Origin of the sequence: Tsukamurella sp. USMM236 (genome assembly GCF_037148755.1) — a bacterium.
GTDB lineage: Bacteria > Actinomycetota > Actinomycetes > Mycobacteriales > Mycobacteriaceae > Tsukamurella.
Genome location: NZ_JBBCSS010000009.1, coordinates 113,764 through 170,429, shown reverse-complemented (window position 1 = coordinate 170,429; position 56,666 = coordinate 113,764). Strand labels below are relative to the sequence as shown.

The following is a 56,666-nucleotide window of genomic DNA, read 5'->3' as shown; positions in this document are numbered from 1 at the left end:
CGGTGACCCCCAGATCGTTGACTTGGCCGTCTCGCCTCGGGATGTACGGGATCAACCTCGTCGATCGACTTCACCTATACCAGCAGCGACGTGTGATGCGCCACCAACTACGCACCTCAGCTATGCCGCCGAAACCGGACTACGTCGCGGCGCCAGGCGCGCGCGACACCCGTGCTTCTATCGCCTCAACGAGATCCGGGGGAGCACGGCCGCCGTCATCGGCATTCGCCAATCGAACGGCTCTGGTGACCAAAAAACCCGAGGTCACGGACTCATTTGAGTTCGCGACCTCGGGTCCAGCAGTTCATAGAACTGCTCGTGGTGGGCGAAGGGGGACTTGAACCCCCACGTCCCGAAGGACACTGGCACCTGAAGCCAGCGCGTCTGCCATTCCGCCACTCGCCCGAGCGACCGGAGAAGATTAACACGAGGCGACGCGGCCCGCGAAATCGGACCGCGACCTGGCCCTCCGACCTTGCCGGGCCGTGCACATTCGTGCTACCAAAGGGACAGTTGGGACCAATGGGGTTACGCTGACTTCGCCGTGCCCCGATCGCGGCTATCATCATTGGTCAGTACATGCATCACGACACGCTGAGGAAGGGGGAAGTCGTTCCATGGGAATCCTGCAGCGGTTCGAGCGGAAGCTCGAGGGCGCGGTGGGCGACGGCTTCGCCCGCGTCTTCGGCGGCAAGGTGGTCCCCCAGGAAGTGGAGGCCGCTCTCCAACGCGAGGCTGAGGATCAGCTGCAAACCCTCGGAGACGGGGCGTACCTGGTACCCAACAAGTACGTCATCGCCGTCTCCCCCACCGATCAGGAGACCTTCGAGGCGGACCGCGAGCTCGCGATCCGTGCCTTCTCGAAGCACCTCGACGAATACATCCATGACAACGGCTGGCAGACTTATGGTGACGTGGTCGTGCACTTCGAGCAGTCACCAGGCCTGCACACGGGCCAGTTCCGGGCCCGCGGCACTGTGGATCCGGATGCAGTCCCCCAGAACCTTGTACCCCAGCGACCACCTGCAGAATCAGGAGCCGATTCGATGAGCAACAATCCCGGATACGACCAGGGACGGCACGGCGGCCAGTACGACCAGGGCGGCTACCAGCAGCAGCAACAGCCGGGGTACGACCAGAACTACGGCCAGCAGCAGCCCGGGTACGACCAGAACTACGGCCAGCAGAACTACCAGCAGCCGGCCTACGACCAGAACTACGGCCAGCAGGGCTACGACCAGCAGCAGGGTTACGACCAGGCCGGTTATCAGCAGCAGCAGCCGGCCTACGACCAGAACTACGGCCAGCAGAACTACCAGCAGCCCGGCTACGACCAGGGCTACCAGCAGCAGCCCGCGTACGACCAGAACTACGCGCAGCCGCAGCAGCCGGGGTACGACCAGGGCTACCAGCAGCAGCCCGGCTACGACCAGAACTACGGCCAGCAGAACTACCAGCAGCCCGGCTACGACCAGGGCTACCAGCAGCAGCCCGCGTACGACCAGGGCTACGGCCAGCAGGGGTACGACCAGGGCGGCTACCAGCAGCCCGGCTACGACCAGGGCTACCAGCAGCCGCAGGGCGGCTACGCCCAGCCGCAGGCGGTCACCCTGTACCTGGAGGACGGCTCCAACCGGACCTTCGCGCTGCGCGAGGGCACCAATGTGATCGGCCGCGGCCAGGACGCCCAGTTCCGTCTCCCGGACACGGGCGTCTCGCGGCGGCACGTGGAGATCCGTTGGGACGGCTACGCCGCCGTCCTCAACGACCTCGGCTCCACCAACGGCACCGCGGTCAACGACGTGCCCGTCTCCAACTGGGAGCTCGCCGACGGCGACCGCATCCGCGTCGGCCACTCCGACATCGTGGTCCGCTTCCAGTAGATTTCACCTCGGGGCGGCGAAAGCAGACCCGTATGACAGCGCCCGCACGGCGGGCGCTGGACGAGTGTGCGTCGGATACGACCAGGAGGGAGACACCGTGCAGGGACTCGTGTTGCAGCTGACCCGGGCGGGTTTCCTCCTGTTGCTGTGGCTGTGCATCTGGCTGGTCATCAGCGCGCTGCGGTCCGACGCACGGCTGGCGTCGGGCCTGCGGCCCCGCCAGAAGGAGGCCAAGGCGCCCCGTCGGGCCCTGTTCTCCCGCACCAGCAAGGTCGCGAAGTACCTCGTGGTCACCCACGGCCCGCTCGCGAACACGCGGATCACCCTCGGTCAGCAGCCCGTGCTCATCGGCCGCGCCGACGACTCCACCCTGGTGCTCAACGACGACTACGCCTCGACCAGGCACGCGCGGCTCTCGCGCGACGGTGACGACTGGTACGTCGAGGACCTCGGCTCCACCAACGGCACCTACCTGGCCCGCAACAAGGTCACCACTCCCACCCGCGTCCCGCTGGGCACCCCGGTGCGCGTGGGCAAGACAGTGATCGAGTTGCGCCCGTGAGCCTCGTCCTTCGATACGCCGCCCGCTCCGACCGGGGCCTCGTCCGCAGCAACAACGAGGACTCCGTGTACGCGGGTGCCCGCATCCTGGCGCTGGCCGACGGCATGGGCGGCCACGCGGCGGGCGAGGTCGCCTCGCAGCTCATGATCAACGCGCTCGCCCCGCTCGACGACGACGAGCCCGGCGGCGACCTGCTGGACACCCTCGAGGAGGCGATGGTCGCCGGCAACGAGACCATCGCCGAGCAGGTGGCCGAGGACCCGGAGCTCGACGGCATGGGCACCACCCTCACCGCGATCCTCTTCGCCGGCTCCAAGCTCGGCCTGATCCACGTCGGCGACTCCCGCGGCTACCTGCGCCGCGACGGCGAGCTCATCCGTATCACCAAGGACGACACCTTCGTCCAGACCCTCGTCGACGAGGGCCGGATCACCGCGGAGCAGGCCCACACCCACCCGCAGCGCTCGCTGATCATGAAGGCGCTGACCGGGCACGAGGTGGAGCCCACGCTCACCCTGCGCGAGGCCAAGGCCGGCGACGTCTACCTGCTCTGCTCCGACGGCCTGTCCGACGTGGTCTCCGACGAGACCATCGGCGAGACCCTGGCCCTGGCCACCGACGACGTCAGCGCCGCCGCCGACCGGCTCATCGAGCTGGCGCTCAAATCCGGCGGCCCCGACAACGTGACCGTCGTGGTCGCCCGCGTCGAGGACTCGAGTTTCGGGCAGAGCCGCCCCATCGTCGGCGGCGCCGCGAACGACGACGACGAGGACTACGTCCCGCCGGCCAACACCGCCGCCGGACGCGCCGCCGCACTGCGGCCGCCGAAGAAGGCACCCCGCCGCGTCGTGGCGACGGACGTCGAGGAGGAGCCGGAGACCGGCTCGCGCCGCAAGTGGATCGCCCTCGGCGTGCTGCTCGTGCTGCTCGTCGGCGGCGCCATCGGCCTCATCGTCACCCGCTCGGTGGTCAACTCCAGCTACTTCGTCGCGGCCACCGACAAGGGCACCATCGCCATCTCGCACGGCGTGAAGGTCTCGATCTTCGGCCGCGCGCTGAACTCGCAGCAGGAGGTCGTCTGCATCGCGGAGACCGCCGGCGAGGGCCGCGCCGCGCAGGGCTGCACGCCGCTCACCGTCGACGACCTGACGCCGCGCGGCCGCGCCAACCTGGCCGGCCTGCCCTACGCGAGCTCGCTCGACGACGCCCGCGAGCAGGCCCGGAACCTCACCGACCGCGACAACCTGATGGAGCGATGCGCGATCACCACGGAGATCGAGGCGCCGGCGCCCGTGACCCCGCAGGACCCGAACGTCCCGGCACCGTCGACCACGATGGCGCCGCCGGCCGGCGAGACGCTCGCGCCTCCCCCGGCGCCCGTCACCAAGGTCGTCACGCAGACGTCGACGCCCGAGCGGCCCTGCCGCGGAGGCCCCTCGTGACGTCGGGCGTCAGCACTCCCGGTGCGGGCATCGCGCTCGACCCGAACCGAAAGTCCCGGACCTACGAGCTGGTCCTCCTCGGCGCCGCCACGGTGGTGACGGGGACCTCGCTCGCGCTGGTGGAGTGGGCGCAGGAGCAGCGGGTCACCCTGGACCTGGCGAAGTACGTGGTCGCCTTCATCGTGCTGTACGGCGCGGCGCACTACGCCGTCCGCCGGTTCGCGCCGTACGCCGACCCGATCATCCTGCCCGTGGTGGCCATGCTCAACGGCCTCGGCCTGGTGCTGATCCACCGCCTGGACCTGGGCAACGCGCACGCCGAGAACGGCCGCGTCTCGCAGACGCAGGAGGCGAACCAGCAGATCCTGTGGACCCTGCTGGGCCTCGCGGTGCTGGTCGCGGTGCTGGCGCTGCTGCGCGATCACCGGACGCTGTCGAAGTACGCGTACACGATCGGCCTCGCGGGAGTCGTCTTCCTGGCGCTGCCGGCGCTGCTGCCGTCGAGTCTGTCGGAGATCAACGGCTCGAAGAACTGGATCAAGACGCCGCTGTTCAACATCCAGCCGAGCGAGATCAGCAAGATCCTGCTCATCATCTTCACCGCGGCCTTCCTGGTGTCCAAGCGCGACCTGTTCACCTCCGCGGGCCGCCGCGTCCTCGGCATCGACCTGCCGCGCGCCCGCGACCTGGCGCCGCTGCTGCTGGTGTGGGTCGTCGCGCTCGGCGTGCTCGGCTACGCCAACGACCTCGGCACGCCGCTGCTCATCTTCTTCACCGTCCTCGCGATGGTGTACATCGCCACCGAGCGGATCGGCTGGATCGTCGTGGGCCTGAGCCTCGCGGTGATCGGCGCCGTGGCCGCCTACCAGCTCTTCCCGCACCTGCGCGTGCGCGTCGAGGTCTGGCGCGATCCGTTCGCCGCCTACGAGACCATCGGCTACCAGCCCGCCCAGGCCCTGTTCTCCCTGGCCACGGGCGGCCTCGCCGGCACGGGCCTCGGCTCCGGCCGGCCCACGATGGTGCCCTTCGCGTCGACCGACTTCATCATGGCCGCCGTGGGCGAGGAGCTCGGCCTGATCGGCCTCGCCGCCGTCCTCATGCTGTTCCTGGTGCTGATCTTCCGCGGCTTCCGCGCGAGCCTGACGGTGCGCGACAGCTTCGGCAAGCTCCTGGCCGCCGGCCTGGCGTCGACGATGGCGATCCAGCTCTTCGTCGTCGTCGGCGGCGTCACCAAGCTGATCCCGCTGACCGGCCTGACCACGCCGTTCATGAGCTACGGCGGTTCGTCGCTGCTCACGAACTACGCCCTCATCGCGCTGCTGCTGCGCATCTCCAACGCGGCCCGCGAGCCCAAGGTCGCCCGCAAGCCCGGCGCGCCGGTCCCCGACCGGCCGACCGAGATCGTGAAGCGCGTATGAACGCACCGATCCGCCGCATCTCCCTCGTCGTGGTCCTGCTCGTGGTCGCGTTGCTCGCCAACGCCACCTGGGTGCAGGTCTTCCGCGCCGACGACCTCCGCGCCGACAGCCGCAACGAGCGCGTGCTCCTCGACGAGTACGCGCGCCAGCGCGGCTCCATCCTGGCCGGCGGCCAGGTCATGGCCCAGTCGATCAAGACCGACGACCGGTACAAGTACCTGCGCACCTACCCGGAGGACATGGCGCGCGCGTACGCGCCGCTCACCGGCTACTACTCGATGATCTACAGCTCCAGCGGGCTCGAGCACGCCGAGGAGTCGGTGCTCAACGGCAGCGACGACCGGCTCTTCGGGCGCCGCGTCGTCGACCTGCTGTCCGGGCGCGACCCGAGCGGCGGCAACGTGATCACCACGATCAACCCGACGATGCAGCGCATCGCGTACGAGAAGCTGACCACGGCGTGCGGCTCGAACGGCCCGTGCCACGGCGCGGCCGTCGCGATCGAGCCGTCGACCGGCAAGATCCTCGCGATGGTCTCGACCCCCAGCTACGACCCGAATCCGCTGTCGTCGCACGACACGAGCGCGGTCAGCAAGACCTGGGAGCAGCTCAAGGACGACCCGGACAAGCCGATGGACAACCGGGCGACCGGCTGGACCTACCCGCCGGGATCGACCTTCAAGGTGATCACCACGGCCGCCGCGCTGGCGCAGGGCAAGGGCGTCGACCTGAACACCCGGCTCACCGCCGACAAGCAGATCACTCTGCCGGGCGGCGGCGGCACGACACTGCAGAACTACGCGGGGATGACGTGTCCCGAATCCTCGGGCGGTACCGTCAGCCTGTTGCAGGCGTTCCAGTACTCGTGCAACACGGCGTTCGTGGATCTGGCCACGACGAAGATCCAGGACGGAGGCGAGGCGATCAAGGCGATGGCGAACAACTTCGGCGTCAACTCGACGCCCGACCCCATCCCGCTGCGGGTCGCGCAGTCGGTGACCGGTCCGCTGTCCGACGGTGCCCAGACGGGCCAGTCGGCCATCGGCCAACTCGACGTGGCGATGACCCCGCTGCAGAACGCGGTGATCGCGGCGACGCTGGCCAACGGCGGCGTCCGCATGCAGCCCTACCTGGTGGACTCCTTCCAGGCGCCCGACCTGAGCACGTTCGGCGGCACGTCGCCGAAGCGGCTGGGCCAGGCGATCTCGCCGCAGGTCGCGGCGCAGATGCGAGAGCTGATGATCGCGTCGGAGCAGCACACGAAGGGCTCGGGCGGCCGGGTCCAGATCGCCTCGAAGACCGGTACGGCGGAACACTCTCAGGGCCAGCGCGGCGGCGAGGCACCGCACGCCTGGTACATCGGGTACGGCCCGGTGAACGATCCGAAGGTAGCGGTGGCGGTCATCATTGAGAACGGTGGAAATCAAGGCGAGGCGGCGACCGGTGGGTCGCTCGCCGCGCCGATCGGACGAGCGGTGATAGGCGCCGCGGTGAACGGGCAGGGGAACTGATGAGTCTGCAGACCGGATCGGTGATCGCCGACCGCTACGAACTCCTCCGGCTCATCGCCACCGGTGGCATGGGTCAGGTGTGGGAGGCGATGGACACACGGCTCGACCGCCGTGTCGCCGTCAAGGTCCTCAAGGCCGAGTTCTCCGAGGACCAGGAGTTCCTGGCCCGCTTCCGCAACGAGGCCCGCACCACCGCCGCCCTCAACCACCCCGGCATCGCCGGCGTCTACGACTACGGCGAGACCGCCGACCAGGCCGGCGGCGCACCCCTGGCCTACCTGGTCATGGAGCTGGTCAACGGCGAGCCCCTCAACGCCGTCCTCTCCCGCCTCGGGCACCTGAGCCAGGCGCAGGCCCTGGATCTGCTGGAGCAGACCGGACGCGCCCTCCAGGTCGCGCACACCGCCGGCCTCGTGCACCGCGACGTCAAACCCGGCAACATCCTCATCACCCCCACCGGGCAGGTGAAGATCACCGACTTCGGCATCGCCAAGGCCGTCGACGCCGCACCCGTCACCAAGACCGGCATGGTCATGGGCACCGCCCAGTACATCTCCCCCGAGCAGGCCTCCGGCGAGGACGCCACCGCCGCCTCCGACGTCTACTCCCTCGGCGTCGTCGGCTACGAATGCCTCGCGGGCAAGCGCCCCTTCTCGGGCGACGGTGCCATCACCGTCGCGATGAAGCACATCCGGGACCAGCCGGAGCCGCTGCCCAGCGACCTCCCGGCGCCGGTGCGCGAGCTGATCACGCTGACCCTGGGCAAGGACCCGCGGCAGCGCTACGCGAACGGCGGCGAGTTCGCCGACGCCGTCGCCGCGGTCAAGGCCGGGCAGCGCCCGCCCATGCCGCGCGGCTGGACCGGCGCCGCTCCGGCGGCGGCCGCCGCCGCGACCGGGGTCCCGGAGACCGCCGCCACGGCGATCGTGCCGCCGGCCTCGCGCCCCGGTCCGCAGCCCGTCTCCCGCAACTCCACCCCGACGCCGCGGGCCGCGGCGCCCGCCACCTACTCGGACGGCGGCGGCTGGACCAAGGCCCAGAAGACGATCCTCGGGGTCTCGGTGGCGCTGCTGCTGCTGGCCGCGGCGATCATCGGCGGCTACTTCATCACCCGGGACACCGGCAGTGAGACGCCGCTGCCGTCGACGAGCGTGACCGACACGGGCACCGTCGCACCCCCGCCGACGGGGACCTCGACGCCGGCCCGCCCGGTGCCGCCCCGGACGACGACGGAGGCGCCGCGGACGGTGACCGAGACGTCGACGGTGCAGCCGACGACCACGCCCCCGCCGCCCAAGCCGACGACGACCCCGCCGCCGCCGACCACGACGACCCCGCCGCCGACCACCACCTCGGACCCGCCGGTCACCGGAGGCGAGCCGACCACGAAGCCGCCGTGCACCGGTATCTTCGGGATCCCTCTCCCCTGCCCCAACAACTGACGGATAACGGACAAGCAGATGACTACCCCGCCGCGTCGCATCAACGACCGCTACGACCTGGGCGAGACGCTCGGGTTCGGTGGCATGTCCGAGGTGCACCTGGCCCGGGACACGCGTCTGTCGCGCGACGTCGCGATCAAGATCCTCCGCGCCGACCTGGCCCGTGACCCGAGCTTCTACGAGCGGTTCCGGCGGGAGGCGCAGAACGCGGCGTCGCTGAACCACCCGACGATCGTCCAGGTCTACGACACCGGCGAGGCGCAGACCAGCGGCGGGCCGCTGCCGTACATCGTGATGGAGTACGTCGACGGGGAGACCCTGCGCGACGTGCTGCGCCGCGACGGGACCATCGCCCCGCAGGCGGCGATGACGTGGATGGCCGACGTCTGCGCGGCGCTGGACTTCAGCCACCGCAACGGCATCGTGCACCGCGACATGAAGCCCGCCAACGTGATGCTCACCCGCGCGGGGGAGATCAAGGTGATGGACTTCGGCATCGCGCGGGCGATGAGCGATCCGTCGGCCGGGATGACGCAGACGGCCGCCGTGATCGGCACGGCGCAGTACCTCTCGCCGGAGCAGGCCCGCGGCGACTCGGTGGACGCCCGCTCCGACGTCTACGCCGCCGGCTGCGTGATCTTCGAGCTCTTGACGGGGCAGCCGCCGTTCACCGGTGATTCCCCGGTCTCCGTGGCCTACCAGCACGTCCGCGAGGATCCGCCGACCCCGTCCGCGATCCTGGACACGATCCCGCCCGAGCTGGACTCGATCACGCTCAAGGCGCTGTCGAAGAACCCCGCCAACCGGTACCAGACGGCCGGCGAGATGCGGCAGGACCTGATCCGCGTGCTCGCGGGCCGCAAGCCCGAGGCGCCGATGGTGCTCTCCGACGAGGAGCGCGACGCGCTGCTCACCGAGCCGGCGAAGCCCCGTCGCCGGGCCGCCGCGGCCCCCGTCGCCGCTGCGGCCGCCGCCGGGACAGCGGGCGCGAACAGCGCCGAGCCCTCGGACGACGGTCCGCCCACGGAGATCGTGGAGACGACCCCGGCGGACGCGCCCGTGCGGCGCCGGCGTGCGGCGCCGGCGACGACCGGCAGCCGCTCGAAGCTGCTCATGCTGCTCTCGGCGGCCGTGATCGCGCTCGTGCTCATCGGCGGCACCACCTGGTACCTGCTCAACAGCCGCGGCGGCGAGCAGAACGCCACTGTGACCTCCCAGATCGGCGCGCCGGCCGCGGATGCCCAGGTCGCGCTGCAGAAGCTCGGCTTCACCGTCGAGGTGCAGCGCATGCCCGACAACACCGTGCCCGCCGAGCACGTGATCTCGACGCTGCCCGGGCCGAACGCGAGCGTCGCCAAGGGCTCGACGGTGGTCCTACAGGTCTCCACCGGCCCCAAGATGGCCGCGGTGCCCGATGTCGCGAACAAGCCCGAGAAGGAGGCCCGCGACATCCTCGAGAAGGCGGGCTTCACCGTGGCCAAGGACGTCAAGAACGACCCGTCGCCGACGGTGGCCAAGGGCAACGTCATCTCCACCAACCCGGCGATCGGCGCGAACACGCCGCAGAACACGCCGATCCAGCTCACCGTCAGCTTCGGCAAGGAGCAGGTGCGCGTGCCGGACGTGACGAGCACGCAGGTCTCGCAGGCGGAGGCGAACCTCAAGGGCCTGGGATTCCAAGTGGAGATCCAGCGCGTCGACAACCCGGCCCCGGCCGGCACCGTCGTGCGGCAGAACCCCACCGGCGGGCAGAACGCGGACAAGGGCAGCACGGTGACGCTCCAGGTCGCCCGGGCGAAGCCGATCACCATGCCGAACGTGATCAATCAGGACCAGAACGCGGCCCGCGCCGCACTCATCCAGGCCGGCTTCTCGTCGGAGAACATCTCGGTCGTGGTCGACGCCCCGTCGGGCCTGTTCGACCGCGGTCGGGTCTGGCGCACCGATCCCGATGTCGGCGCCCAGGTGGACTCGTCGGCGACGATCGTCCTGCACGTCCGCCGGTCCTGAGGCGAGGCCGGGACCACCGGCACCTCGCCCGACGGTCCGCGGTGCTCACCCGAGCGCCGCGGCGACCTCCTGCTCGAGCTCGGCGACGCGCGCCTCGGCGACGGTGTAGCCGCACACGGCCAGCCAGTTCGCCAGCATGCGGTGGCCGCCCTGCGTGAGCACGGACTCGGGGTGGAACTGCACGCCGTGGATCGGCAGCTGTCGGTGCTGGAAGCCCATCACCACGCCGGAATCGGTGCGGCCGGTGATCTCGAGCTCGGCGGGGATCGTGGGCTCGAGCACCGTCAGCGAGTGGTAGCGGGTCGCGGTGAAGGGGTCCGGCAGGCCGGCGAGCACGCCGTGGCCGTTGTGGTGCACGAGCGAGGTCTTGCCGTGCAGCAGTTCGGGCGCCCGGTCGACCGTCGCGCCGAAGACGGCCCCGATCGCCTGGTGCCCGAGGCACACTCCCAGCAGCGGGGAGCCGGCCGCCCGCGCGGCCTCGACCATGGGCATCGTCTGCCCCGCGCGCTGCGGGGTGCCGGGGCCGGGGCTGAGCAGCACGCCGTCGTACTGGGCGGCCGCCGCGGCCGGATCGTCCAGTCGCGGATCGTCGTTGCGCCACACGTCCGCCTCCACGCCCAGCTGGCCGAGGTACTGGACCAGGTTGAACACGAAGCTGTCATAGTTGTCGACGACGAGGATCCGCACGCCGTCCAGCGTAGCGGGGTGGGGTGGCGCAGGTACATCCGATAACCTGGCAGGTGAAACGCACCCTGGTAGAAGGAAGCCATGCCGAAGTCGAAGGTCCGGAAGAAGACCGATTACACGATCAACACCGCCACGGATTCGCGCACGCCGGTCAAGGTGAGCGCTCCGTCGGGCCGGTGGTTCGTGGTCGCGTTCCTGGCGCTCATGCTCGCCGGGCTGGCCTGGCTGCTCGTGTACTACGTCGGTGCGGACCCCAACGGCCTGGGCGCGCCCGGCAAGCCGCTGGAGTGGATGGCGAACCTCGAGGCGTGGAACTTCGCCATCGGTTTCGGCCTCATGATCGCCGGTCTGTTGATGACGATGTGGTGGAAGTAGCCCTGACCAGCGAAATCACAACGATGTCATTCATCCCCAGCTGTGGATAAACCTGTGGATAACTGGAGCGCCCCGCGCGGTGTGGGCGTGGTCCTGCTCGTCGCGGGCCTCCTGCTCGGCGCCGCGGCCGTCGGCTTCCAGGCCATCAAGGACCCCGTCGGCATGGTGCTCGTGGGCATCGGCGTGCTCGCCCTGATCTACCTCGGGGCGCAGGTGCTGGTGCTCCGCCCGCGCCTGTCCGCCGACGGCGCCGGCGTCGTCTACCGCGGCGCCTTCGGCCGCAAGGTCTTCCCGTGGGACGGCCTGGAGATCAAGCGCACGACCACGCGGCACTGGGGCCGCGAGTCGGTGCTGCTGGAGCTCACGCGCGGCGACGACCTGCTCTTCCTCGGCCGCTGGGAGCTGGGCGAGGCGCCCACGCTCGTCGCGCAGCAGCTCGAGGCCCTGCGGCCCGCCTGAAAGATCGACGCCTCTCAGCGCGACACGCCGCAGTCATGCCCGCGACACCGCTGAGAGACGGAGATCTTTCACCTGATCAGTAGCGACGTGCGGTGACGAAGCCGCGGATGCCGGCGACGCGCACGGGCATGCCGGAGGTCACCGCCTCAACCACCTGGCCGTTGCCGATGTACAGCGCGGCGTGGCCGCCGCCGTTGGTGATCACCACGTCGCCGGGGCGCAGCTGCGCCTGCGAGACGGGAGTGCCGGCGCTCATCAGCGAGTAGCTGCTGCGCGGCACGCTGACGCCGGCCTGGTTCATGGCCCAGGTGACGAGACCGGAGCAGTCGAAGGAGCTGGGGCCGGCGGCGCCGTAGACGTAGGGCATGCCCACGCGGGTGAGCGCGGCCTGCACGACCGACGAGCGGTCGGGTCCGGCGATCTGCCCGGCCTGTGCGACGGGTGCCTGCGGGGCGGGCGCGGGGGCGGCCTGCGCCACGGCGGGTGCGGCGACGATTCCGATCACGGCGGCTGCGGCTCCGAGGGCCGCGCGCATCGTGCCGCGGCGGGTGCTGCGGACGGTCATGGTCTTCGTACTGTCGCTGGTCACTTTCGTCGAACTCCCGACTCCGTGGAGCGGCGTGTCGGTCACGCCTCGGTCTCCACAAGATCACGGCAACGTTACGAAGACCGGACGACGGGTGTCCATCTCAGAGCGGGCGTTGTGCCGTGAAGATGCTCACCGACCTGCGTCGATCGAGACCCGGCTCACACGAATCCTTGAGATATCCGGAATTCCGTGCAGAATCTGATCCACACTGATGGAGGAGTTAGGCGAAGTAAATTCACTGCGCCGGACCCGCCGAGCCCGCCCGGCGACGGCCCGAGACGCCCCGGAGACACGAAAGCCCGGCCGGATCACCCGGCCGGGCACACGCGTGGGGAGGGGGCGACTACTCCTCGACGGTGATGGAGTTGATGGTGACCTCCTTGACCGGGCGGTCCGCGCGGTCGGTCTGCGTGCCGCCGATGGCGTCGACCACCTTGCGGCTGGCCTCGTCCTCGACCTCGCCGAAGATCGTGTGCCGGTTGTTGAGGTGCGGCGTCTTGCCGACGGTGATGAAGAACTGCGAGCCGTTGGTCGCCGGGCGGCCGATGTTGGCCATGGCCAGGATGTACGGGTGGTCGAAGCGCAGCTCCGGGTGGAACTCGTCGACGAAGTCGTAGCCCGGGCCGCCGGTGCCGGTGCCGGTCGGGTCGCCGCCCTGGATCATGAAGCCGTCGATCACGCGGTGGAAGACGGAGCCGTCGTAGAACGGGCCCGAGTCGCCGCCGGAGGCGTTGGTGGTCGTGTATTCCTTCGTTCCCTGGGCGAGTCCGAGGAAGTTCGCCACGGTCACGGGAGCGTGATTGCCGAACAGCGCGATACGGATGTCACCTTCAGAGGTGTGCAGGGTCACGTGGGCGGTAGCGTTGGAGTTGGTCACACCGCCATTCTGCCATTTTCTGCAAGTGCGAACCCCAGGAGATCGGATAAGAATCGACGGTGGAAAGACGCACTCCCGTCCGTTGAAAGGATCACGCCACCGATGGCCACCACCCCCTTGCTCGACGACGCCCTCGCCGCCGACGCCGCCCCGGCACCGTCGGCCCCCTCGAACGTGCAGCGCCTCGTCTCCGGCCTCGGCCAGAGCATCGTCGGCCCCGCCAACATCCTGCGCGCGCTCTCGGGCCTCGGCCTGTCCCTCGCCGGCAAGCTGATCGCCGGCGTCTACGGGCTGGTCCGGTCGTGGATCGCCCCCGCCGAGGTCGATCCCGAGCAGGCGATCACCCTGTCCGACGGTGCGCCGTCCCGCCCGGCCCTGCGCAAGCCGTTGCTGATCGGCGCGGTCCTCGCGCTGGTGCTGGCCGTGGGCGGTGTCGCCTTCAAGCTGCTGCGCACCCCGTCGGCGCCGCCCGTCGCCGCCGAGCCGCCCCGCGTGCGCCCGGCGAGTGGCGCCACCGGAGACAGCGCCCCCGCCCCGGAGCTGGAGCAGGTGGAGGAGACCGAGGAGGACGTGGCCGTCGAGTCTCCGGCCGAGGAGGATCCGCGCAAGAAGGGCGAGTAGCCGCCTAGCCGCGCCAGCCCGCGGGCTGGTGCGCCTGGATGGCGAGCAGCGCCCAGGCCAGCGCGATCACGAAGAACAGGCCGTCGAGGCCGCCGCTACCCCCGCGGTAGTGGATGGTGGCGGAGACGATGATCGAGATCAGCGCGGCCACCCAGCACAGAGCGCAGCGGCGGTTCATACCCCCAGGGTATGCCGCCGCTGCGTCGTTCTACGAGGAGGCTAGGCCGAGACGGCCGTGCGCGTCGCGTCGCCCTTCCGCACCGTGAGCCGCTGCAGGAGCTCCGCGCCGACGAGCCCGATCGCGCCCCACAGGATGGCCTGCGCGAGGAACGAGTACGTGCGGAACCAGTACAGGTCGTCGGGGTCGAAGCCCTCCGGCGTCGCGACGGTCGCCGGCAGCACCAGGCAGGCCACGACGAGACCCACGATCACGACGGCCCCGCCGGCGAGCGCGGCGCCGTACGCCCCGAGCCGGGGCACGACGGCGAGACCGATGACCCAAGCGGCCGCCACGAGCGCGAGGCAGATCGCGACCATGAGCAGGTACGCGCCGGTGCGCTCGCGGATCGTCTCGGGATCGCCCACGACGGGCGGGTTCGGCGGGTACTTCAGGTACGGCAGCGCGTAGATCCCGGCGAACAGCGAGCCGGCCACGGCCAGCGCGACGGCGCGCGGCGTCCACTGCGCGAGCTTCGGCGCCGCGACGCAGTAGGCCACCGCGAACAGGGCGCCCATCGCGATGCCGAACAGGATCAGGCCGGCGCCCAGCCCGACGTTCTGCTGGACGGCGCGGGTGAACAGCTCCGGCTCCTCCATCGCCATTCCCGGGTGGGCGGCGTGCTCCGCGGCGTTGCGGGCCTCCTCGAAATCGATAGCGCGGCCGATGATCGGCTCCACCATGATCCGCCCGAAGACGAACGCGAGCAGTCCTCCGTTCGCCCCGGCGAGTGCGCCGCGGGCGATGACGTGCTTCTCCATGTCTCCCCGATCAGTGGCAGGGGAAGCCCAGGAAGTGCCGGGCGTCGTGGAAGAACTCGTGGACGTGCATGTCGTTGCCGAACACCGAGACGGCGCCCTGGTCGATGCCGATGAAGTAGTACGCCAGCACGGCCAGGATCAGGGTGGCGGAGAGCCACACCGCCCGGCGGGAGACGTGCAGGGAGAGGTCACCGGCGTGGGCGGTGGTGGATGCGTTCGCCATGGGCGGCGCTCCTTCGTCCGGGGTTTCGCGCCCGGGTAGACGGGGTTCGACGGTGCCCGGTCGCCCGGGCGTGCCGGCGCGGGTCTGGCTTCACAGTGGCGCGACCGCTCCCGAGGGGATTCCGCATCCGGCCCGCGAAGTGTAACCCCGCGGGCCGGAGACCGCGATCACACGGGCATCAACCTGCCGAGCAGGTCGGAGAGGGTGAGCACCGCCCGCGCACCGTCGCGCTCCACCACGGCGAGGTGCGCCCGCGACTCCCGCATCGTGGCGAGGGCCGCGTACGCCGGCTCGGCGGCGGCGAGGATCAGGACCGGCCGCATGAGATCCGCGGCGGTCGCGGTCCCGTCGGCCCGCAGGCAGTCGCGCACGTGCACCACGCCGAGGTGCGCACCGCCCGTCACCAGCTGCCGGAGGTGGCCCGTCCGGTCGGCGGCCTCCCGGACCTGTGCGGGCGTCGCCGAACCGGGCACGGACGACGGCGCGGCGTCCCACCGCGCGATGTCGCCGACGGTCAGCGCCTCGAGCTCGAGCGCGCTGGTCAGCCGGCCGGAGTGCTGCTCGTCGAGCGCGCCGACGGTGACCGAGTGCTCGACGAGGTGGCGCAGCGCCGCCGGGTCCTGGCCGGACTCGACCTCGTTCACGGGCGTCACGCCGACGCGCCGCAGGCATCGGTTGGCCGCCTCGTTGAGCACCAGGAGCAGCGGGCGGAACACCGTCATGAAGGCCCGCATCGGCAGGGCCAGCAGGATCGCCGACCGCTCCGGGTGCGCGATGGCCCACGACTTCGGCGCCATCTCGCCGACCACGAGGTGCAGGAAGGTCACGATCAGCAGGGCCAGCACGAAGCCGCCCACGTCGGCGATCCATCCCGGCATACCGGTGGCCGCGAGGAGCGGCGTCAGCCACCCGTCGACGGCCGGCTTGGTGATGGCGCCCAGCGCCAGCGTGCACACGGTGATGCCCAGCTGCGAGCCCGCGAGCAGCAGCGAGAGCTCCGAGGAGCTGCGCAGCGCGGCCCGCGCGGAAGCGCTGTGCGCCGCCTCGTCCTCGAGCCGGTGTCGGCGCGCGGCGATGAGCGAGAACTCGACGGCCACGAAGAAGGCGCTGGCCGCGATCAACAGGACCGTGATCGCCACGATCGTCCAGGGGCTACTCATCGTCGTCCTCCGTCCGGTCGATCGCGGGCAGGCTCAGGTGCACGGCCGCCGGCACCCGTCGTTCGACGGTGCGCACCTCGGCCCGGAGCGCGGGCCGGGCGGTTCCGGGCACCGCCGCAGGATCGGGCAGCAGGGGCAGGTCGGTGACGTCGCCCGGCCGGGGCAGCGCCCCGAGGCGCGCGGTGACGGCGCCACCGAGGGTCTCGGCGTCGCCGGGTTCGAGGTCGACGCCGAGCAGGCGCTCGACCTCGTCGAGGTGCATGTCGCCGCGCAGCAGCCAGCCGTCGCCGTCGGGCACGGCGGGCGCCGGGTCGGTGCCGTCATGCTCGTCGTCGATCTCGCCGACCAGTTCCTCCGCGATGTCCTCGACCGTCACGACGCCGTCGAAGCCGCCGTACTCGTCGATGACGAGGGCCATCTCCTGGCCCGCGTCCCGCAGTCGCGCGACGACGGCGGGCAGCGGCATGGAGCCGGGCACGATCACCGCCGGGCGGCAGCGGGAGCGCGCGGTGCCGGTGCTGTCGCCCAGCAGGTCGTGGAGCGTGATGACGCCGATCAGGTCGTCGGCGCTCGCGCCGACCACGGGGTACCGGGTGTGGCCGTCGGCCATGCGCTCCAGGACGACGGCCGCGGGCTCGTCGGCGGCGACCAGGTCGACGCGGGCGCGCGGGATCATCGCGTGCTCGGCGGTGTGGCCGGGGAAGTCGAGGATCCGGTCGAGCAGCGTCGACAGCTCGCGGGGCAGTTCTCCCGCGTCCCGCGAGGCGGCGACGATGTGCTCGAGGTCCCGGGGAGTCGCCGAGTGCTCGACGTCGTGCACGGGCTCGATCTTCACGGCGCGCAGCAGCAGGTTCGAGGCCTGGTCGAAGAACCGGATCAGCCAGCCGAACGCGCGGATGTACAGCGTCGTCGAGAGCGCCAGGCGGCGGGCGACGGGCTCCGGCCGGGCGATGGCGAGGTTCTTCGGGAAGAGCTCGCCGAAGACCATCTGCGCGATGGTCGAGAGGCCGACGGCCAGGACCGCGCCGATCGCGATGCCCACGCCCGCGGGCACGCCCGCGCCGCCGAGCAGGGTCCCGACGCCGCGGCCGATCAGAGGCTCGGCCACGTAGCCGACGAGCAGGCCTGTCACCGTGATGCCGAGCTGCGCGCCGGACAGCATGAAGGAGGTGCGGCGCGTGACCTGCAGGGCGCGGGCCGCGGCCTCGTCGCCCGCCTCCGCGCGCGCCTTGAGCCGGGAGCGGTCCACCGCCATGTAGGCGAACTCCTGGGCCACGAAGTAGCCGGTGAACGCGGTGATCACGAGCACGACGACGACGCCGGCCAGGATGGTGAGGAGGGTGATCACGCGGCGGCCCCTCGGTGGGGCGCGGGTTCAGCGGATCGGGGTCTTCGGCGTTTGCGCGAGGCGCGTCTCATCGATTCTCTCTGTATCGGGCCTGCCGATTCGCAGGTCGCTGAGTAAAGAGTAGGTCAAGATCGCCGATCCGGCATCGGAGCAGGTCAGGCACCGTCGGAAACGACGAAAGGCGGCTCCCGGGAGACCGGAAACCGCCTGTGATCGCGCGAAGTGTTTGTGGAGCCTAGGAGATTCGATATCTCTAGGAGCCTCCTGACTGTCCACGACGTGGCTGACGGGTCTCATCGTGGCTGTTGTGGCCCTGTGGCGGACGGATTATCTGCATGTTCTCCTCGACGGGCTTCTTGTTTGGCCGGCGGCCGGGTTCCCAGTTCGAGGAGTCGGCTTCGGAGCGCCTCGTTCTCGGTGTGTAGTTGCTCGAGCTGTTCGGTCAGTTCGCGGTTGCGGTCGATCGCGGTTGCGAGCTTGGTGCGGAGGGATTCGGCACTGGCTGCCCTGGAGCGTTCTATTCCGGCGGTGGCGGTGCCGCGCTTCGCGTCGATATCCTGCCGGAGCTGGGTTTGCTTGTAGAGGAAGCTGGTTGAGACGTCGGCGGCTCTGGCGACAGCGACGAAGGTGACGGGTTGTCCGGTGTTGTGCAGCCGGGTGATGGCTCGACGTGCGCGGGCGGTCGCGCTGGTTGTGCGGGCGGCGGCGGCCGCGGTGAGGCGTGCAGTGCGGTGATCGCGGTCGCCATTGCTCACCTGGATTCCTGCGTGTCTGAGTCGATTTCGTCGATGAGCCTGGTGACCTTGTCGAGCATGGTCTTGTTCAGGTCCGCTGCCTGGCGGTCGCCGTTGTCTTGTGCTTGGGCGGCGAGCTGTCTGAGCTGGTCGCGGTGGGTGATGTGTGCGCCGAGGAAGGTGCGGCCGCCGGGGTCGTGGAAGGAGCAGTCGATGCAGGGGTTCGGGCGGAACTCGCAGCGCTGCGTCGCGGGGAGCGTGCAGAACCCGTTGGGCAGTGCGGTGGTGAAGCGGGCGCGCAGGCGCTCGACGGTGGCGTCGACGCCCTTGTCGGGGTTGGTGTCCCAGAATTCGCGGGCTTTGCGGGCGAGGGTGTCGTCGGTAATGCGAGCGTAGGTCGCGGTCATGGTGTCGCTGTGGTGGCCGAGGAAGTCGCGCACTTCCGGTTGGGTCCATCCGTTGTTGAGCAGGTGCATTCCGATGGTGTGGCGGAAGCGGTGGACGTCGCCTCCGGAGATCTTCTCGCCGGTGGCGACGGACGTGGTGATGCCGTGCTCGCGGAACAGTGCGGCGAGGCGGTGTCGTAGCCCGCTGGTGGACCAGGGCTGGGTGCGGCCGGCGATGGCGCTGGACCGGGCGCCAGGGAAGAGGTGCTCGGCGTCGGGGCCGTAGGTGTCGCGGACGCGGGTCTGCTGGTCGCGGATGATCTCGGCGAGGCTTTCGGGGACTGGAAGCCGCCGCCAGGCGCTGGTTTTGGTCATCCAGTATTCGATCCAGTGGCCCTGCTCACTGTGTTGGAGGCAGTCGATCGGGAGGGCGACGAGTTCGGATATGCGGCACCCCGCCCATCGTGTGGTGGCGATCATCGCCCGGAGGGTGGGGTCGGTGGCCGGGTTGTCGACGATCAGGGTGTCGATGCGTTCGATGACATCGGGTGGAAAGGGCCTCGGTCGGCGGGTCTTGCGGTGGACGTTCTCGCCGCGGCGCAGGAAGATCGCTGATCCCAGGTCGTCGACGAGTCCGCAGTCGCGCAGTGTTTCGAGCAGGTAGGCCGCGGTGTTCGCGAGCTGGGGGCTTGCCTTGGTGTCGGGGCGGCGCGTCCATTCGAGGTAGTCCAGGAACGCCGTCCGAGTGACCGCAGACGGTTCGGGAACGGTTCCGTCGAGCGTGAGGAACTGGGCGAGCTGGCGGGTGGCGCGCAGCCACTGGGTGAGCGTTCCCCAGGACATGCGGGAGGTAGACAACTGTTGGCGGGCCAGGCTTTTGACGGCCTCTTTGAGCCAGGGCACCGGGATGGTGGCCCAGTCGACAGCGGTTCGTGTCGCCCCGGCTTGGGTGGCGTCGAGGACGAACTCGAATCCGTCGCGCCACCGCCAGTGATCCGCGGCCCATGGGTCGGGGTCGGTGGCCCCGTGAAGGAGTCGGAAGAACCTCCGGATGTAGGGAGCGCAGAGGGAGTCGAAGTTGGTGTAAGGCCAGTGCTGCCTGCACAGCAGCAGCCAGTCGTCGACGGGGCGTTCGGTCAGGGAGCTGGTGATACGCCCGTGCGCGACCTCGATGAGGACGATCAGGGCGCGGCGCAGGCCGGCGTTGGGGGTCCAGTCGCCGCGGCCGATCTTGGTTGCGGCGACGAACCGGACTTCGTCGGCGGCCGCCGCTGGGATGCGGCGGAAGTCGACGACCTGCGTGGTGGCGGGCCGTCCACGGGGCACGCCGACGGGCAGAGCGCTGGTGGTGGCCCAGGCGTCAAAGTCGGCGGGCTGTCCAGCGCGGAACCACTGGAAGTAGTGGGCATAGCACAGCCCCGAGGTGGCGGCTGCGCGTCCACCGGGGCCGCCGAGCCAGTACCGCTCGCCGTCGCAGTCGGAGACGGCGCACGGGTCGGTGGCGGCGCGGCGGCGGTCGCCGGCGATGTCGACGACCGGCCACGTCGATGCGCACCAAGGCCCGTCCGGCACCTGCAGAGCGGGGACGCCGCGGGGCCCGGACCGGGCGCGCTCGCCGTTACCGCGCGCCATCGCCGTCTCCCTTCAGTCGGTACTGCTGCGGTTCTCGCCAGACCAGATGCTCGGTGGTGCGGAGCTTTTCGGCGAGGTCGTCGCTGGCGAGGTGAATGTAGACGTCGGCGCTGGCCGAATGGGATTGGCCGAGGCGGGCAGCGATCTCGGCCGCGGTCCATCCGGCTTTGGCCAGGGCGGTGGCGTGGGTGTGGCGGAGCATGTGCGGGTTGAGGTCGTCGATCCCGGCGGCGGCGCCGATCCGTTCGATGAGCTGGTAGGCGTTGGAGTAGGTCATCGGACCACCGACGGGTGGGCGTGAGAGGTTGACGAACACGTAATCGCTGTCGACGTGGGCGATCTCACCGAGCAGGTACGCGGCATACAGGTCGAAGAACCGCCGCGGAGCCTCGACGATGAATTGGGTCTTCTGCTTTGATAGCGCCCCGTTGGCGTTGTCGTCACGCCGGCGGATCATCACCTGCCTGCGCATCGGGTTCAAGTCGCCGTGGCGCAGGCCGAGCGCTTGGCCTACCCGCAGGCCCAGGTCGTACTGCGCCGACAGCAGCAGTCGGTCACGGGTGGTCGACGCCGCGGCGAGCAGCTTGGCGAAGTCGGTCTCGAAGTCGATGACCTGCACGGTCTCTGCCGACTGCCGGTCGGGCCGGGCCAGGCGGGAGACTTCGCGCGGACGGCGGTGTTCGAGGTGCGCAAGGAAGCTGTGCGCGCGCCGCGGCAGCTTCGACGGGTTGCGGGTCAGTACCAGATCCTGCGGTCCCCGGCCCTCGACGCGGTGGAACTCGTAAAACTCCCGCACCGCGGCGCTGACCGCTTTCACCGTGCCGGGTGCACGGCCCCCGCACCGCGACGGCAGCGGCGGCAGTCCAGCGGTGAGAACGGCGACGAAGTCACAAAGCTGCCGGAAATCCAGCTCATCCCAAACGATTCCCCGCGCAGCCAGCCAACGATAGAACTGACTCAGGTGCCGCGCGTACGAGCGGACGGTGTTCTGAGAACGTCCGATCGCCCGCTGCCAATGCAGGAACTGCTCGATCTCGAGCACCGGCAAACCCTGTTGGTCGACGACGGTCCACGACCGGACCCCGTGGACCGTGACCGGGGCGGCCCTCATCGCTGGTCCTCGAGGCCGTCGGCGCGGCGCGGCCGGCGGGTCGTGATGTCAGTGCGCCGACGCTGCTGTTCGTCACGCACATCGATGACCACGTCATCGGCGATCGCGGCGTCGGCGATCGACGCAGCGGGCAGCCGCCCGGGCAGCCAGCGCACGTCCCGCTTGCGCCACGCGGCGTACCTCTGCTGCACCTGGTCCATCGGGATCTCGAACCGTTCCCACTGCACCCCGGGGGCGCTGACCCAGATCCGCCGCACGTGCGAATCGGTCGCCGCGTCGTAGTCCCAGGTCAGCTCGCAGTGCGTGGGATCGCCCACCAGCTGCAGAGTCTGCGAGTCCTGCTTGATGAAGGCCTTGCGCCGAGTGTTGGTGCCCTCCATCTCCTTGTGATGGATCGCCAGGTAAGTACGGCCGTGACTACTCACCTCGGACCACTGATACGGCCGCTTGACCAGGTGCCCGGGCGGGTGCATCCCCTGGGTGCTCAGCCACACGTTGGTGCCGGCGGAGACAAACGCCGCAACGTGACTACCCCGCAGCAGCGGCTGCAGCACCGTCCGCAAGTGCGCCGGCTGCCCCGCGGTCAGCGTGTTCCAGTGATCGACCGCGGCCAGCAGCAGCGCGCCGACGCCGATCGTCACCGGGCGCAGGATCCGCTGCGCCTCCTTCCGAGAAACCGCTCCCGCGTCGAGCGGGTTGATGTCGTCGTCCATGAGTGCCGTCACGATCTGTCTCCCATCGATGTAATTACTTGCATGGAATCTTGCCTAACGTGGTACAGTTCTCAGCAAGACAACACGCCGTGACCTGCAGAATTGGCCAAACCGTCTCGCCTCGCTCTCGCGAGCGAGACGGACGTCACATCAGTCACTTGCGTTTCGGATGGAGATAACCGCGTCGGGCAGAAAGTCGCAGTTCACACGGTGTTTCTGCGCAGATTTCGGCTGTTACCGCGATAGCGTGGAACGCAGGGATCGATCGAGGATATGGAGGCGATCTGGGTGACGGCACTCTTCTCGCAGGCCGAGGCGAACCCGGTGATGGTTGCGCTGACACGACTGGCGCACGGCTGGTCGAAGAAGCGGCTCGCTGAGGAGGCCGGGATCTCCGGATCGCACGTCACCCGGGTCGAGGCTGGCGCTCTGCCGCTGGCAGGTAAGGCGCTCGACGATTACGCCCGGGCGTTGCAATGCCCGGTCGAGGCGCTGTGCGTCGCGTTCGAGCGCTCACCTGCGCAGGGCACGCACTTCCGCGCCAACGCCACCACAGCGGAGTGGAAACGTGACCGCGTCTGGGCGCGCGCCAACCTGGTCGCGATGCGGCTAGGCCGGGTCGTCGCCCACACCGATCTCGATCCGGAACTGGCGCTGCCCGATCTCGACCCCGGGGACTACGCCGCCGATCTCGGCGAAATCACGGTCGCGCAAGTCCTGCGCCGGCTCTGGCGCATCGCCGGCCCCATCCGGTCGATGACCGAACTGCTGGAAGCGGCCGGGGTCTTCGTCGTCGTCGAGGACTTCCACGACCGCGAGATCGACGCGGTCACCCTACGCGCCACCGCGCATCACCCGCACCTGGTGTACGTCAACGCCGCACTACCGCCGGACCGGATGCGCATGACCCTCGCGCACGAACTCGGGCACCTGGTGATGGATGCGATGACCCTGGTCAGCCCCACCGAAACCGAGCGACGGGCAAATGTCTTCGCCGCCGAGTTCCTCGCCCCGGTCGACGACATCGGCCCGGCGCTGGACCGGGTCTCGACCCGGACCGTGCACGAGCTCGACGAGCTGCGCCTGGACTGGGGCGTGAGCGAGTCCTCGCTCGTTGTCCGAGCACGCGAGCGCGGCGTGCTCTCCGACCGGCAGTACCGGGCGATGTTCCGACTACTCAACGAAACCGGCCGGATGTACGGCACCCGGCCCGGTGTCCCGACCGAGACACCCGAGCTCGCCCGCGATGTTCTCGCCCAGCTCGCCACCGACGGATACAGCACCACCGAGCTCGACGCCCTGACACTGCTCACCGCCGAGAACCGCACCAGCCTGTTCGGCGCACCCGAGGGTGCCACCGCCGGCAGCCGTCACCTGACCGTCGTCTAACAGCGCGGGGGACGCCAGGGATGTCACGGTGGGGCTGGAACAGCAAGGACGCGGTCAAAGACCACCACTGGCGCGTCCCGCACGGGTCGAACAAGGCAGTGCAGGCCAAAGAGCAGGACGACGCCGCAGGCGGCCGCCACAACCGTGCCATCCGCACCGCACCGAACGCGCTGGGGCGGGTGGTCCTCCGGTGCCAGTACCGGCGCCTGTACGCGGAGCTGCGGTGGACCGATGCGACGAGGAAGCACGCCGAGTACCTCGGCGAGATGACCTGGCACAGCCGCGCCGACAACCTCGCCGCCGCCTGGCGCGAAGCACACGCCCGCGGTCTTACGACCAAGTCCTGCGACCGTCATCCAGTTATTTAATCTGTCGATCTTACGGTGTGCGTTATCAGATAGCGAGCTGGGTGTGGGGCCGACGGGCCGCGTGCCGACCGTTATGTTTCGTCGTCATGCGGGCGCAGTGGATTCGGGTCACCCGTGTTTGCCTGGCCACCAGCTCGCTGGTCCGGCCAGGGTGGCGATTGCGGGTACGACGATCGTTCGGACGACGAAGGTGTCGAGGAGTAGTCCGACACCGATGATGAGGCCGACCTGGGTCATGATGGCGATCGAGCCGACCATCAGTCCGAACATGCTTGCCGCGAAGATGAGGCCGGCGGAGGTGATGACGGAGCCGGTGTTGGTGACGGTTCGTAGGACTCCGATGCGAATGCTGCGGTGGGATTCCTCACGCAGCCTGGAGATCAACAGCATGTTGTAGTCGGCGCCGACGGCGACGAGCACGATGAACGCGAGAAGCGGTACAGGCCAGGCAATCTCGGTGCGAAGGATGCATTGGAAGATCACCACCCCCACGCCGAGGGCTGCAGCGTAGTTCAGGATAACGGTTCCCAGCAGGTAAAGCGGTGCAATGAGCGCTCGGAGTAGTGCGATCAGGATGATGCCGACGATGATGAGGGTGGCCAGGGCGAGTAGCCGGAAATCGTGGCTGAGCAGGCGTTGCAGGTCGGCGTTGATGGCGGGGAATCCCGCTAGCGACACCGATGCGTTCTGCAGGGCGGTGTTGGGTCTCGCTGTCTGGGCTGCGGTGGTGATGGCGTTGGTGAGTTCAATCGCCTGGCTGCTGTAGGGATCGGCGTCGGTTTGGATGGCATAGCGCACTGTCCGCCCGTCTGGAGAGACGAATTGTGCAGCAACGTCGGAAAACTTTTGGTTGACGAACGCGTCAGGCGGTAGGTAGAAACCCGTGGCGGCGTCCGAGCCGCGGGTTTCGCGGGCGGTGGTCTGTAGTTGCGCGGCAAGGGTGGCCATCCCGGCGAACTGTTGCAGGTTGCTGTCGACGAGTGCGGCGACTCCCCCGGCAATCGCGCGGGAGCCAGCAGCGAGTTGACTCACCCCGTTCTGAAGCTGGGCGAGTTGTGCGGGGAGGTCGCGCGCGGTGACAGCACCCAGCGTTGTGTCCAATGTGTCCACTGCGGCGGTGAGTTGCGCGGTGATGGTGGTGATGGGTGTGCCGAGGTTGCCCAGTTGCCCGGAGAGAGCGCCGATTTGGAGGAGGAAGTTGGAATCCCGCAGTGTGCCCAGGGTCCGGAGTTGCTGTTGGACGGCGGCGCACTGAGGGATCGGGGCGCACCAGGGAGCGTTGTCGAGCAAGGGCCGCACGGCGGTCACGAGACTCAAGGCGTCGGATGCCTGCCTTGCCGCGGTGGCCAATTGCGGTGCCTGCCCAATGAGTTGGTCGAGTGCGGGTGCGGTTGTGCGGAGTTGACCGAGCAGTGGTCGGTATTGCTGGATCTGTTGTCCCGCGGTCGTGGCCTGGTCGAGAATTCGCAACAGCGGTGTCAGGTTGGCGCGGATCTGGCTGTCGAGCGTGGCAAGGCCGGTCGCGAGTTGGTCGGCGCCATCTCGAAGTTGGAACAGGTCGCCAGTGCGTGATCGGCCGTCACTGACTGCCGCGGCGAGTCGGTCACCGATCTGTCCGTTCTGCCACGACAGCTGGGCTTGTTCGAGGCGGCTGCCGGTGGGTCGGGTCACGCCGACAACCCGGGTCACTCCCGGGACTTGCGCGACGCGTGATGCCAGGTCGTCGAGGTCAGCCAGCCCTTTCGCGGTACGCATGTCGTTCGGGGATTGGATCACGAGGAATTCCGGGACGGTAGTGTTGGTCGGGAAGTGCCGGTCGAGCAGTGCGTAACCCTCGTTACTGTCAGTGGTGGCGGGTTGTCCGCTGCGGTCGTCGTAGGTGATGGTGATGCCCAACGCCACTGCGCCGAGGGCGAGCAGAGCGACGAGTGTCATAGCCAGTAGCGAGGCGGGGCGCCGTACGACGAGTACCGCGATGCGGTTCCAGTAGCGCCGCGTCAGGTCCGCGCGGGGTGCACCCCACCCGAGGTGGGAGGCGGCGTGCAGGACCGGCGGTAGCAGGGTGACCGTGGCGAGGAACCCGATGACGATCGCGATCGCACATGCCGGCCCGAGAGTGGAGAAGACGCTCAGTTTTCCGAACACCATCGCCAGGAACGCCAGGGCGACGGTTGCGGCGGAGGCGAGGATGACGCGCCCGATCGTAGCGGTGGCGTCGATGAGCGCAGGTGCGTGCTCGGCGCCCGACCGTAATCGCTCGTGGTAGCGGCTGATGAAGAAGACCGTGTAGTCGACGCCGGCACCGAGCAGGATCACCGTCATGAACGCGACGGTGAACTGTGAAACGGGCATTCCGAACTCGCCCAACGCTGACACCACACCGCGACCCACCCCGAGGCTGATCCCGATCACCAGCAGGGGTACGAGCGCGGTGAACAGCGACCGGTAGACCACCAGCAGGATGAACGCGATCAGCAGAACCGTGGCCATGGTGATCACCACAAGGTCCTTTTCGGCCGTGACGATCTGATCGCTGAAGGTGGCGGTGGGCCCGGTGACGTGTACGGTTGTACCGGTGCCGGAGAACGAATGATAGGCGAGGTCGCGCACGGAATCCAAGGCGCGAGTCGCGGCGGGGCCGCCCAGCGTTCCGGTCAGCCCCACCGGCAGGTACCAGGCCGTCCCGTCGCGGCTCACCGCCTGCGACGCCGTCGTCGGATCCCCCACCAGGTCACGGACGGAAGCGACATCGGCGGTGGCGCCACGAAGTTTCTGAACAAGCTCGTCGTAGCGTACGCGCACCGTCGGGGTGAGGCCGCCACGGTTCTCCATGGCGATGAAAACCGTTGTCTTGGCGCCTTTCTCCCCGAACGCCGTACCCATCCGGTCGAAAGCCTGAAATGACGGCACTCCCGCAGGGATCGGATCGACCGATTGTTGGCGCACGACTGTCTCGAGCTGCGGGAACGCCAGCGCCAGCACCACACCCACCGCGAGCCACGCGCCGACGACGACAACCTTGTGCGCTAGCGCGTACCGAGCCACCCGCGCAAGCGTGGCGCTGTATTCCGCGCGTTCTGACCGCGCGCCAGCCGATCGCCGGTGCACCACCATCAACACCACTCCTGCCGAAACGGAACTACCTGGATCGGTACGCTACATGATGTAGCGAAAAGCGGTGGCGCGGTCGCTCGTCTTCGGACTCGGCGTGGACCGTGCGAGCGGTCAGGGCATGCGGCGATGCGCCGTCAGGAAGTCGTCGACGATGCGGCGGCGGTCATCGGCGTCGACGGCCCGGATGCCGGTGATTTTGGCGAAGATCAGCGGTCCGACGAGCTGGGTGATGGCCAGGGTCAGGTCGAAATCGTCGAGCTCGTCGACGGCACTGGCACTGGTGAGCAATCGGTCGAACGGTTCGCGGTAGTGATCGACCACCCGCGCACGCAGTGGGGCCAGGGCGTTGCTCTGCTCGCCGGCCCGTTCGGGCACCATCGCCAACCACGCGACCGTGGTGACCTGCAGCGGCGCCTGTTCGATGACGTCCGCCTGACGATCCATCAACCGGATCAAGTCCTCGCGCACCGACCCCGAGAGTTCGTGGCGATCGGCCTGGGGCAGCAAACGCTCGAAGGCAGCGGCGACCAGGTCGGTGGTACTGCCAAAGTGCCGGTAGAGGGTTGTGCGGGCAACCCTGGACAAGCTGGTGACCGCCTCGACGGTGACAGCCTCCACTCCCCCTCTGCGCAGCAACACCGCCGTGGCGTCGAGTAGACGGTTCCTGGAACGAACCCGCCGCGGATCGACGTCGTCGAGGCCATCGATGCTCACCGCTACCCGCATTCTTCTCGCTGTTGGTCCACGTATGTGGCATCCTGCCAACGATACCGTCAGTAGCGGTCCGCTACCGGCACGAGCATCGATTCGAGGACTGTGATGTCAGCACCCAGCAGACTGCCCGCGCACTCCCCATCGTGCATGGGCTGCGGGCCGGAAAATGCCAGCGGCCTGCAGCTCGAGGTCTACCGCGACGAGGACCGAGTCTTTGCAGATCACTCCTTCACCGAAAAGCATTCCGGTGGACCAGGTCTGGCGCATGGAGGGGCCATCTCGGCCGCGTGCGACGACATCATGGGATTTACGCTGTGGATCGCCGGCACCCCGGCCGTCACGCGCACGTTGACGGTCAAGTACCGCCGACCGGTACCCCTCCACGTACCAGTACGCCTCACGGCGTGGATCGACGAGGACGCCGATCACACCCTGCACATCGGGGCGAGCGGGACCGTGGAGGGCGAGACCTACTTTTCCGCCACTAGCGAGTTCGTGAAAGTCGATCTCACGCACTTCGCGCGCTACGCCGACACCTCCACGGTAGACAGCTTTTTCGTCAATTTCCTCCGCGCGGACTGACCTGCTCAGATGCCCGGCGCTGCCCGCTGATTCGACGGTGCGCGGCGGAACTGAGTCGGGGAGCACCCGACCCACCGTGTAAATGCATGGGAGAAACTGGCGACCTCGGAGTACCCCAGTTCTGCGGCTATCTCGCCGACACTGATGCCGGGATCCAGCAGTCGCGCGGTGGCTCGTTCTTGGGCGAACTGCTGCCGCAGGCGACGCAGGGTGGTGCCCTCGGCGTGCAGGCGTCGCTTGAGTGTGCTCACCGATGTCGCCAGCTCCGCCGCGATACGAGCGCCGTCAGCGCGCGCAGGGTCAGCATCGAACTGTGCGCGGACCAGCTGCGTGTAGGAATTGGGCCTGCGCTGTTCGTAGACGCGTCGAAGCTCGGCGATACCGATCCGGTAGGCCACGGGGTCGGAGAAGCGGCACACGTCGTAGAGCACGGCAGCCGGTATATGCACGAACGCCGCGCGCGCGTCGAAAAGGATCCGATGGCCGATCTCACCCACGACGATCAGGTCTGCCGGCGCCTGGCATGTCAGATGAAGCTCCACGGAGGGGACGGCACCGGCGAGCATGTCCACCAACCGCAGGACAGCCAGACCACCGTAGGTGACGGCGAGACAATCGGTGCCGGGGCTATCTGTGCGCCCGGCCAGAGCGATCGTCAGTCCAGAGTCTCCGTGCTGGAACTCGGTGCTCAGCGCGGTCGATATCAGGGGCAAGAACCGAAGCAGTTGAACAACTTCGAGGACGGAACCCGCACTGACCAGCGGCAAACTGAGGGGGCCGAAAGAGGTCAGCTGGGCGTGCTCGGCGAACGCCACGCCCAACCGGAATCCCTGCTGGGCGTCCATCGCCGGATACACCTCGTGAAACCACCGGACAGGCACTTGGCCCTGTCGCGCAATGACGACCGCGAGATCGACGCCCTCGCGGGCCATGATGCGTCCGAACGCTCGCGTCTCCGCCGCGCCCAGGGCACCGCTGTCGAGGAGCTGCGCGAACGCTAGCGGCGGTATCCCCAACTCGACAAGGCTCACATGAGCCAATTTAACAAGACATCGCGACGTCCGAGCCTGGATCAAGCACATCTGCCGCGTGCACACTCACCTCTACGACCCACGAACAAGGAGGTGGCCATGGCCACGATCACTTACGTGACCCACGACGGCGAGGACTACCCCGCGCCGGTGACGCCCGGCAGGTCACTGATGCAGATTGCAGTCGACGAGGCGATACCGGGGATCGATGGCGACTGTGGCGGTGAGGCGGCATGCGGAACGTGCCACGTCGTCGTCGACAGCGCGTGGATCGACACCGTCGGACACAGCACAGACGTCGAAGAAGGCATGTTGAGTATGCACCCCGAACGTGAGGCCAACTCGCGACTGGCCTGCCAGATGACCGCCAACAACGAGTGGGACGGTCTGACCGTTCGCCTTCCCGAGTTCCAGTTGTGAACGTCTAAAGCGAAAGAGCAACATCTATGAGCATCTCAACTGCCCTCGCCGACAAAGCGCAGTCCATGATCCCGATCGATCTACAAATCCGTGGCGCCCACGTCTATGACAAGGCCCGCCGGATCGTCACCCGAACCGACGGCAAAAAGATCTTCACCGAGACCCCCATCCCGCCTGTCGAGGAAGTCGAACTCACCGACATCGATCTGAGCAACCCATTCCTCTACCGACAGGGCAGGTGGCGGTCCTACTTCGAGCGTGTGCGCAATGAGGCGCCCGTTCACTTCCAGCCCCGCAGTCCCTTCGGGCCGTTCTGGTCGGTCACTCGACATGCCGACATCATCGCTGTCGACAAGAACCACGACGCGTTCTCCGCCGAACCGTTCATCATCATCGGTCGGCCGCCCCGCTTCATGGACATCGCGATGTTCATCGCCATGGACCCGCCGCGGCACGACAAGCAGCGCGCCGCCGTCCAGGGAGTCGTCGCACCGAAGAACCTGCGCGAGATGGAGGGCCTCATCCGGTCGCGCGTCCGGGAAGTCCTCGACGAGCTACCGCTCGACGAACCGTTCGACTGGGTCCAGACCGTGTCGGTCGAACTGACCGCGCGGATGCTCGCGACATTGCTCGACTACCCCTACGAGCAGCGCCACAAACTCGTCCAGTGGTCGGATCTGGCCACGTCGATGGAGCAGGCCAACGGCGGACCATCAGACAACGACAAAGTTTTCCGCGAGATGGTCGCGATGGCACAGGGCTTGAGTGCGCTATGGCGAGACAAGGCCGCGCGGACCGCGGCAGGCGAGGAGCCTGGTTTCGACCTCATCACCATGCTGCAGAGCAACGAGGACACCAAAGACCTTCTCGACGACAGCCCCATGGAGTTCCTCGGGAACCTCGTGCTGCTGATCGTCGGCGGCAACGACACCACCCGCAACTCGATGAGCGGCGGAGTGCTGGCTCTCAACGAGTATCCCGACCAGTTCGAGAAACTCAAAGCCAATCCGGACCTGATCCCCAACGCGGTGTCGGAGATCATCCGGTGGCAAACCCCCCTGGCGTACATGCGCCGGGTCGCCAAGAAGGACGTGATGCTCAACGGTCAGTTCATCCGCAAAGGCGACAAAGTCGTCATGTGGTACGCCTCCGGCAACCGCGACGAGCGAGTGTTCGACCGCCCGGACGAGCTCATCATCGATCGGTCCAACGCTCGCAACCACATCGCGTTCGGTTTCGGCGTGCACCGTTGCATGGGAAACCGCCTGGCCGAATTGCAGTTGCGCATTCTCTGGGAAGAACTCCTCGAGCGCTTCGACGACATCGCGGTGGTCGGTGATCCGGAGTACGTGCAGTCCAACTTCGTTCGTGGGATCAGCAAGATGATGGTCCGTCTGACTCCCAAGCAGGAGACGTGAGCACTGATCGGGTCGTGATCGTCGGCGCAAGCCACGCCGGCGCACAGCTGGCGGCCAATTTGCGCAAGGAGAAGTGGGCTGGAGACATCCTGCTGATCGGCGACGAGGGCCGCCTGCCGTATCAGCGGCCGCCGCTGTCCAAGGCATACCTGGCCGGCGATTGCCATCTCGACGATGTCGCGATCCGAAGCCACCAGTTCTACGACAAGCAACGGATCCAGCTCGTCGACGGAACCGTAACCTCGATCGACCGTGCCGAACGAACCGTCACTCTCGGCAACAACGACGCGGTGTCCTACTCGAAGTTGGCCCTGTGCACCGGCGCTCGAGCTCGCGCACTGCCCGTCCCTGGGGCCGATCTGCCGGGCGTGCACTATCTGCGCACCGCCACCGACGTCGAGGCCATCCGCGCCGCCGCGGTCCCGGGTTCGCGGGTCGTCATTGTCGGCGGCGGGTACATCGGCCTGGAGACAGCGGCCTCGCTTCGAACCCTGGGTGTCGAAGTGACCGTCCTGGAGGCGGCAGGACGCGTACTCGAACGTGTCACGGCGCCCGTCGTGTCGGAATTCTTCGATCGAATTCACCGCGAGAAGGGTGTCGACGTACGGATCGACGCAATCGTCGAGGGGTTCCGCGGCGACAAACGAGTCGCCAGCGTTGTCCTCGCCGGTGGAGAAACGCTGGCCGCTGACCTGGTCATCGTCGGCGTCGGCGTCATTCCGAACACGGAGCTCGCAGCAGCTGCGGGCATCGACGTCGAAAACGGCATCCTCGTCGACGACCGCGCTCGTAGCAGCGATCCTGACATCGTCGCAGCCGGCGACTGCGCCAACCACCGAATCGAGCGGTACGGGAGACGTGTTCGTCTCGAGTGCGTGTCCGCAACAACCGAGCACGCCAAAATCGCGGCGGCCACAATCTGCGACAACACAACCGGTCGTGCCGCACTGCCGTGGTTCTGGTCCGACCAATACGACCTCAAACTCCAGATCGCCGGGCTCAACACCGGATACGACGAGGTGCTGGTCAGCGGCGACCCCGCCCATGGCCGCGACTTCACCTGCTACTATTTCTCCGCCGGAGAACTGATTGCAGCTGACTGCGTCAACAGACCCGCTGACTTCGTGAACGCCAAGCGCGCCATTGCACAACGAGCGCCGATCGTCAGGTCCGCATTGATCGGAGCGACCCCATGACCACATCACCGACAAACGCGGTCAGCCCGGCGGCGCTGACGGGTTCACGCTTCCTCGACATCGAGCACGCCACCGTCGCGACCTTCACACGCGAAGCCGTCGGCAACGCGACCACCGACAAAGACAAAGCTCGCCGCCTGTTCACCGCGGTACGCGACGCCATCCGCTACGACCCGTACACCGTCTCCAACGACCCAGAGCATTACCGGGCCAGCCACGTAATCGAATCCGGACGTGGATACTGCGTCCCCAAGGCCGTCGTGCTCACCGCCGCATTTCGCGCCGCCGGGATCCCAGCGCGGTTCGGCTTCGCCGACGTCCGTAACCACCTCCAAACGGGCACCCTACGTGAGCTGATGGGAACCGACGTCTTCGTCTATCACGGGTACAGCCACGTCTACATCGACGGACGGTGGCTCAAGGCAACACCCGCGTTCAACTCGGAACTGTGCGCACGGTTCGGAGTTGCCCCGATCGACTTCACCGGCGACAGCGACGCGTTGCTCCACGCTCACTCCGCGGACGGCTCAACACACATGGAGTACGTCCGCGAAAGAGGTACGTACAACGACCTGCCTCTCGACAACATCCTGGCGGCTCTCAAACAGGCCTATGGCCCTCTGATATTCACGCAGCGTGCGACGCCACTAGATGCATTCCACGCCTAACCCGACCTGCCTCAGTCGTCGGCCGGCAATCGACTCTACGAACAAGATCCGCACCGCCTCAACACAGGAGACTCGTGTCAGTGTCCGGCCCCTCGATGATCGACCCCTACCCGCACCGAATGGGCGGCCACTGTGGGTCCGGTGCGATGCGAGACCTCATGGAGTGGACCGGGCTCGGTTTCGACGGCCCACCCGATGAGGGCCTCGTCTTTGCCCTCGGCGGAGCCCTCTCCCTCACCTACATTCGATCAAGCGCGCTGATGCCACCCGTGTACTTGGTCGGACGAGGACCTGATTTTGAGGTGGACCTCCCCCGCCGTCTGGGCGGCACCGTCGAGGTGCTTGCCACCGACGACCCGGCCGAGGGTTGGGAGAACCTTCGTGGCGAGATCGATCAGGGCCGCCCTGCACTGGTCTGGGCGGAGATCGCAGAACTCCCCTATCTGCGGGTCCAGTTGCGCATGAGCCGCCACGACATCGTGGTAGTCGGCTACGACGAGACGCAAGGCATCGCGTACATCGCCGACAACGATCGCGAAGATCTTCAACGCGTCCCACTGGACGCACTCGCACGCGCGCGCCGCTCGACCTCCTTCCCGGAGCCAACCCGACACACGCAGTTTCGTATCAATTGGCCACAGACGCCGCCTTCAATTATCGAGGTGGCCGCACAGGCATTCGCGCAATCCGCAGCGAGCCTGAGCACCCCAGGCGCATCGACGATCGCCGGGCCCGCAGAACATGGGTCACACGGCCTCGACGCGGCCAGCGCTCTCGCATCCGACGTCTGCAGCTGGGGAGCCCTGTCCACCGACGACCTCGAGATGCACTTATTCAGCCTCGGCGCCTTCATCGAGAAAGCGGGGACCGGCGGTGGCCTCTTCCGCCGACTGCTGGCACAGGGCTGCGATGAAATCGCACGCCTCACCGGCGATCACGCAACCGCCATCCTTGCAGCCAACGCCCACCATGCGGCGACATCCTGGACTGCAGTCGCACGCGCAGCAGTACAGAAGGATCACGCCTCATCCGAGCGGCTCCGATCCGTCACAACCCTCGCGGCAGCTCTACCCGAGGCGGAAGCGACTCTGGAGGCGTCACTGCGAAAGGCCGCAGCATCCTTGTCAGGCTAACCGGGCCAGTCGCGGGAAGTCCGCGAGTAGGGCGCTAAGCAGGGCCGCCGCGTTCACACAACGCACGCAGGAGCACCACCGTGAGCAGGACGCCGGTTCCCGCTCACCTGGGTCCTGATCCGTCGTGGCGATCTGTCGACACGCTGCGAGCCATCGCCGTCGACGCCATAGACGGTGCGTCGGGGCGATGCGACGGACGACTGGCGGATCCGGTCGTACAAGTCCCCCATCGTGGACCGCGGCCGACGAGGCCGATGGCCAGGTGATGCTCGAACACGGCCTCGAGGGGCGTGGTTGCCAAGCGCCTGTCCTCGCGCTCTTACCGGCCCGGTGAGCGCTCCCCCCGACTGGATCAAGCAACCGTTGCGGGTCAGCGCAACGGTTGTGGTCCCCGGGGTGGATCGGGACACCGGGAGATCTCGAATCACTGCTCGCTCGCAGCAGTACACCCCGCCAGCGGGTGGCTATGTCAAGTTGGTCTGGCTCCAACCAGGGCGGTGTGATTTGGCCCCGACTGTAGGCGGGTGGCCGCGTTTGGTCGTAGGTTCGTGGATGTGGATGGGGAGGATGATCTGCAGATGCCTTCTCGGCGGACGGTCGTTGTCCCGTCAGGGTGGGATCGGGCTTCGGTGTGCGCGTATGCCGAGCATGTGATCGCTCGGGATACCGGGGCTTAGCAGTCATCTGTGGGTGCGGGTGAAGTTGCTTGAGGAGCAGCAGCTCGAGGATCTGACGTCGCGGTGGTCGGTGTCGTATGTGGTTCACCGGCACCGCAAGGCGTTGTCGATTGTCACCGATCCGACACAGTCAGGCCCGAGGGCGCCCTAACTTGGTTGTGGTGGTGTCGGCTGCGAGGGGATCGGTAGAGGCGGTGTTCGCCGTCTGAGTATCACGGGCATCGTCGTGGATGGCGCGCATGGGAGGATCGGTTTTGAGGCTGATTCCTCCACTGAGTAGCGGTGCGATATCGAGTGCTCTGACTAGGTTTTATGCGCTCTGGCAGATCAGGGCCTGTGAAGCGGCGGGGAGGACTTGGAGGTGTTCGCGGAGCACCGTCGACAAAACGCGGTGAAGACACAGAGCGCGGCGTCCAGGAACGCCTCACGTCGGCTTCGTCGGCGAACGTCGGCCTCCACACATCGATACGTACGCTGCGTCGGAGCCATGACGCCACAATAGTCACCCCGCGCACCCGCCACCATCACGGACTCGCCGGACCAGCCTCATGGCCAGTCAAGCATTTCGTCATCTGCTGGACCTCCCAACGCTCAGAACCCCCGGGGCCGGCGATCCGGGGGGGGGCTCCTAGCTGACAGCAGTCAGAAACTCATCATATCTGTGGAGGCTAGGGGATTCGAACCCCTGACCCTCGCCTTGCAAAGGCGATGCTCTACCAACTGAGCTAAGCCCCCGTGTGTGGTTGTGCACCCGCTGCTGGGCACCGTCCCACCGCCAAACTACGACCTCGTGACGGACATGTCCACCACAGCATCCCTGCTGGTCAACCCCTTACCAAGCCTGTCAGCTGGAGATAAGGGCCGAACTCCTGACATCCGCCTTGCAAAGGCGGCGCTCTACCAACTGAGCTAAGGCCCCGGGACGGGGTGTGGTGGGCCTAGGAGGACTTGAACCTCCGACCTCTTCGTTATCAGCGAAGCGCTCTAACCGCCTGAGCTATAGGCCCGTGAACCGAGGTGGAACATTACCAGCGCACCTCGGGTTCTACAAAACTGCTGGTCAATCCCTATCGGAGAGGGTCACCTCGACGCCGCCCACGAGGTCGGCGCAGAGGTTGTAGATGAACGCGCCGACGGTGGCGAGCGCGGTCAGCAGGATCACATTCGCGAGGCCGGCGAGGCCCGCGTAGGTGAACACGTTGCCCGCCGTCAGCAGGCTGACACCCGCCTGCTCGTTGGTCAGCGTCTGGAAGCTGTCGTTGATCTTGCTCCAGACGCCCATGCCGCTGAGCACGATGTACAGCACGCCGACGGCGATCATCCACACGAAGAACAGCACCACGGAGACCACGCCGCTGAGCTTGAAGGTGGTCCACGGGTCGATGCTGCGCAGCTGCATGCCCGCCCGCACCGGCCCGCTCGCGGCCTGTGTCTTCACGCCCGCGGCCCGGGCGGGAGCGCCGCCCACGGTGTGCAGGTTCGACGATGCCGTCTCCTCCGCCGGGGCCGGAGCGGCCGGCGCCGTGGGCGCCTCGGTCGCCGCGGCGGCCGACTGCGCGGGGACCGGCACCGTCGGCGCGGAGGCCGGCGCGACCTGATGGATCTTGTCCAGGTCCGGCAGGTTCTTCGGCAGCTCGTCGCGCTCCACGCCCTCGGTGGGCGCATCGATCACGCGGCCGACATCGGTGTCGCGTCGCGGGATCCGGACGGGCTGCCGGCCCGCCTCCGGTCCGGACTCCGGCGGCTGGCCGGATCCGGTTCCAGGGGTACTCACATGCGCTCCTTCGTGCTCCGCGGCGGCTTATGCCTCGCCGTCCGCCTGCTCGGGTTCGTCGCTCTCGTCGGCGTTGCGGGCGATGGCCAAAAGACTAGTGCCTTCGGCCAGGTTCATCAGCCGGACGCCCTTGGTCTGCCGGCCCGCCTTGCGGACCTGCCGCGCCGCCGTGCGGATCACTCCGCCGCCGGACGTGATGGCGTACAGCTCGGTCTCGTCGTCGACGATGAGTGCACCCACCAGTTCGCCGCGCTTCGGGTCGAACTGAATCGTCAGCACGCCCTTGCCGCCACGCCCCTGAGGAGTGTAGTCAGCGATCGACGTCCGCTTGGCGTAACCGCCCGACGTGGCGACGAGCAGGTACGTGTCCTCGCGAACCACGTTGAGCGCCAACAGCTGATCGTCGTCGTTGAACCGCATCCCCTGCACACCGGAGGTTGCCCGGCCCATGGGGCGGAGCACCTCGTCGGTCGCCTTGAAGCGGATCGACTGGGCCTTCTTGCTCACCAGCAGCAGGTCCTCCGACTCGGAGGCCAGCACCGCGCCCACCAGCTCGTCCTCGTCGCGCAGGTTGATGGCGACGATGCCGCCGCTGCGGTTCGAGTCGAAGTCCTCGAGCTTGGACTTCTTCACGAGGCCGTTCTTGGTGGCCAGGATCAGGTAGGGCGCGTCGTCGTAGGCCTTGATCTGGATGACCTGGGCGATGCGCTCCTCCGGCTGGAAGGCCAGGAGGTTGGCAACGTGCTGGCCGCGGGCGGTGCGGCTCTGCTCGGGCAGCTCGTAGGCCTTCGCGCGGTACACGCGGCCCTTCGTGGTGAAGAACAGGATCCAGTCGTGGGTGGAGCACACGAAGAAGTGCGCCACGATGTCGTCCTGCTTGAGGTCGGCGCCCTTGACGCCCTTGCCGCCGCGCTTCTGGCTGCGGTACAGGTCCGTCTTGGTGCGCTTGGCGTACCCGGTCTCGGTGATCGTGACGACCACGTCCTCGCGGGCGATGAGGTCCTCGTCGGTCACGTCGCCGTCGGCGGCGATGATCTTGGTGCGGCGGTCGTCGCCGAACTTCTCGACGATCTCGCCGAGCTCGTCGCGGACGATGGCCCGCTGGCGCTCCGGCTTCTCGAGGATGTCCTTGAGGTCGGCGATCTCGAGCTCGATCTCGGCCAACTGGTCGATGATCTTCTGCCGCTCGAGGGCCGCCAGGCGGCGCAGCTGCATGTCGAGGATCGCGTTGGCCTGCAGCTCGTCGACGTCGAGCAGGTCGATCAGGCCGGCGCGCGCGATCTCGGTGGTCTCGGACCGCCGGATGAGGGCGATGACCTCGTCGAGGGCGTCGAGTGCCTTGACCAGGCCGCGCAGGATGTGGGCCCGCTCCTCGGCCTTGCGCAGCCGGAACCGGGTGCGCCGCACGATGACGTCCAACTGGTGCGTCACGTAGTAGCGGATCATCTGGTCCAGGCGCAGCGTGCGCGGCACGCCGTCGACGATGGACAGCATGTTCGCGCCGAAGCTGGTCTGCAGCTGGCTGTGCTTGTAGAGGTTGTTCAGCACCACCTTGGCGACGGCGTCGCGCTTGAGCCGCACCACGATCCGCATGCCGACGCGATCCGAGGACTGGTCCTCGATCTTGCTGATGCCGGCGATCTTGCCGTCGCGCACCTGCTCGGCGATCGACAGCACGAGGTTGTCGGGGTTCACCTGGTAGGGAAGCTCGGTGATGACGAGTTCCGTTGCGCCCTTGGAGTCCTCCTCCACGGCGACGACGCCGCGCATGCGGATCGAGCCGCGGCCGGTGGAGTAGGCGTCCTTGATGCCCTGGCTGCCCACGATGAGGCCGTGCGTCGGGAAGTCCGGTCCCTTGATCCGCTCCATGCACGCCTCAAGGGTGGCCTCGGAGTCGGCCTCGAAGTTGTCCAGGCACCAGAAGATCGCGTCCGCGAGCTCGCGCAGGTTGTGCGGCGGGATGTTGGTCGCCATGCCGACGGCGATGCCACCGGAGCCGTTCATCAGCAGGTTCGGCACGCGCGACGGGAGCACGGTCGGCTCCTGCGTCTTGCCGTCGTAGTTCGGCGTGAAATCGACTGTCTCCTCGTCGATGTCGCGCAGCATCTCCATCGCCAGCGGCGTGAGTCGCGCCTCGGTGTAACGCATGGCGGCCGCGGGATCGTTGCCCGGCGAGCCGAAGTTGCCCTGCCCGTCGATCATCGGATACCGCATCGACCAGGGCTGGGCGAGGCGCACGAGGGCGTCGTAGATCGACGAATCGCCGTGCGGGTGATAGTTGCCCATCGTCTCGGCGACGGGCTTGGCGGACTTCACGTAGCCGCGGTCGGGCCGGTAGCCGGCGTCGTAGGCCGCGTAGAGGATGCGGCGCTGCACCGGCTTCATGCCGTCGCGCACCTCGGGGAGGGCGCGGCCCACGATCACGCTCATGGCGTAGTCGATGTAGCTGCGCTGCATCTCCTGCTGGATGTCGACCGGTTCGATCCGGTCGTGGCCGCCGGTCTCGGCGGGCGGAGTGGTGTCAGTCATTTCAGTCCTTCGAGTTCATCGGTTCGACGGTGCGCGGCGCGCCCGGCATGCGGGCGCGCCGGCGATCACACGTCGAGGAACCGCACGTCCTTGGCGTTGCGCGCGATGAACGAGCGGCGGGCCACCACGTCCTCGCCCATGAGGATCGAGAACAGCTCGTCGGCGGCGGCGGCATCGTCGAGCGTGACCTGTTTGAGCACGCGCACGGCCGGGTCCATCGTGGTCTCCCACAGTTCCTTGGCGTTCATCTCGCCGAGGCCCTTGTAGCGCTGGATGCCGTCATCCTTGTTGATCTTCTTGCCGTTCTGCAGGCCGTCGGCCAGCAGGACGTCGCGCTCGTTGTCGCTGTAGGCGAACTGCGGCTCGGCGCCCTTCTGCCACTTGAGCTTGTAGAGCGGCGGCTGCGCGAGGTAGACGTGTCCGTGCTCCACCAGGGGCCGCATGAACCGGAACAGCAGCGTCAGCAGCAGCGTCGCGATGTGCTGGCCGTCGACGTCGGCGTCGGCCATCAGGACGATCTTCTTGTAGCGCAGCTTGGCGATGTCGAACTCGTCGTGGATGCCGGTGCCGAAGGCCGTGATGATCGACTGGACCTCGGTGTTCTTGAGCACCCGGTCGATCCGCGCCTTCTCGACGTTGATGATCTTGCCGCGGATGGGCAGGATCGCCTGGTACATCGAGTCGCGGCCGCTCTTGGCGGAGCCGCCGGCGGAGTCGCCCTCCACGATGTAGACCTCGCACTTGTCGGGGTCGTTGCTGCGGCAGTCGGCCAGCTTGCCGGGGAGGCCGCCGATGTCGGTGGCGCTCTTGCGGCGCACCAGCTCCCGCGCCTTGCGGGCCGCGAGTCGGGCCTGCGCCGAGGCGGCGGCCTTCTGCACGATCGTCTTCGCGTCGGCGGGGTTCGAGTCGAACCAGAACTGCAGCTGCTCGCGGCAGACCTTCTGCACGAAGCCCTTGACCTCGGAGTTGCCCAGCTTGGTCTTGGTCTGGCCCTCGAACTGGGGCTCGGCGACCTTCACCGAGATGACGGCCGCGAGGCCCTCGCGGATGTCGTCGCCCGAGAGCTCGCCGTCCTTCTCCTTGACCAGCTTCTTGTCCTTGGCGTAGGCCTTGACGACGCCGGTCAGCGCGGTGCGGAAGCCCTCCTCGTGGGTGCCGCCCTCGTGCGTGTTGATGGTGTTGGCGAAGGTGTGCACCGACTCGGAGTAGCCGGAGTTCCACTGCATCGCGATCTCGATCTCGTGGCCCTTCTCCTTGCCCTCGAAGGAGATGATCGAGCTGTGGATCGGGGACTTCGACGTGCGCGCGTTGATGTGCTTGACGTAGTCGACGAGGCCGTCCGGGTAGTGGAAGATGCGCTCGCGCTTCTTCGGCGCGACCTCGGCGAGCGCCGCGGCGACGACCTCCTCGTGCGCCGACGGGGCCTCTTCGGAGATGTCCTCGTCGGGCACCTCGACGGCGACGGGACGCTCGTCGGTGAGGGTGATCGTGAGGCCCTTGTTGAGGAAGGCCATCTCCTGCAGGCGGCGCGAGACCGTCTCGAAGTCGTAGTGCGTCGTCTCCGTGAAGACCTTCGGGTCGGCCCAGAACCGCACCGTCGTACCCGTCCGCGTGGTGGGCTCGCCCTTGATCAGGTCCTCGGCGACGGAGTCGCGCTTCTTCTCGTCCCAGTGGAAGTTGTTCTGCCAGTGGTAGCCGTCGACGTCGATCTCGACCTCGACCCGGCTGGACAGCGCGTTGACCACGGAGATGCCGACGCCGTGCAGGCCGCCGGAGACGGCGTACGCATCGGAGTCGAACTTGCCGCCCGCGTGCAGCGAGGTGAGTACCAGCTGCACGGTCGGGACGCCCTTGGCGTGCATCGCGACGGGGATGCCGCGGCCGTCGTCGACCACCTCGACGCCACCGTCGGCGCGGAGCGTCACGTCGACTCGGGTCGCGTGGCCTGCCATGGCCTCGTCGACGGAGTTGTCGACGACCTCCCAGATCATGTGGTGCAGGCCGCGGGGTCCGGTGGTGCCGATGTACATGCCGGGGCGCTTGCGCACCGCCTCCAGGCCCTCGAGCTGCTTGATGGATTCCGCGCCGTACGAGCCCTTGGGCTTGTCCGCGTTGTTGTCAGCCGCCACGATGTGTTGGCGCTCCTTCGTCGAAACCACCGGGCGAACGGCCGTGAACTTCCACGGGCCGCAGCCGCCACGATGGCGATCGGACAGCACCCCGAGGAGACGAGGCACTCTTGCCCTTCTAGTCTACTCCTCTTCACGACGATGAATGCGTTTGCCACGCCCTCATCGCGTCGCAGACGCGATCAACCTCGTTTCGGTCCGCTCACTCCGAAATGCGATCCGACGCGCACACGGCGACGCTGGGGCGTGAACCGGCAATCGATCGTAGAGTCGGAGGCATGGATCACGCCGAGATCGATGACTACCTCGACCGCTACGCCGAGACGCTCACGCGATTCGACGCGACGGCCGCCGCGAGCCTGTGGGCCGAGCCCGGAATGATCGTCGACGACCGCTTCTCCGGAGTCCTCGATGACCGGGCGGCGATGGCCCGCGGCCTGGAGCATTCCTACCCCCTGTACCGCGCACTGGGACTCGCCTCCGTGGGCCACGAACTGCTGTCCGCGACCCCGCTCACCGGCGCGATCACGCTGGTCCACGTCCGCTGGCTCTTCCTCGACGCCGACGGAGCGCTGCTCACCGACAGCACCGCCTACTACGTCCTGCGCCGGGACGAGGACGGCCCGCACGCGTGCGTCTGCATCCAAGTCGACGACGCCTCGAAGCTGCAGGCCCTCGCCGCCGACCGCGGCATCGACCTCGCGCAGTTCCTCCCGGAACCGCCCTCCGCCTAGCCGTAGGTGTCGCGCGGTCCGCGGCCCGACACGTGCAGTGGCCCCTTGCGCCAGCTGGGTGCGCTGGGCCCGGTGATGTTCAGCGAGGTGACCACGCCCTGCCCGACGGCCGCGTTGATCTTCGCCAGCAGTTGGGACTGCATGAGCCGCAACTGCGTGGCCCAGGCGGTGGACTCGGCGCTCACGTAAAGCACCTTCTCCCGCAAACTGACGGCCCGGGCGTGCGCGGCGACGTCGGCGCCGACCACGGTCTCCCAGCAGCCGAGCACGGTCCCCTCGTTGACCTTCTTGTCCCAGCCCCGGGCCTTGGCGATGCCGCCGACGAGGGCGCCGAAGGGCTGCGGATCCCGGTTGTCGGGCGAGGGCCCGCTCCATCGCTTGGAGCCGCGGCGCAGCCGCCGCACCCCGCCGGTCATCGGCTCGGAGCGGCCCTGGCCCACGGACTTGCCCGCCGCCTTCGCCGCCGCGCGAGCCTCCTCGAGGGCGCGCCGCGCAATATCGGAGCCGTGCAGCGGCCCGTCACTGTTCTGCTCAGCCATGACACCTCCCTCGCCGGAGCCTGTGGTCACCAGGCTACTCACTCGCACCGACACGTTTCCCGGTGACGATCAGGCCCCGTCGAAGACGTCGGTCCCGGCGAGTCGGTCGAGCACGCGCCGGCCGCGCTCCTCGTCCCACTCCTCCCGGTCCGACGGTGTCGCCGCCCCGTCGGCGAGAAGGGCGTACCCGAGTCCGGGGCGGCCGGGCCCGGCGCCCGTGTGGCCGCCCACGACGTACCCGCGCATCAGCGCGAGCCCGACGGTCGCGAGCTCCCGGTACCCGATGACGCTCGTGTACCCGAAGAGCTCGAACAGCCGGCGGTAGTTCTCCTCGAGCCGGGCCAGCACGGCCTCCTCCGCTCCATCGACCGCCGCCACCACGCGGTCACGGTGCGGCCCGGCCGGCAGCGACGGAACGACCAGTGCCAGAGTCAGGTACAGCCGCCAGCGCCGGTCCTCCTCGCGATCGGCGAGCAGGTCGTCATCGGCCGAAGCGGTCACGCCGCGCAGGAGCGCGGCGCGACGGTTTTCCACCGTCCGCAGGGCCCGCGGGTCGTCCCCGACGGCACCGCGAACGACGGTCGTGGCCCGCGCCCCGCGGGTCGAGACGATCGGCAGGGCCTGCTCGGCGAGAGCGGCGAGGACGTCGGCGAGGAAGTCCTCCCGTTGCGGCCAGCACCGATATGCGGCGGTGCGCGAGACGTCGGCGTCGCGGACCGCGTCCTCCAGCCGCACGTGTTCGAGGCCGCTCCCGAGCCCGTCGATCAGCACGCGGTCCACCGCGCTCTCCAGGACCCGGCGCCGCGTCTCGTTCAGGGCGAGCCGCTGTCGCCTCGGGGTTGTCCCCGATTTTGGTACTCGGGGTTCCAAACTGTCGCTCACGGACCTATGGTACTCGGTGTACCAACTTGGTACACGGAGTACCAAAGGAGAGGGACATGACGCAGCAGACACTCGACCGCGGGGCCGCGACACCGTCGACCGGAACCCGCCGCACCGTCGTCGCCTACGGGCTCGGCGCGCTCGCCACCGCCGCGGGCCTCGGCTACGCGCTCGCCGACCACCTCGCACTCGGTGGGCTGGACCGACACCTCCACGCGCTGTACGACCCCGTCGGCAAGTACGGCGAGGCCGCGCCGCTCTACGGCTACCTGTACGTCGTCGGCGCGCTCGGCCTGCTGTGTTGGTGGGCCAACCTGCGCCTGGTCCGCCGCGGCAGCGGGACCGCGCGCCGCTGGGGATGGGTCACCCTCGCCGCGGCGGTGCTCCCGGTCCTCGTGCCCCTGGTGCTGCGGGAGTACGGACGGCCGGTGATCCCGCTGTCGCTCGCGGTCAGTTACCCGACGGCGTGGCTGTGCGGACTGGCGGGACTCCTCGCGGGAGGTTCGCGGAAGGCAGCATGATCGGTGCCGTCACGGCCTCGCCGGCCCGGGCGACGAGCTCCTGCACGCTGACCCGCTCACCCTCCGCGGTCCGACGGTGCCGCGACGGCGGCCGGGTGCGCAGGAAGGCAGCGACCACGATGCACGCCACCACGCCCACCCCGGCGGCGACGAGGTTCGCCGACTGCATGGCGGAGACGAAGGCCTGCTGCACGGTGTGCCCGAGCACGGGTTGCAGCTCGGGCGCCGCCGCGCCGACCGCGCGGATGCCGCCGATCACCGAGGACTCGGCCTCGGCCCTGGCGTCCGGCGTCAGGGGCAGCCGCGCGACGTCCTCCGCCACCTTCGCGGAGTACAAGTGCGCGACCACCGATCCCAGGATGGCGACGCCCAGCGCGCCGCCCACCTCGCGGGTGGTGTCGTTGACCGCGGAGCCGGCGCCGGCCTCGCCCGACGGCACGGACGTCATCACCGAGGTGGTCGCGGGCCCCTGCAGCAGGCCCAGGCCGACGGCGATCACCGACATCGCGGGCAGGATCTGCGTGAGGTAGTCGGCGGATTCGGTGAGTCGTGAGGTCAGCACGAAGCCGACGGCCATGATCGCGAGCCCCAGCGAGATCGTGAACCGCATCCGCCGCTCGGTGTTCGCCAGCGCCGCGAGCGGCGTGACCGCGACGGCCGCGAGCGCGAACGGGATCACCCGCACCGCGGTCTCCAGCGGCCCGTAGCCCAGCACCGCCTGGAAGTACATGATCGTGATGAAGACGAAGCCGAGGAGGCAGAAGAAGCCGGCGCAGATCGCGAAGGAGCCCATCGCGAAGCCGCGCGAGCGGAACAGCGTCACGTCGAGCACCGGATTGCGGTGCCGTCGCTCGTAGAACACGAACGACACCAGGAACACCGCGGCGCCGATCAGCGCCCCGACGACGGGCGCGCTGCCCCAGCCGAAGTTCGGCGCCTCGATCAGGGCCCACACGAGCAGCGTGATCCCCGAGATCGACAGCAGCACACCGAGGAGGTCGAAGGACGGCCGCTCCGAGCCGAAGGACTCGGGGACGAGCGCGAGGCAACCCACGATCGCGACGATCGAGATGGGCACGTTGATCCAGAACACCGACGACCAGGCGAAGTGCTCGACGAGGTAGCCGCCCACCACGGGGCCGATCGCGATCGACGCGCCGGCCGCCGCGGACCACACGGCGATGGCCTTGGTCCGTTCCTCCTTCTCCGGGAACAGGTCCGAGATGATCGCCAGGGTGGCGGGGAAGATCAGCGCCGCGGCGGCGCCGAGCGCGGCCCGGGCCGTGATGAGCTCCGCCAGGGACGTGGACCGGGTCGCCAGAACCGAGATCGCGACGAAGCACAGCAGGCCGGCGATGAGCACCTTCCGCCGGCCGAGGCGGTCGCCGAGGTAGCCCGTCGCGAGCAGCAGCCCCGCGAAGACCAGCGTGTACGAGTCGACGATCCACTGCAGCGCGCTCATGCCGCCGCCGAACTCCTCGCTCAGGGTGGGGAGGGCGATGGTGACGATGCTGTTGTCCATGCCGGTCATCAGCACGGCGATGCACAGGGTGCCGAGCGAGATCCAGCGCGTCGCGCCGGACCGTCCGCCGGCGGAGACGGTCATGTCAGCGATCGGCGGCCGCGGCGCGGGCACCGTCGACCTCGGCCAGGAAGGCGTCGAAGGCGGCCAGGAACTCGTCCCGCCCGCCCAGGTCCGCGGCGGCGGCCGTGCCGGTGCGACGGGCACCGTCGACGATGCACTCGTCGCGCACCAGGCGCAGAACGCCCTCGGCGATGGTCCTGGCGGTCATCCGGCGGCGCGGCAGGATCGCACCGGCCTCGACGGCCTCGATGCGGCGGCCCCAGAAGTGCTGGTCGAAGGCCTGGCTGCAGACCAGCGACGGCCGGCCCGACGCCGCCGCGATGGCCGTCGTGCCGGCCCCGCCGTGGTGCACGAGCGCGGCGCAGCGCGGGAAGACGGTGTCGTGGTCCACGTCGGGCACGATCAGCAGGTCGGGGGTGTTCACCACCTCGTCGCGGGTCCGCGCCGACCAGCCCGGCACGGCCAGCACGCGCAGGCCGTCCTCCGCCAGGATCTCCGCGAGGCCGCCGACGACGCCGTCGAAGTCGACGACGGGCATGCTGCCGAATCCCACGTAGACGACGGGGCGGTCGTCCTGCGCGAGCCAGGCCTCGATCATCGCGTCGCGCTCGGTGCGATCCGCCGGCCGGCCCTCGATGCGGATGAACCCGATGCGGGGGTGCCGCGCGTCCTCGCGCGACCGCGGGGGCACCAGCGCCCGGCCGAAGGCCTCGACGCGCAGGATGTCGCGGCCCGCGAGCACCGAGCGCGGATCGATGATGCGCCGCGGGTACTCGACCCGCTTCGCCAGCTCGACGGTCTTGCTGAAGATGCTCAGGGCCCAGCCCAGATTGAAGACCCGGTAGGTCAGCGGCAGGAGCAGCGGGATCCGCGCGGTCACGTCCTGCAGGCGCGGGCCCAGCAGCGGATTGGGGACCGTGCTGTGCACGTCGCCGGGGAAGTACTCCACCATGACGAGCGGCACACCCTCGCGGTGCGTGACCAGCGCGGCGCGCTCTTCGATGATCCTGGTGCTGATGACGCAGTCCACGTCCCGGCAGAGTTCGGCAAGGCGCTCGTCGAACTCGTCCGCGTGCGAGTCCGCGAGCTTGCCGACCTCCCGCAGCTGCGTCGTCGTGCTCGCGCCGAAGAACTTCTCCTGGCCCTGCGGCGACTGCAGGAACTCCTTGAGGTTCAGCGTCGTCAGGATGTGCGGCTCGAAGCCGTGCGAGACCACGTACGCCTGGGATTCGACCGTGCAGCCGACCCGGACGTCGTCGCCGCGGTCGGCGAGGACGCGGGCCACCGCCAGAAGCGGGCTGATGTCGCCGCGCGAGCCCATGCATGCGATCGCGATGCGCACCGCTCTCCCCTTCCGACGACGTCGCTGACACGCCGTTATCAATAATCATTCCCATTTGGGCCGAACAGTGGCACTGTACGCGGCAGGGGTCTACACCGCAGAAGACGGCCCCGGAGCGCCGGATTCCGCCTCGGCCAGCCGGGAGACGCGGGCGTCGGCCGGCCCGTCGACGGTGACCTGGAAGGTGGCGGCCCGCAGCGCGGGCGGCAGGTCCTCCGGGACCGCGGCGGTGACGATCACCTGTTCCGTGTCGGCGGCCACCTCGGCCAGAGCGGTGCGCCGCTTCGCGTCGAGCTCGGCGAAGACGTCGTCGAGCAGGAGCACCGGCTCGGAACCGCCGGCGCGCAGCAGCTCCAGCGAGGCGAGCCGCAGCGCCAGCGCGTACGACCAGGACTCGCCGTGGGAGGCGAAGCCCTTCGCCGGCTCGTTCCCGAGCCGTAGGTCGAGGTCGTCGCGGTGCGGTCCGACGAGGCACACGCCGCGCTCGATCTCGCGCTGCCGGGCCGCGGCGAGGCCGTCGAGCATCAGCCGCTCCAGCTCGGCCACGGACGCGGCGGACGGGTCACCGTCGAAGTCCTCGAACAGCGAGCTCGTGTACGCGACGGTGGCGGCCCGCGAGTGCGGCGCCAGCGAGGCGTACGCCACGGTGAGGTGCGGCGCCAGCGACGCCACCACCTCCAGCCGGGCCGCGAGCACCTCGGCACCGAACCGGGCCAGCTGCGCGTCCCAGACGTCGAGCGTCGACAGCATGGAGTCGGCGTCGGGGCCGCCGCGCCGGGCCGCCGCGTACGCCGTCTTGAGGAGGGCGTTGCGCTGCTTGAGAACCCGCTCGTAGTCGGCCTTCTCCGCGGCGATGCGGGGCGTGCGGAGGATCGCGAGATCGTCGAGGAAGCGGCGGCGGCCGCCGGGCTCGCCGCGCACCAGGGCCAGGTCCTCCGGCGCGAAGAGCACGGATTGCAGGATCCCCAGCAGCTCGCGGGGCCGGCGGCAGGGCGCGGTGTTGATCCGCGCCTTGTTGGCCCGGCCGGCGACGATGTCGATCTCCGCGGTGAGCTCACGACCCGCGTTGTGCACCGTCGCCGCGACGGACGCGCTGTCCGCGCCGACGCGGATGAGCGGCTGGTCCGTGGCGACGCGGTGCGAGCCCAGCGTCGCGAGGTAGTTCAGGGCCTCGACGAGGTTGGTCTTACCGAAGCCGTTGCGGCCCACGAAGACGCTGACGCCCGGCTCCAGGTCGACGGTGACGTCGTCCCAGGACCGGAAGTCGTGCAGGGTGAGCCGGCGGACGTACAAAGGAGCAGTCGGCCCCGGTCAGTCCGCGCGCCGCACGGCGTGCCCGCCGAACTGGTTGCGCAGTGCGGACACCGCCTTCATGGTGTCCGAATCGTCCTGCCGCGACTGGAATCGCGCGAACAGGGCGGCGGCGATGACGGGCGCGGGCACCGAGTGGCGGATGGCCTCCTCGACGGTCCACCGGCCCTCGCCGGAATCCTCGGTGTAGCCGGTGATCTCCTGCAGGCCCGGGTCCTCCTCGAGGGCCTTGACCAACAGGTCGAGCAGCCAGGACCGCACGACGGTGCCCTTGCTCCAGGCCCGGAGCGTGCCGGCAACGTTCTCGATGAGCGGCTCCGCCTCGAGCAGGTCGTAGCCCTCGCCGTAGGCCTGCATCAGGCCGTACTCGATGCCGTTGTGGATCATCTTGGCGTAGTGACCCGCGCCGACGGGGCCGCTGTGCGCGAAGCCGTCCTCGCGCACGCCCTCCGGCCGCAGCGCGTCGAAGATCGGCAGGGCGCGCTCGACGTCGGCCTGCGAGCCGCCGACCATCAGGCCGTAGCCGTTCTCCAGCCCCCAGACACCGCCGGAGACGCCGCAGTCGAGGTAGCCGATCCCCTTGGTGGAGAGCAGTTCCGCGTTGACCTGGTCGTCGGTGTAGCGGGAGTTGCCGCCGTCGATCACCAGGTCGCCGGGCTCGAGGATGTCTGCCAGCTTGCGCACCGTCTCGCGGGTGATGTCGCCGGCGGGCACCATCACCCAGAGGGTGCGGGGCGCGGCGAGGGACTCCGCGAGCGCCTCCAGCGAGGGCACGTCGGTGACCTCCGGGCGAGGGTCGTAGCCGATCACCTCGTGGCCGGCGTTGCGGATGCGCTGGCGCATGTTCGCGCCCATCTTGCCCAGACCGATCAGACCCAACTGCATGTTCGCGGCACCCTTCCGTGCGGAGACGACGGTTCGATCAGCCGGGCAGGCGCACCGGCATGAGCAGGTACGTGTACGGGCTCTGGGGCGCGGGGAACGCGCCGGAGTCGTCCGGCTGGTAGCCATTCTCCTCCGCGGGGCGCAGCACCGCAGGCCGACTGGGCGTGGTGAAGCCGAAGGTCACCGACTCGGTGTGGATCGCGGCCAGGCCGTCCAGCAGGTATCCCGGGTTGAAGGCGATGGTGAGCGCCTCGCCCTGGAAGTCGGCGGGCAGTTCCTCCTCGGCCTTGCCGGCGTCGTCGCCGCCGGCCGAGAGGCGCAGCGAGCCGTCGGCGAACTCCATCCGGACCTGCGCGCCGCGGTCGGCGACGAGGGCCACGCGCTTGATGGCCTCGAGCAGCGGCGCGATCTCCATCGTGGCGAGGGCGGTGTGCGACGCGGGCAGCAGCTGCCGGAACTTCGGGAAGTCCGCGTCCAGCAGCCGGGTGGTGGTGCGACGGTCCGCGCCGACCACGCCGAGCAGGCCGTCGGCGCCCACGGCCGAGCCGGCGCCCAGCGCGATGCCGACCTCCGGGTCGACGGCGAAGGTCTTCGCGGCCTCGGAGAGGGTCTTCGCCGGCACCAGGACCGCGGCCTTGACGTCGGACGAGGCGGGCTGCCAGTCGAACTCGCGGACCGCGAGCCGGAACCGGTCGGTGGCCGCGAGCACGACGCGCTCGCCCTCGATCTCGACCCGGATGCCGGTGAGCATCGGCAGCGTGTCGTCCTTGCCGGCGGCGATCGCGACCTGCGCGATCGCCTCGGCGAAGGTGCCGCGCTCGATGGCGCCTGTCTGCTGCGGCAGCTCGGGCAGCTGCGGGTAGTCCTCGACGGGCATCGTCGGCAGCGAGAACTTCGCGCTACCGCAGGTGATCGCGACGCGGGTGGTGTCGAGCTGCACGTCGACGGGCTTGTTCGGCAGCGCCTTCGTGATGTCCGCGAGCAGGCGGCCGGAGACGAGGGCCTGGCCCTCGTCGGCGACCTCGGCGCCGACGCGCACCTGCGCGGAGACCTCGTAGTCGAATCCCGACACGGTCAGGCCGTCGTCACCCGCGGTGAGCAGGACGCCGCCGAGCACCGGCACCGGTGGGCGCGAGGGCAGGCTGCGCGCCACCCACGCGACGGATTCGGCGAACTCCTCGTGCGGGACGCGAAACTTCATGCCGACGGGGCCTTTCGGTGGGGGTCGTTCGGGGACGGCGTGGCGGGCACGACCGTGAGGTCTTCGATGCTATAGGAGCCGGAGTGATCCGGTGGCGTTCAGGTGGCCGCTGGCGCGAACTACCGGTTCGGGCCAGCGGAGTCCGCCGGACCTTCACTGCGCCTCTTTTCAGAAGAAGTATCTAGGGAAGAAATATGTCATCGTCATAAGGCCTGTGGAGGATGTGGAAACTCGCCGTCCGCGCAGCGCGGGTGGCGTGTCGGGGTGTTGACGACGCGCCGCAGCGATTGTGGAACTACATCCGTGTGATTGGTGAGGAACGCCGCCTGTGGAAACCTGTGGATGAACTCTCCCCAGGTCACTCCTGGGATTTCGGGGATCTATCCACAGGCTGTGTGCAGTACTGGTGAGTAACTCACAGTTCTCCGGCCGCCGCCCGGCGCGTACGGTGTGACCATGGGATATCCGGATCCGCAGCGCCCGGGAGAGCACCCCGGCGGCCAGAACTACCCCGTCGGCCCCGCCGCGCAGAATGTGCCGAAACCGACACGCGAATACGAGCGCCCCGGTGACGGACCGGTAGATCCGGGCGCACCGCAGGGCCCGCAGGCACCCGTCGGAGGCCCGGTGGGGCCCGCCGGGCCGGGGCCGCAGGAGCCGCCCACGCAGCAGTACGACGGTGGCTATCAGCTCGGCTACGCGCCGGGCGCGCCCGGCGCGTACGGGGATCAGTACGGCCAGTACGGCGCGCAGCCGCCGCAGGGTCCTCCCCCGGGCCCCGGCGGCCCGGGCGGTGGTTCGGGCGGCGACGGTGACGGCTCGGGCGGCAACCGGAAGCTGCTGTGGATCGCCGCGGCGGCGGTGGCCTTCGCGCTCGTTCTCGCGGTGATCGTCGCGCTCGTGGCGACCAGCGGCGGCCCGTCGAACACGACGGCCTCGTCCGAGACGACGACCGCTCCCCCGACCACGACCACCACGAGCACCAAGCCCGGCGGCATCACGCTGCCCAGCGGCGTCCCGTCGGGCATCTCGATCCCGCCCATCTTCGGCGGCGGCTCGAGCACGGGGCCCGACGCCCGTCAGTGGCGGGTGGAGGTCACGGGCAGCGGCTCGGCGCAGCTCGTCACGGTGGGCGTGCCGGATACGGGTCTCTTCGGTACGCAGCCGCTCCCGTGGTCGAAGGCGTTCACCTCGGACGCGCCGCTGGTCACGGTGACGGTCCTCGGTTACACCGGCGACGTCGGCTGCTCGATCACCCGCAACGGCAAGGTCGTCTCCGAGGAGAGCAGTACCGACGGCTCGGGCGGACCGCTGATCTGCACGGCGGGTCGTTCGTAGGCGCGCCGCCGATGTGATCGCGGGTCGGGCGCCGACGGGCGCCGGCCCGCGGTGGCGTTCGACTACTGGCTGCGGCGCTTGATGCGCGTGGTGAGTTCCTGCACCTGGTCGTAGACCCGGCGCCGCTCCGGCATCTCCTTGCGGATCTTCCGCTCGGCGTACATGACCGTGGTGTGGTCGCGGTCGAAGATCTGCCCGATCTTCGGCAGCGAAAGCTCGGTCAGCTCGCGGCACAGGTACATGGCGATCTGCCGCGCGTGCGTCACGGCCCGCGCGCGCTCGATGCCCTTGAGGTCCGCGACCGAGATCTCGAAGTACTCCGCCACCACGGAAAGGATGGTGCTGGAGGAGATCTCGATGGTCGTGGTGTCGGGCACCAGGTCGCGGAGCACCATCTCGGCGAGCTCGTACGTCACGTCGGTCTGGGTCAGCGAGGCGAACGCCGTGACGCGGATCAGCGCGCCCTCGAGCTCGCGGATGTTCCGGTCGATGCGTGTCGCGATGAGCTCCAGCACGTCCGGCGGCACGTGGATCCGCTCCATCTGCGCCTTCTTGAGCAGGATCGCCATGCGGATCTCCAGCTCGGGCGGCTGGACGTCGGTGATCAGGCCCCACTCGAACCGCGTGCGCAGCCGGTCCTCCAGTGTCGCCAGCTGTTTCGGCGGGCGGTCGGAGGAGACCACGATCTGCTTGTTCGCGTTGTGCAGGGTGTTGAAGGTGTGGAAGAACTCCTCCTGGATACCCAGCTTCCCCTCGAGGAACTGGATGTCGTCGACCAGGAGGATGTCCACGTCGCGGTACCGCTGCTTGAACTGGACCTGCCGGTCGTCCTTGAGCGAGTTGATGAAGTCGTTCGTGAACTCCTCCGTGGACACGTACTTCACGCGCATCCCGGGGAACAGGCGGCGGGCGTAGTGGCCGGCGGCGTGCAGCAGGTGGGTCTTGCCGAGCCCGGACTCGCCCCAGATGAAGAGGGGGTTGTACGCACGGGCCGGGGCCTCGGCGACGGCGAAGGCGGCGGCGTGCGCGAACCGGTTCGAGGCGCCGATGACGAAGGTCTCGAAGGTGTACTTCTGGTTCAGGCTCGAGCCGGACGATCCGGTCATCGCCGTGCCGTTGGTCGCCGGGCCGGTCATCGGCGGGGGCAGGTGGACCGACGGTGACGGTGCGCCGCGCGCCCCCGCCGCGATCTCACTGACGGGAACGGTGAGGTCCGCCGTACTCGGGCCGGAGGGGCCCTCGTCCACCGCGACTGCGACGGGGGCGGGCGGCGCGGCCGGCGGCGTGGCGTCGGGCGAGATGCGCACGCCGAGCTCCACGTCCTGCCCCAGCCGGGTCGAGAGCGCCGCCACGAGCGGCTCGCGGAGGCTGCGCTCGATCGCGTCCTTCATGAGCTGGGAGGGCACCGCCACGAGCGCGAAGCCCTCGGTCAGGGTCAGCGGCTGGACCAGCTTGAGCCAGGCCTTCTCCTGCTTGGTGAGGGTGCGGTCGGTGTTGTCTCCGCAGAGTTCGTCGACCACGGCGGTCCACGTCTCGATCAGCGGATCGACGGTCATCAGGTCCTCCACACCGGGTTTGAAAGCCTTCGGTCTCCGGCTTCCGACCGGCGTTCTCGTTCGCACGTTCACACGTTCCATGTCGGGCTGTGCATAACAGCACCCCGCCCGACCTGCGGATGAACTGTACTCCACAGGTTCATCCACAGGTGTGGAGGACTGCGGGTACAGGTGTTGTCAGCCGTTGGCTTCGGCTGGGAACGACGAGGTCGTAGAACTGCGGGTCAGTGCTCCGGTCGAACCGGATTACGGTGCAGCACCGAGCCCGCTACACGCCCGGTGCCCTTCGGCCCGAAGCTGCCGTGCTCGGGGTCCACGGGGTGCCGCGGCCGTGCTCAGCAATCGCATTCGGCAAAGTTAACAGAGTGGAGCGCGGTCCTCAACACAACGCACATTCCCGCAGGATGCGGTGGGATGTCGGAGGCGCTCGGCGTGTCGCCGCGGACGGATTGTGAGGCTCGTCACGCCGTCCCGCGTGCCTCGGTTTGACCTTGTCAGTGGGGATAAGTAGTCTTGACCGGTCTGTGCGCACACCGATTCCTCGGGCGAGTTCGACCTCAAGTCGAGCTTCACGTGCCGCCGAAGATTTCCGTCCACCGAACGGCGGCGCATGAGCGCCGCCCATTGAACAAGGAGTGTCACCGTGGCCAAGGGCAAGCGGACGTTCCAGCCGAACAACCGTCGCCGCGCGCGGGTGCACGGCTTCCGTCTCCGTATGCGCACCCGTGCCGGGCGCGCGATCGTCGCTTCGCGTCGGACCAAGGGCCGCGCGAAGCTGACGGCCTGATTTCCCCTCTCGCGTAGCGCCACCGCGTACCGGTCCGCCCGGTCGCGGTGGCGCTGCTGCAAAGGCGATGGAGAAGGCAGACCACTGACGTGCTACCCGCCCGCTACCGCATGAGTTCGTCGCGCGACTTCGCCGCGGCGGTCAAAGGCGGTAGGCGTGTGGGCCGCCGCTCCATCGTGGTGCACGTGGCGACATCGACGAAGACGAGCCCGGTCCCCGCTTCCGAGGGGGGACCGGGCCTCGTCGTGTCCACGGACGATCCGGTGACGCCGGCGCCGAGGGTGGGCCTGGTCGTCTCGAAAGCCGTGGGCAACGCGGTGATTCGGCATTCCGTCGCGCGCCGGCTGCGCGCCGCCGCCGCCTCCGTGGCCGGCGAGCTGGACGACGGGGCCCTCGTCGTGATCCGCGCGCTGCGTGCTGCGGCGGACGACGACGCGAACGAGCTGACCGCACAACTGCGTTCGGGCCTGACGAAGCTGGGTGCGCTGTGACCGCGGCCCCACGTACGAGCGCCGGGAGCACGCTGCGCGCTGTGCCCCGGCGGGCATTGATCTCTCTGGTGCAGCTGTACCGGACATGGATCTCCCCCGTGCGGCCGCCGACGTGCCGATTCACTCCCACCTGCAGCGAGTATGCGGTGGAGGCGCTTTCGGCGCACGGCGCCGTCAAGGGCGTGTACCTCAGTACCATTCGCCTGCTCAAGTGCGGGCCGTGGCACCGCGGCGGTTGGGACCCCGTCCCGGAATAGCCGCCGCCGCCAGCGGCTTCCACCCCCCGATGCGCGAATCACCGCGCCCACGAACCTGTTCGAAATAGATCGGCAAGGAGCACAGCCCCGTGTCAAGTTTCAATCCGATGTCCTTGGACTACGTGTACTACCCGGTGTCGGGCATCATGTGGGTCTGGCACAAGGTCTTCTCCATCGTGCCCGGCCTCGGCCCCGATAGCGGGATCACGTGGGCCCTCTCCGTGATCTTCCTGGTGCTCACCCTGCGCGCCATCCTGTACAAGCCCTTCGTCCGGCAGATCAAGACGACCAGGCAGATGCAGGAGTTCCAGCCGCAGATGCAGGCGCTGCGGAAGAAGTACGGCAAGGACCGGCAGAAGCTGGCCCTGGAGATGCAGAAGCTCCAGAAGGAGCACGGCTTCAACCCGCTGCTCGGCTGCCTCCCCGCGCTGTTGCAGGTGCCGGTGTTCATCGGCCTGTTCCACGTGCTGCGCTCGTTCAACCGGATGAGTGGCGGTACCGCGCAGATGTTCGGCTCGCCGGACATGAACGCGTACGAGACCCGGCACACGGCGAACTACTTCTTCTCCGCGACCGACGTGCAGAGCTTCCTCGATGCGCGCCTCTTCGGCGTGCCGCTGTCCTCGTACGTCCAGGAGCCCGTCGCGCAGTTCCAGGCCTTCATGCCCGTGGGTCCGGACCTCGCGTACATCGAGCCGAACTTCCAGAAGTGGTGGATCATCGCGCTCTCGGTGCCGCTGATGATCGTCGCGGCCCTCGCCACCCACTTCAACTCGCGCGCGTCGATCGCCCGCCAGCCCGTCGCCTCGCTGGACAACCCGCAGACGGCCATCATGAACCGCCTCATGCTGTGGGTCTTCCCCATCGGCGTCCTGGTCGGTGGCTTCTTCCTGCCCGTCGCCATCCTGATCTACTGGGTCACCCAGAACATCTGGACGTACTGCCAGCAGCACATCGTCTTCGGCAAGCTCGACAAGGAGGACGAGGAGAAGAAGCGGCTGGCACAGGAAAAGCGGGCCGAGAATGCCCCGAAGCCCGGTGCGAAGCCCAAGAAGGCCGGCACGGCGACGTCCCTCACCAAGGCCGCGGAGACGGTGTCCGACGACGCCGAGGACGCGGCGGAGGAGGCGGCACCGTCGAAGCCGACCCCCGGAGCCAAGCCGAAGCCCCAGCACCCCTCCGCCAATGCGCGGCAGCAGCAGCGCAACCAGCAGCAGCGCAATCGGAACAAGAAGCGCAAGCGCTGAGCGCGGCCCCACGAACCCCTGATGATCGAATTCCCAAGGAGTACCCATGCCTGACGACGTGACCGTCGAGGAGGAGCAGACCGTGACCGAGGCCATCGCCGAGGTCCCGGCCGAGAGCCCCGCCGACGAGAGCCCCGCGGACGAGGTCGACGAGCTGGTCGAGGAGGGCGAGATCGCCGCCGACTACCTCGAGCAGCTGCTCGACATCCTCGACTTCGACGGCGATATCGACCTCGACGTGGAGGGTGGCCGCGCCATCGTCGCGATCGACGGCGGCGAGGACCTGGCGAAGCTGGTCGGCCAGCGCGGCGAGGTGCTCGATGCCCTCCAGGAGCTGACCCGGCTCGCGGTGCAGCAGTCCACCGGTGACCGCAGCCGCTTGATGCTCGACGTCGCCGGGTGGCGCGCGGGCCGGCGCACCCGCCTCTCCGGCCTCGGCACCGAGATCGCGCAGCGGGTCGCGGAGTCCGGCGAGAAGGAGTCGCTCAAGCCGATGACGCCGTTCGAGCGCAAGATCGTCCACGACGCCGTCGCCAAGGTCGACGGTGTCCGCTCGGAGAGCGAGGGCGCGGAGCCGAACCGTCGCGTCGTGGTGCTGCCCAGCGCCTAGACTGGACGTAGGTGAACGATGGGTCCCGGGCCGTGCGCCTGGGGCCCATCGTCGTTTCCGGGCACGGATAGCCCGAA

At 68.7% G+C, this 56,666-nt stretch carries 53 protein-coding genes and 3 tRNA genes (1 of these 56 running past the window's edge); 26 read left to right on the top strand and 30 right to left on the bottom strand.

Annotated elements, in window-relative coordinates; all coding sequences use genetic code 11:
- Together WFK95_RS22945 and WFK95_RS22940 are read right to left on the bottom strand one after the other, a co-directional pair.
- Window position 1 carries a 1-nt sliver of a hypothetical protein gene (locus WFK95_RS22945; protein ID WP_128646715.1) on the bottom strand. Its footprint begins 1,082 nt before the window's first position, so only 1 of the gene's 1,083 nt is visible here; the start codon is cut by the window's left edge — 1 of its three bases falls inside, at window position 1; the stop codon falls past the left edge of the window.
- A gap of 318 nt (window positions 2-319) precedes the next feature.
- Window positions 320-405: transfer RNA gene (locus WFK95_RS22940), tRNA-Leu, on the bottom strand.
- 212 nt (window positions 406-617) lie between these two features.
- Here WFK95_RS22940 and WFK95_RS22935 point away from each other — a divergent pair.
- From WFK95_RS22935 to pknB, 7 genes are all read left to right on the top strand, one after another.
- Window positions 618-1,883, top strand: coding sequence for a DUF3662 and FHA domain-containing protein (locus WFK95_RS22935; protein ID WP_336672083.1), 1,266 nt, complete (start codon window positions 618-620; stop codon window positions 1,881-1,883).
- A gap of 97 nt (window positions 1,884-1,980) precedes the next feature.
- Complete coding sequence (locus WFK95_RS22930) at window positions 1,981-2,445, top strand: FHA domain-containing protein FhaB/FipA (protein WP_224644811.1); 465 nt, start codon at window positions 1,981-1,983, stop codon at window positions 2,443-2,445.
- On the top strand, window positions 2,442-3,887 hold the full coding sequence (locus WFK95_RS22925) for a PP2C family protein-serine/threonine phosphatase (RefSeq protein WP_336672082.1): 1,446 nt from the start codon (window positions 2,442-2,444) through the stop codon (window positions 3,885-3,887). Before WFK95_RS22930 ends, WFK95_RS22925 begins: the two co-directional genes overlap by 4 nt.
- Window positions 3,884-5,305, top strand: a complete 1,422-nt coding sequence (locus tag WFK95_RS22920; RefSeq protein WP_224644809.1) for an FtsW/RodA/SpoVE family cell cycle protein — start codon at window positions 3,884-3,886, stop codon at window positions 5,303-5,305. The genes WFK95_RS22925 and WFK95_RS22920 overlap by 4 nt, the downstream gene beginning before the upstream one ends.
- Window positions 5,302-6,816 carry a peptidoglycan D,D-transpeptidase FtsI family protein gene (locus WFK95_RS22915; RefSeq protein WP_224644808.1) on the top strand — a complete coding sequence of 505 codons (1,515 nt, stop codon included), beginning with the start codon at window positions 5,302-5,304 and terminating at the stop codon, window positions 6,814-6,816. Before WFK95_RS22920 ends, WFK95_RS22915 begins: the two co-directional genes overlap by 4 nt.
- Window positions 6,816-8,258: a serine/threonine-protein kinase gene (locus tag WFK95_RS22910; protein WP_336672081.1), complete on the top strand. Its 1,443-nt coding sequence runs from the start codon at window positions 6,816-6,818 to the stop codon at window positions 8,256-8,258. Before WFK95_RS22915 ends, WFK95_RS22910 begins: the two co-directional genes overlap by 1 nt.
- An 18-nt stretch (window positions 8,259-8,276) precedes the next feature.
- A complete protein-coding gene (pknB, locus tag WFK95_RS22905) occupies window positions 8,277-10,268 on the top strand; it encodes a Stk1 family PASTA domain-containing Ser/Thr kinase (protein ID WP_336672080.1) in 1,992 nt (663 codons plus the stop codon).
- Between the two features lie 45 nt (window positions 10,269-10,313).
- On the opposite strand, the gene WFK95_RS22900 is transcribed toward pknB, so the two are convergent.
- Window positions 10,314-10,955, bottom strand: a complete 642-nt coding sequence (locus WFK95_RS22900) for an aminodeoxychorismate/anthranilate synthase component II (protein ID WP_336672079.1) — start codon at window positions 10,953-10,955, stop codon at window positions 10,314-10,316.
- A gap of 81 nt (window positions 10,956-11,036) precedes the next feature.
- Here WFK95_RS22900 and crgA point away from each other — a divergent pair, with 81 nt between their 5' ends.
- Entirely contained in the window at window positions 11,037-11,330 is a 294-nt protein-coding gene (gene crgA, locus WFK95_RS22895) for a cell division protein CrgA (RefSeq protein ID WP_224644804.1), read from the top strand.
- 54 nt (window positions 11,331-11,384) lie between these two features.
- Complete coding sequence (locus tag WFK95_RS22890; protein ID WP_336672078.1) at window positions 11,385-11,789, top strand: PH domain-containing protein; 405 nt, start codon at window positions 11,385-11,387, stop codon at window positions 11,787-11,789.
- 76 nt (window positions 11,790-11,865) lie between these two features.
- Here the strand turns inward: WFK95_RS22890 and WFK95_RS22885 are convergent, their stop codons facing one another.
- Both WFK95_RS22885 and WFK95_RS22880 read right to left on the bottom strand, forming a co-directional pair.
- Window positions 11,866-12,354: a C40 family peptidase gene (locus WFK95_RS22885; RefSeq protein WP_224644802.1), complete on the bottom strand. Its 489-nt coding sequence runs from the start codon at window positions 12,352-12,354 to the stop codon at window positions 11,866-11,868.
- A gap of 367 nt (window positions 12,355-12,721) precedes the next feature.
- Window positions 12,722-13,255 (bottom strand): peptidylprolyl isomerase, encoded by a 534-nt coding sequence (locus WFK95_RS22880; RefSeq protein WP_224644801.1) that lies wholly within the window; start codon window positions 13,253-13,255, stop codon window positions 12,722-12,724.
- 102 nt (window positions 13,256-13,357) lie between these two features.
- Between WFK95_RS22880 and WFK95_RS22875 the strand changes: the two genes are divergently transcribed.
- Window positions 13,358-13,876 (top strand): hypothetical protein, encoded by a 519-nt coding sequence (locus tag WFK95_RS22875; protein ID WP_336672077.1) that lies wholly within the window; start codon window positions 13,358-13,360, stop codon window positions 13,874-13,876.
- Window positions 13,877-13,880: 4 nt separating this feature from the next.
- Here WFK95_RS22875 and WFK95_RS22870 read toward each other — a convergent pair whose 3' ends face one another.
- The 9 genes from WFK95_RS22870 to WFK95_RS22830 form a co-directional block, all read right to left on the bottom strand.
- The gene (locus tag WFK95_RS22870) at window positions 13,881-14,054 is read right to left on the bottom strand and encodes a hypothetical protein (RefSeq protein ID WP_158645192.1); all 174 of its coding nucleotides are present in this window, start codon (window positions 14,052-14,054) and stop codon (window positions 13,881-13,883) included.
- Window positions 14,055-14,095: 41 nt separating this feature from the next.
- On the bottom strand, window positions 14,096-14,854 hold the full coding sequence (locus WFK95_RS22865) for a CbtA family protein (protein WP_336672076.1): 759 nt from the start codon (window positions 14,852-14,854) through the stop codon (window positions 14,096-14,098).
- Window positions 14,855-14,864: 10 nt separating this feature from the next.
- Entirely contained in the window at window positions 14,865-15,077 is a 213-nt protein-coding gene (locus tag WFK95_RS22860) for a CbtB domain-containing protein (protein ID WP_126195642.1), read from the bottom strand.
- Between the two features lie 167 nt (window positions 15,078-15,244).
- Window positions 15,245-16,237 carry a CNNM domain-containing protein gene (locus WFK95_RS22855; protein ID WP_336672075.1) on the bottom strand — a complete coding sequence of 331 codons (993 nt, stop codon included), beginning with the start codon at window positions 16,235-16,237 and terminating at the stop codon, window positions 15,245-15,247.
- Window positions 16,230-17,585 (bottom strand): hemolysin family protein, encoded by a 1,356-nt coding sequence (locus WFK95_RS22850; protein WP_336672074.1) that lies wholly within the window; start codon window positions 17,583-17,585, stop codon window positions 16,230-16,232. Before WFK95_RS22850 ends, WFK95_RS22855 begins: the two co-directional genes overlap by 8 nt.
- 293 nt (window positions 17,586-17,878) lie before the next feature.
- Window positions 17,879-18,340 (bottom strand): DUF6262 family protein, encoded by a 462-nt coding sequence (locus WFK95_RS22845; RefSeq protein ID WP_220270942.1) that lies wholly within the window; start codon window positions 18,338-18,340, stop codon window positions 17,879-17,881.
- Complete coding sequence (locus tag WFK95_RS22840) at window positions 18,337-20,337, bottom strand: tyrosine-type recombinase/integrase (protein ID WP_223120764.1); 2,001 nt, start codon at window positions 20,335-20,337, stop codon at window positions 18,337-18,339. The genes WFK95_RS22845 and WFK95_RS22840 overlap by 4 nt, the downstream gene beginning before the upstream one ends.
- The gene (locus tag WFK95_RS22835) at window positions 20,324-21,379 is read right to left on the bottom strand and encodes a tyrosine-type recombinase/integrase (RefSeq protein WP_225536077.1); all 1,056 of its coding nucleotides are present in this window, start codon (window positions 21,377-21,379) and stop codon (window positions 20,324-20,326) included. Before WFK95_RS22835 ends, WFK95_RS22840 begins: the two co-directional genes overlap by 14 nt.
- 65 nt (window positions 21,380-21,444) lie before the next feature.
- Window positions 21,445-22,173: a hypothetical protein gene (locus WFK95_RS22830; RefSeq protein WP_225536078.1), complete on the bottom strand. Its 729-nt coding sequence runs from the start codon at window positions 22,171-22,173 to the stop codon at window positions 21,445-21,447.
- Window positions 22,174-22,434: 261 nt separating this feature from the next.
- On the opposite strand from WFK95_RS22830, the gene WFK95_RS22825 reads away from it, so the two are divergent.
- Together WFK95_RS22825 and WFK95_RS22820 are read left to right on the top strand one after the other, a co-directional pair.
- Window positions 22,435-23,550 (top strand): ImmA/IrrE family metallo-endopeptidase, encoded by a 1,116-nt coding sequence (locus WFK95_RS22825; RefSeq protein WP_068526276.1) that lies wholly within the window; start codon window positions 22,435-22,437, stop codon window positions 23,548-23,550.
- Between the two features lie 20 nt (window positions 23,551-23,570).
- Window positions 23,571-23,918, top strand: a complete 348-nt coding sequence (locus tag WFK95_RS22820) for a hypothetical protein (protein ID WP_068526275.1) — start codon at window positions 23,571-23,573, stop codon at window positions 23,916-23,918.
- Window positions 23,919-24,026: 108 nt separating this feature from the next.
- Here WFK95_RS22820 and WFK95_RS22815 read toward each other — a convergent pair whose 3' ends face one another.
- Window positions 24,027-27,032: an MMPL/RND family transporter gene (locus WFK95_RS22815; protein WP_068526317.1), complete on the bottom strand. Its 3,006-nt coding sequence runs from the start codon at window positions 27,030-27,032 to the stop codon at window positions 24,027-24,029.
- A 111-nt stretch (window positions 27,033-27,143) separates the two neighbouring features.
- Window positions 27,144-27,758 carry a TetR/AcrR family transcriptional regulator gene (locus WFK95_RS22810; RefSeq protein ID WP_068526274.1) on the bottom strand — a complete coding sequence of 205 codons (615 nt, stop codon included), beginning with the start codon at window positions 27,756-27,758 and terminating at the stop codon, window positions 27,144-27,146.
- A 93-nt stretch (window positions 27,759-27,851) separates the two neighbouring features.
- Here WFK95_RS22810 and WFK95_RS22805 point away from each other — a divergent pair, with 93 nt between their 5' ends.
- Window positions 27,852-28,328 carry a PaaI family thioesterase gene (locus tag WFK95_RS22805; protein ID WP_068526273.1) on the top strand — a complete coding sequence of 159 codons (477 nt, stop codon included), beginning with the start codon at window positions 27,852-27,854 and terminating at the stop codon, window positions 28,326-28,328.
- Window positions 28,329-28,333: 5 nt separating this feature from the next.
- Here the strand turns inward: WFK95_RS22805 and WFK95_RS22800 are convergent, their stop codons facing one another.
- Complete coding sequence (locus WFK95_RS22800) at window positions 28,334-29,359, bottom strand: AraC family transcriptional regulator (RefSeq protein ID WP_068526272.1); 1,026 nt, start codon at window positions 29,357-29,359, stop codon at window positions 28,334-28,336.
- A gap of 99 nt (window positions 29,360-29,458) precedes the next feature.
- Here WFK95_RS22800 and WFK95_RS22795 point away from each other — a divergent pair, with 99 nt between their 5' ends.
- The 5 genes from WFK95_RS22795 (at window position 29,459) to WFK95_RS22775 (ending at window position 34,194) form a co-directional block, all read left to right on the top strand.
- Window positions 29,459-29,779 (top strand): 2Fe-2S iron-sulfur cluster-binding protein, encoded by a 321-nt coding sequence (locus tag WFK95_RS22795; protein ID WP_068526316.1) that lies wholly within the window; start codon window positions 29,459-29,461, stop codon window positions 29,777-29,779.
- Window positions 29,780-29,805: 26 nt separating this feature from the next.
- The gene (locus WFK95_RS22790) at window positions 29,806-31,197 is read left to right on the top strand and encodes a cytochrome P450 (protein WP_068526271.1); all 1,392 of its coding nucleotides are present in this window, start codon (window positions 29,806-29,808) and stop codon (window positions 31,195-31,197) included.
- Entirely contained in the window at window positions 31,194-32,393 is a 1,200-nt protein-coding gene (locus WFK95_RS22785) for an NAD(P)/FAD-dependent oxidoreductase (RefSeq protein ID WP_068526270.1), read from the top strand. The genes WFK95_RS22790 and WFK95_RS22785 overlap by 4 nt, the downstream gene beginning before the upstream one ends.
- Window positions 32,390-33,061, top strand: coding sequence for a transglutaminase-like domain-containing protein (locus WFK95_RS22780; protein ID WP_068526269.1), 672 nt, complete (start codon window positions 32,390-32,392; stop codon window positions 33,059-33,061). Before WFK95_RS22785 ends, WFK95_RS22780 begins: the two co-directional genes overlap by 4 nt.
- Window positions 33,062-33,180: 119 nt before the next feature.
- The gene (locus WFK95_RS22775; RefSeq protein WP_170842932.1) at window positions 33,181-34,194 is read left to right on the top strand and encodes a BtrH N-terminal domain-containing protein; all 1,014 of its coding nucleotides are present in this window, start codon (window positions 33,181-33,183) and stop codon (window positions 34,192-34,194) included.
- A 1,339-nt stretch (window positions 34,195-35,533) separates the two neighbouring features.
- Here the strand turns inward: WFK95_RS22775 and WFK95_RS22770 are convergent.
- The 5 genes from WFK95_RS22770 to gyrB all read right to left on the bottom strand — a co-directional run bounded on the left by WFK95_RS22770 (window position 35,534) and on the right by gyrB (window position 41,306).
- Window positions 35,534-35,606: transfer RNA gene (locus WFK95_RS22770), tRNA-Ala, on the bottom strand.
- Between the two features lie 195 nt (window positions 35,607-35,801).
- Window positions 35,802-35,878 (bottom strand) — tRNA-Ile (locus tag WFK95_RS22765).
- Window positions 35,879-35,931: 53 nt separating this feature from the next.
- Window positions 35,932-36,645: a DUF3566 domain-containing protein gene (locus WFK95_RS22760; protein WP_224644780.1), complete on the bottom strand. Its 714-nt coding sequence runs from the start codon at window positions 36,643-36,645 to the stop codon at window positions 35,932-35,934.
- Window positions 36,646-36,672: 27 nt separating this feature from the next.
- Window positions 36,673-39,174, bottom strand: a complete 2,502-nt coding sequence (gene gyrA / locus WFK95_RS22755; protein WP_224644779.1) for a DNA gyrase subunit A — start codon at window positions 39,172-39,174, stop codon at window positions 36,673-36,675.
- 65 nt (window positions 39,175-39,239) lie between these two features.
- A complete protein-coding gene (gene gyrB / locus WFK95_RS22750; protein WP_374201259.1) occupies window positions 39,240-41,306 on the bottom strand; it encodes a DNA topoisomerase (ATP-hydrolyzing) subunit B in 2,067 nt (688 codons plus the stop codon).
- A gap of 275 nt (window positions 41,307-41,581) precedes the next feature.
- Here gyrB and WFK95_RS22745 point away from each other — a divergent pair, with 275 nt between their 5' ends.
- A complete protein-coding gene (locus tag WFK95_RS22745; RefSeq protein WP_224644777.1) occupies window positions 41,582-42,037 on the top strand; it encodes a hypothetical protein in 456 nt (151 codons plus the stop codon).
- Here WFK95_RS22745 and WFK95_RS22740 read toward each other — a convergent pair.
- Both WFK95_RS22740 and WFK95_RS22735 read right to left on the bottom strand, forming a co-directional pair.
- Complete coding sequence (locus WFK95_RS22740; protein WP_224644776.1) at window positions 42,034-42,576, bottom strand: DUF721 family protein; 543 nt, start codon at window positions 42,574-42,576, stop codon at window positions 42,034-42,036. The genes WFK95_RS22745 and WFK95_RS22740 overlap by 4 nt on opposite strands.
- A 69-nt stretch (window positions 42,577-42,645) precedes the next feature.
- Window positions 42,646-43,458: a hypothetical protein gene (locus WFK95_RS22735; protein ID WP_224644775.1), complete on the bottom strand. Its 813-nt coding sequence runs from the start codon at window positions 43,456-43,458 to the stop codon at window positions 42,646-42,648.
- Window positions 43,459-43,514: 56 nt separating this feature from the next.
- Here WFK95_RS22735 and WFK95_RS22730 point away from each other — a divergent pair, with 56 nt between their 5' ends.
- The gene (locus WFK95_RS22730) at window positions 43,515-43,979 is read left to right on the top strand and encodes a hypothetical protein (protein ID WP_336672073.1); all 465 of its coding nucleotides are present in this window, start codon (window positions 43,515-43,517) and stop codon (window positions 43,977-43,979) included.
- On the opposite strand, the gene WFK95_RS22725 is transcribed toward WFK95_RS22730, so the two are convergent.
- The 5 genes from WFK95_RS22725 to dnaN form a co-directional block, all read right to left on the bottom strand.
- A complete protein-coding gene (locus tag WFK95_RS22725) occupies window positions 43,909-45,585 on the bottom strand; it encodes an MFS transporter (protein ID WP_336672072.1) in 1,677 nt (558 codons plus the stop codon). The two genes, WFK95_RS22730 and WFK95_RS22725, sit on opposite strands and share 71 nt — an antisense overlap.
- A 1-nt stretch (window position 45,586) precedes the next feature.
- Window positions 45,587-46,906 (bottom strand): glycosyltransferase, encoded by a 1,320-nt coding sequence (locus WFK95_RS22720; protein WP_224644773.1) that lies wholly within the window; start codon window positions 46,904-46,906, stop codon window positions 45,587-45,589.
- 90 nt (window positions 46,907-46,996) lie between these two features.
- Window positions 46,997-48,199: a DNA replication/repair protein RecF gene (recF, locus tag WFK95_RS22715; protein ID WP_224644772.1), complete on the bottom strand. Its 1,203-nt coding sequence runs from the start codon at window positions 48,197-48,199 to the stop codon at window positions 46,997-46,999.
- A gap of 18 nt (window positions 48,200-48,217) precedes the next feature.
- A complete protein-coding gene (gnd, locus tag WFK95_RS22710) occupies window positions 48,218-49,102 on the bottom strand; it encodes a phosphogluconate dehydrogenase (NAD(+)-dependent, decarboxylating) (RefSeq protein ID WP_224644771.1) in 885 nt (294 codons plus the stop codon).
- Between the two features lie 37 nt (window positions 49,103-49,139).
- Window positions 49,140-50,303 (bottom strand): DNA polymerase III subunit beta, encoded by a 1,164-nt coding sequence (dnaN, locus tag WFK95_RS22705; protein ID WP_224644770.1) that lies wholly within the window; start codon window positions 50,301-50,303, stop codon window positions 49,140-49,142.
- Window positions 50,304-50,759: 456 nt separating this feature from the next.
- Here dnaN and WFK95_RS22700 point away from each other — a divergent pair, with 456 nt between their 5' ends.
- On the top strand, window positions 50,760-51,641 hold the full coding sequence (locus tag WFK95_RS22700; RefSeq protein WP_336672071.1) for a hypothetical protein: 882 nt from the start codon (window positions 50,760-50,762) through the stop codon (window positions 51,639-51,641).
- Window positions 51,642-51,703: 62 nt separating this feature from the next.
- Here the strand turns inward: WFK95_RS22700 and dnaA are convergent, their stop codons facing one another.
- Window positions 51,704-53,197 (bottom strand): chromosomal replication initiator protein DnaA, encoded by a 1,494-nt coding sequence (gene dnaA / locus WFK95_RS22695; RefSeq protein WP_336672070.1) that lies wholly within the window; start codon window positions 53,195-53,197, stop codon window positions 51,704-51,706.
- A 643-nt stretch (window positions 53,198-53,840) separates the two neighbouring features.
- Between dnaA and rpmH the strand changes: the two genes are divergently transcribed.
- The 5 genes from rpmH to WFK95_RS22670 all read left to right on the top strand — a co-directional run bounded on the left by rpmH (window position 53,841) and on the right by WFK95_RS22670 (window position 56,589).
- Window positions 53,841-53,984 (top strand): 50S ribosomal protein L34, encoded by a 144-nt coding sequence (gene rpmH / locus WFK95_RS22690; RefSeq protein ID WP_224644767.1) that lies wholly within the window; start codon window positions 53,841-53,843, stop codon window positions 53,982-53,984.
- A gap of 110 nt (window positions 53,985-54,094) precedes the next feature.
- Window positions 54,095-54,475 carry a ribonuclease P protein component gene (rnpA, locus tag WFK95_RS22685; RefSeq protein WP_374201258.1) on the top strand — a complete coding sequence of 127 codons (381 nt, stop codon included), beginning with the start codon at window positions 54,095-54,097 and terminating at the stop codon, window positions 54,473-54,475.
- Window positions 54,472-54,732, top strand: a complete 261-nt coding sequence (gene yidD, locus WFK95_RS22680) for a membrane protein insertion efficiency factor YidD (RefSeq protein WP_224644766.1) — start codon at window positions 54,472-54,474, stop codon at window positions 54,730-54,732. The genes rnpA and yidD overlap by 4 nt, the downstream gene beginning before the upstream one ends.
- A gap of 107 nt (window positions 54,733-54,839) precedes the next feature.
- Complete coding sequence (yidC, locus tag WFK95_RS22675; RefSeq protein ID WP_224644765.1) at window positions 54,840-55,979, top strand: membrane protein insertase YidC; 1,140 nt, start codon at window positions 54,840-54,842, stop codon at window positions 55,977-55,979.
- Window positions 55,980-56,025: 46 nt separating this feature from the next.
- Window positions 56,026-56,589: a Jag family protein gene (locus tag WFK95_RS22670; protein WP_224644764.1), complete on the top strand. Its 564-nt coding sequence runs from the start codon at window positions 56,026-56,028 to the stop codon at window positions 56,587-56,589.
- The last annotated feature ends 77 nt before the right edge of the window (window positions 56,590-56,666 follow it).

Excerpts from the sequence above, each read along its gene's own strand:
- WFK95_RS22740 (WP_224644776.1), bottom strand. The coding sequence starts at position 42,576 with ATGGCTGAGCAGAACAGTGACGGGCCGCTGCACGGCTCCGATATTGCG.
- WFK95_RS22825 (WP_068526276.1), top strand. The coding sequence starts at position 22,435 with ATGGAGGCGATCTGGGTGACGGCACTCTTCTCGCAGGCCGAGGCGAAC.
- WFK95_RS22875 (WP_336672077.1), top strand. The coding sequence starts at position 13,358 with ATGGCCACCACCCCCTTGCTCGACGACGCCCTCGCCGCCGACGCCGCC.
- WFK95_RS22745 (WP_224644777.1), top strand. The coding sequence starts at position 41,582 with ATGGATCACGCCGAGATCGATGACTACCTCGACCGCTACGCCGAGACG.
- WFK95_RS22840 (WP_223120764.1), bottom strand. The coding sequence starts at position 20,337 with ATGGCGCGCGGTAACGGCGAGCGCGCCCGGTCCGGGCCCCGCGGCGTC.
- WFK95_RS22780 (WP_068526269.1), top strand. The coding sequence starts at position 32,390 with ATGACCACATCACCGACAAACGCGGTCAGCCCGGCGGCGCTGACGGGT.
- WFK95_RS22815 (WP_068526317.1), bottom strand. The coding sequence starts at position 27,032 with ATGGTGGTGCACCGGCGATCGGCTGGCGCGCGGTCAGAACGCGCGGAA.
- WFK95_RS22910 (WP_336672081.1), top strand. The coding sequence starts at position 6,816 with ATGAGTCTGCAGACCGGATCGGTGATCGCCGACCGCTACGAACTCCTC.
- WFK95_RS22820 (WP_068526275.1), top strand. The coding sequence starts at position 23,571 with ATGTCACGGTGGGGCTGGAACAGCAAGGACGCGGTCAAAGACCACCAC.
- WFK95_RS22725 (WP_336672072.1), bottom strand. The coding sequence starts at position 45,585 with ATGACCGTCTCCGCCGGCGGACGGTCCGGCGCGACGCGCTGGATCTCG.
- WFK95_RS22885 (WP_224644802.1), bottom strand. The coding sequence starts at position 12,354 with ATGACCGTCCGCAGCACCCGCCGCGGCACGATGCGCGCGGCCCTCGGA.
- yidC (WP_224644765.1), top strand. The coding sequence starts at position 54,840 with ATGTCCTTGGACTACGTGTACTACCCGGTGTCGGGCATCATGTGGGTC.
- WFK95_RS22870 (WP_158645192.1), bottom strand. The coding sequence starts at position 14,054 with ATGAACCGCCGCTGCGCTCTGTGCTGGGTGGCCGCGCTGATCTCGATC.
- WFK95_RS22670 (WP_224644764.1), top strand. The coding sequence starts at position 56,026 with ATGCCTGACGACGTGACCGTCGAGGAGGAGCAGACCGTGACCGAGGCC.
- rnpA (WP_374201258.1), top strand. The coding sequence starts at position 54,095 with ATGAGTTCGTCGCGCGACTTCGCCGCGGCGGTCAAAGGCGGTAGGCGT.
- WFK95_RS22775 (WP_170842932.1), top strand. The coding sequence starts at position 33,181 with ATGGGCGGCCACTGTGGGTCCGGTGCGATGCGAGACCTCATGGAGTGG.
- dnaA (WP_336672070.1), bottom strand. The coding sequence starts at position 53,197 with ATGACCGTCGATCCGCTGATCGAGACGTGGACCGCCGTGGTCGACGAA.
- WFK95_RS22700 (WP_336672071.1), top strand. The coding sequence starts at position 50,760 with ATGGGATATCCGGATCCGCAGCGCCCGGGAGAGCACCCCGGCGGCCAG.
- gnd (WP_224644771.1), bottom strand. The coding sequence starts at position 49,102 with ATGCAGTTGGGTCTGATCGGTCTGGGCAAGATGGGCGCGAACATGCGC.
- WFK95_RS22805 (WP_068526273.1), top strand. The coding sequence starts at position 27,852 with ATGTCAGCACCCAGCAGACTGCCCGCGCACTCCCCATCGTGCATGGGC.
- gyrA (WP_224644779.1), bottom strand. The coding sequence starts at position 39,174 with ATGACTGACACCACTCCGCCCGCCGAGACCGGCGGCCACGACCGGATC.
- WFK95_RS22855 (WP_336672075.1), bottom strand. The coding sequence starts at position 16,237 with ATGAGTAGCCCCTGGACGATCGTGGCGATCACGGTCCTGTTGATCGCG.
- WFK95_RS22810 (WP_068526274.1), bottom strand. The coding sequence starts at position 27,758 with ATGCGGGTAGCGGTGAGCATCGATGGCCTCGACGACGTCGATCCGCGG.
- WFK95_RS22915 (WP_224644808.1), top strand. The coding sequence starts at position 5,302 with ATGAACGCACCGATCCGCCGCATCTCCCTCGTCGTGGTCCTGCTCGTG.
- WFK95_RS22730 (WP_336672073.1), top strand. The coding sequence starts at position 43,515 with ATGACGCAGCAGACACTCGACCGCGGGGCCGCGACACCGTCGACCGGA.
- WFK95_RS22860 (WP_126195642.1), bottom strand. The coding sequence starts at position 15,077 with ATGGCGAACGCATCCACCACCGCCCACGCCGGTGACCTCTCCCTGCAC.
- dnaN (WP_224644770.1), bottom strand. The coding sequence starts at position 50,303 with ATGAAGTTTCGCGTCCCGCACGAGGAGTTCGCCGAATCCGTCGCGTGG.
- WFK95_RS22865 (WP_336672076.1), bottom strand. The coding sequence starts at position 14,854 with ATGGAGAAGCACGTCATCGCCCGCGGCGCACTCGCCGGGGCGAACGGA.
- WFK95_RS22790 (WP_068526271.1), top strand. The coding sequence starts at position 29,806 with ATGAGCATCTCAACTGCCCTCGCCGACAAAGCGCAGTCCATGATCCCG.
- WFK95_RS22795 (WP_068526316.1), top strand. The coding sequence starts at position 29,459 with ATGGCCACGATCACTTACGTGACCCACGACGGCGAGGACTACCCCGCG.
- WFK95_RS22935 (WP_336672083.1), top strand. The coding sequence starts at position 618 with ATGGGAATCCTGCAGCGGTTCGAGCGGAAGCTCGAGGGCGCGGTGGGC.
- crgA (WP_224644804.1), top strand. The coding sequence starts at position 11,037 with ATGCCGAAGTCGAAGGTCCGGAAGAAGACCGATTACACGATCAACACC.
- pknB (WP_336672080.1), top strand. The coding sequence starts at position 8,277 with ATGACTACCCCGCCGCGTCGCATCAACGACCGCTACGACCTGGGCGAG.